Origin of the sequence: Fodinibacter luteus (assembly GCF_039541575.1) — a bacterium.
Classification (GTDB): domain Bacteria; phylum Actinomycetota; class Actinomycetes; order Actinomycetales; family Dermatophilaceae; genus Fodinibacter; species Fodinibacter luteus.
Genome location: NZ_BAABGM010000014.1, coordinates 55,556 through 111,414 on the forward strand (window position 1 = coordinate 55,556; position 55,859 = coordinate 111,414).

57 protein-coding genes, 3 tRNA genes and 1 pseudogene (2 of these 61 running past the window's edge) are annotated in these 55,859 nt (G+C 71.1%); 6 read left to right on the plus strand and 55 right to left on the minus strand.

Annotation, left to right across the window (positions count from 1 at the left end; translation table 11 throughout):
- On the plus strand, positions 1-837 hold the 3' portion of the coding sequence (locus tag ABD899_RS11290; RefSeq protein WP_345205886.1) for a CPBP family glutamic-type intramembrane protease. 612 nt of this gene lie to the left of the window's left edge; only the last 837 of its 1,449 coding nucleotides appear in the window; the start codon falls outside the window, past its left edge; it ends in the stop codon at positions 835-837.
- Here ABD899_RS11290 and meaB read toward each other — a convergent pair.
- The 44 genes and pseudogenes from meaB to ABD899_RS11510 all read right to left on the minus strand — a co-directional run bounded on the left by meaB (position 818) and on the right by ABD899_RS11510 (position 39,987).
- A complete protein-coding gene (meaB, locus tag ABD899_RS11295; protein WP_345205889.1) occupies positions 818-1,819 on the minus strand; it encodes a methylmalonyl Co-A mutase-associated GTPase MeaB in 1,002 nt (333 codons plus the stop codon). The two genes, ABD899_RS11290 and meaB, sit on opposite strands and share 20 nt — an antisense overlap.
- Complete coding sequence (gene scpA / locus ABD899_RS11300; RefSeq protein WP_345205892.1) at positions 1,816-3,972, minus strand: methylmalonyl-CoA mutase; 2,157 nt, start codon at positions 3,970-3,972, stop codon at positions 1,816-1,818. Before scpA ends, meaB begins: the two co-directional genes overlap by 4 nt.
- Positions 3,969-5,846 carry a methylmalonyl-CoA mutase subunit beta gene (locus tag ABD899_RS11305; protein WP_345205894.1) on the minus strand — a complete coding sequence of 626 codons (1,878 nt, stop codon included), beginning with the start codon at positions 5,844-5,846 and terminating at the stop codon, positions 3,969-3,971. The genes scpA and ABD899_RS11305 overlap by 4 nt, the downstream gene beginning before the upstream one ends.
- A 235-nt stretch (positions 5,847-6,081) precedes the next feature.
- A complete protein-coding gene (map, locus tag ABD899_RS11310) occupies positions 6,082-6,936 on the minus strand; it encodes a type I methionyl aminopeptidase (protein WP_345205897.1) in 855 nt (284 codons plus the stop codon).
- A gap of 127 nt (positions 6,937-7,063) precedes the next feature.
- The gene (locus tag ABD899_RS11315) at positions 7,064-7,624 is read right to left on the minus strand and encodes an adenylate kinase (protein WP_345205899.1); all 561 of its coding nucleotides are present in this window, start codon (positions 7,622-7,624) and stop codon (positions 7,064-7,066) included.
- Positions 7,624-8,937 carry a preprotein translocase subunit SecY gene (gene secY / locus ABD899_RS11320; protein ID WP_345205902.1) on the minus strand — a complete coding sequence of 438 codons (1,314 nt, stop codon included), beginning with the start codon at positions 8,935-8,937 and terminating at the stop codon, positions 7,624-7,626. Before secY ends, ABD899_RS11315 begins: the two co-directional genes overlap by 1 nt.
- Positions 8,938-9,108: 171 nt before the next feature.
- Positions 9,109-9,594, minus strand: a complete 486-nt coding sequence (gene rplO, locus ABD899_RS11325; RefSeq protein ID WP_345205905.1) for a 50S ribosomal protein L15 — start codon at positions 9,592-9,594, stop codon at positions 9,109-9,111.
- A gap of 2 nt (positions 9,595-9,596) precedes the next feature.
- Entirely contained in the window at positions 9,597-9,779 is a 183-nt protein-coding gene (rpmD, locus tag ABD899_RS11330) for a 50S ribosomal protein L30 (RefSeq protein ID WP_345206138.1), read from the minus strand.
- Positions 9,779-10,429, minus strand: a complete 651-nt coding sequence (gene rpsE / locus ABD899_RS11335; protein ID WP_345205907.1) for a 30S ribosomal protein S5 — start codon at positions 10,427-10,429, stop codon at positions 9,779-9,781. Before rpsE ends, rpmD begins: the two co-directional genes overlap by 1 nt.
- Positions 10,430-10,475: 46 nt before the next feature.
- Complete coding sequence (gene rplR, locus ABD899_RS11340) at positions 10,476-10,850, minus strand: 50S ribosomal protein L18 (RefSeq protein ID WP_345205909.1); 375 nt, start codon at positions 10,848-10,850, stop codon at positions 10,476-10,478.
- Between the two features lie 3 nt (positions 10,851-10,853).
- A complete protein-coding gene (gene rplF, locus ABD899_RS11345) occupies positions 10,854-11,390 on the minus strand; it encodes a 50S ribosomal protein L6 (RefSeq protein WP_345205910.1) in 537 nt (178 codons plus the stop codon).
- A 12-nt stretch (positions 11,391-11,402) separates the two neighbouring features.
- Positions 11,403-11,801 carry a 30S ribosomal protein S8 gene (gene rpsH, locus ABD899_RS11350; RefSeq protein ID WP_345205912.1) on the minus strand — a complete coding sequence of 133 codons (399 nt, stop codon included), beginning with the start codon at positions 11,799-11,801 and terminating at the stop codon, positions 11,403-11,405.
- A 144-nt stretch (positions 11,802-11,945) separates the two neighbouring features.
- Complete coding sequence (locus ABD899_RS11355) at positions 11,946-12,131, minus strand: type Z 30S ribosomal protein S14 (RefSeq protein WP_145229691.1); 186 nt, start codon at positions 12,129-12,131, stop codon at positions 11,946-11,948.
- Between the two features lie 3 nt (positions 12,132-12,134).
- A complete protein-coding gene (rplE, locus tag ABD899_RS11360; protein ID WP_345205914.1) occupies positions 12,135-12,695 on the minus strand; it encodes a 50S ribosomal protein L5 in 561 nt (186 codons plus the stop codon).
- A gap of 5 nt (positions 12,696-12,700) precedes the next feature.
- Positions 12,701-13,045 carry a 50S ribosomal protein L24 gene (gene rplX / locus ABD899_RS11365; RefSeq protein WP_345205917.1) on the minus strand — a complete coding sequence of 115 codons (345 nt, stop codon included), beginning with the start codon at positions 13,043-13,045 and terminating at the stop codon, positions 12,701-12,703.
- Between the two features lie 3 nt (positions 13,046-13,048).
- A complete protein-coding gene (gene rplN, locus ABD899_RS11370; protein WP_345205919.1) occupies positions 13,049-13,417 on the minus strand; it encodes a 50S ribosomal protein L14 in 369 nt (122 codons plus the stop codon).
- 133 nt (positions 13,418-13,550) lie between these two features.
- Complete coding sequence (rpsQ, locus tag ABD899_RS11375; RefSeq protein WP_345205921.1) at positions 13,551-13,817, minus strand: 30S ribosomal protein S17; 267 nt, start codon at positions 13,815-13,817, stop codon at positions 13,551-13,553.
- Between the two features lie 23 nt (positions 13,818-13,840).
- On the minus strand, positions 13,841-14,077 hold the full coding sequence (gene rpmC / locus ABD899_RS11380) for a 50S ribosomal protein L29 (protein ID WP_425474961.1): 237 nt from the start codon (positions 14,075-14,077) through the stop codon (positions 13,841-13,843).
- A complete protein-coding gene (rplP, locus tag ABD899_RS11385) occupies positions 14,077-14,496 on the minus strand; it encodes a 50S ribosomal protein L16 (protein WP_345205923.1) in 420 nt (139 codons plus the stop codon). Before rplP ends, rpmC begins: the two co-directional genes overlap by 1 nt.
- 2 nt (positions 14,497-14,498) lie before the next feature.
- Positions 14,499-15,302, minus strand: coding sequence for a 30S ribosomal protein S3 (gene rpsC / locus ABD899_RS11390; RefSeq protein WP_345205925.1), 804 nt, complete (start codon positions 15,300-15,302; stop codon positions 14,499-14,501).
- The gene (rplV, locus tag ABD899_RS11395; RefSeq protein ID WP_345205927.1) at positions 15,302-15,700 is read right to left on the minus strand and encodes a 50S ribosomal protein L22; all 399 of its coding nucleotides are present in this window, start codon (positions 15,698-15,700) and stop codon (positions 15,302-15,304) included. Before rplV ends, rpsC begins: the two co-directional genes overlap by 1 nt.
- A complete protein-coding gene (gene rpsS / locus ABD899_RS11400) occupies positions 15,700-15,981 on the minus strand; it encodes a 30S ribosomal protein S19 (RefSeq protein WP_345205929.1) in 282 nt (93 codons plus the stop codon). The genes rplV and rpsS overlap by 1 nt, the downstream gene beginning before the upstream one ends.
- Positions 15,982-15,993: 12 nt before the next feature.
- Positions 15,994-16,830: a 50S ribosomal protein L2 gene (rplB, locus tag ABD899_RS11405; protein ID WP_345205930.1), complete on the minus strand. Its 837-nt coding sequence runs from the start codon at positions 16,828-16,830 to the stop codon at positions 15,994-15,996.
- A gap of 21 nt (positions 16,831-16,851) precedes the next feature.
- On the minus strand, positions 16,852-17,151 hold the full coding sequence (rplW, locus tag ABD899_RS11410; protein WP_345205932.1) for a 50S ribosomal protein L23: 300 nt from the start codon (positions 17,149-17,151) through the stop codon (positions 16,852-16,854).
- Positions 17,152-17,324: 173 nt separating this feature from the next.
- Positions 17,325-17,957: pseudogene (gene rplD, locus ABD899_RS11415) on the minus strand (50S ribosomal protein L4); the annotation flags it as partial.
- Between the two features lie 5 nt (positions 17,958-17,962).
- Positions 17,963-18,619, minus strand: coding sequence for a 50S ribosomal protein L3 (gene rplC, locus ABD899_RS11420; RefSeq protein WP_345205934.1), 657 nt, complete (start codon positions 18,617-18,619; stop codon positions 17,963-17,965).
- A gap of 10 nt (positions 18,620-18,629) precedes the next feature.
- Complete coding sequence (gene rpsJ / locus ABD899_RS11425) at positions 18,630-18,938, minus strand: 30S ribosomal protein S10 (protein WP_012867945.1); 309 nt, start codon at positions 18,936-18,938, stop codon at positions 18,630-18,632.
- A 749-nt stretch (positions 18,939-19,687) separates the two neighbouring features.
- Positions 19,688-20,884, minus strand: a complete 1,197-nt coding sequence (gene tuf / locus ABD899_RS11430) for an elongation factor Tu (protein ID WP_345205936.1) — start codon at positions 20,882-20,884, stop codon at positions 19,688-19,690.
- A gap of 121 nt (positions 20,885-21,005) precedes the next feature.
- Complete coding sequence (gene fusA / locus ABD899_RS11435; protein ID WP_345205939.1) at positions 21,006-23,120, minus strand: elongation factor G; 2,115 nt, start codon at positions 23,118-23,120, stop codon at positions 21,006-21,008.
- Between the two features lie 116 nt (positions 23,121-23,236).
- Positions 23,237-23,707, minus strand: a complete 471-nt coding sequence (gene rpsG / locus ABD899_RS11440; protein ID WP_159900936.1) for a 30S ribosomal protein S7 — start codon at positions 23,705-23,707, stop codon at positions 23,237-23,239.
- Positions 23,707-24,081, minus strand: coding sequence for a 30S ribosomal protein S12 (rpsL, locus tag ABD899_RS11445; protein WP_324533335.1), 375 nt, complete (start codon positions 24,079-24,081; stop codon positions 23,707-23,709). The genes rpsG and rpsL overlap by 1 nt, the downstream gene beginning before the upstream one ends.
- Before the next feature lie 302 nt (positions 24,082-24,383).
- On the minus strand, positions 24,384-24,917 hold the full coding sequence (locus ABD899_RS11450; RefSeq protein WP_345205944.1) for a GNAT family N-acetyltransferase: 534 nt from the start codon (positions 24,915-24,917) through the stop codon (positions 24,384-24,386).
- A 60-nt stretch (positions 24,918-24,977) separates the two neighbouring features.
- Positions 24,978-25,748: a hypothetical protein gene (locus ABD899_RS11455; RefSeq protein ID WP_345205946.1), complete on the minus strand. Its 771-nt coding sequence runs from the start codon at positions 25,746-25,748 to the stop codon at positions 24,978-24,980.
- Between the two features lie 154 nt (positions 25,749-25,902).
- Complete coding sequence (locus tag ABD899_RS11460) at positions 25,903-29,793, minus strand: DNA-directed RNA polymerase subunit beta' (protein ID WP_345205948.1); 3,891 nt, start codon at positions 29,791-29,793, stop codon at positions 25,903-25,905.
- A gap of 170 nt (positions 29,794-29,963) precedes the next feature.
- The gene (gene rpoB, locus ABD899_RS11465) at positions 29,964-33,452 is read right to left on the minus strand and encodes a DNA-directed RNA polymerase subunit beta (protein WP_345205949.1); all 3,489 of its coding nucleotides are present in this window, start codon (positions 33,450-33,452) and stop codon (positions 29,964-29,966) included.
- Between the two features lie 406 nt (positions 33,453-33,858).
- Positions 33,859-34,251, minus strand: coding sequence for a 50S ribosomal protein L7/L12 (gene rplL / locus ABD899_RS11470; protein WP_345205952.1), 393 nt, complete (start codon positions 34,249-34,251; stop codon positions 33,859-33,861).
- Between the two features lie 65 nt (positions 34,252-34,316).
- The gene (gene rplJ / locus ABD899_RS11475) at positions 34,317-34,940 is read right to left on the minus strand and encodes a 50S ribosomal protein L10 (protein WP_345205954.1); all 624 of its coding nucleotides are present in this window, start codon (positions 34,938-34,940) and stop codon (positions 34,317-34,319) included.
- Positions 34,941-35,242: 302 nt separating this feature from the next.
- Complete coding sequence (locus ABD899_RS11480) at positions 35,243-35,806, minus strand: HdeD family acid-resistance protein (protein WP_345205957.1); 564 nt, start codon at positions 35,804-35,806, stop codon at positions 35,243-35,245.
- A 4-nt stretch (positions 35,807-35,810) separates the two neighbouring features.
- Complete coding sequence (locus ABD899_RS11485; RefSeq protein WP_345205960.1) at positions 35,811-37,055, minus strand: AI-2E family transporter; 1,245 nt, start codon at positions 37,053-37,055, stop codon at positions 35,811-35,813.
- A 219-nt stretch (positions 37,056-37,274) separates the two neighbouring features.
- Entirely contained in the window at positions 37,275-37,991 is a 717-nt protein-coding gene (gene rplA / locus ABD899_RS11490) for a 50S ribosomal protein L1 (RefSeq protein WP_345205962.1), read from the minus strand.
- A gap of 118 nt (positions 37,992-38,109) precedes the next feature.
- Positions 38,110-38,541, minus strand: a complete 432-nt coding sequence (rplK, locus tag ABD899_RS11495) for a 50S ribosomal protein L11 (protein WP_345205964.1) — start codon at positions 38,539-38,541, stop codon at positions 38,110-38,112.
- A 90-nt stretch (positions 38,542-38,631) separates the two neighbouring features.
- Positions 38,632-39,480: a transcription termination/antitermination protein NusG gene (nusG, locus tag ABD899_RS11500; RefSeq protein ID WP_425474962.1), complete on the minus strand. Its 849-nt coding sequence runs from the start codon at positions 39,478-39,480 to the stop codon at positions 38,632-38,634.
- 65 nt (positions 39,481-39,545) lie between these two features.
- Positions 39,546-39,803: a preprotein translocase subunit SecE gene (gene secE, locus ABD899_RS11505; protein ID WP_345205966.1), complete on the minus strand. Its 258-nt coding sequence runs from the start codon at positions 39,801-39,803 to the stop codon at positions 39,546-39,548.
- Between the two features lie 111 nt (positions 39,804-39,914).
- Positions 39,915-39,987 (minus strand) — tRNA-Trp (locus ABD899_RS11510).
- Positions 39,988-40,194: 207 nt separating this feature from the next.
- Between ABD899_RS11510 and ABD899_RS11515 the strand changes: the two genes are divergently transcribed.
- From ABD899_RS11515 to ABD899_RS11530, 4 genes are all read left to right on the plus strand, one after another.
- Positions 40,195-41,502, plus strand: a complete 1,308-nt coding sequence (locus ABD899_RS11515; protein ID WP_345205969.1) for an aspartate aminotransferase type Ic — start codon at positions 40,195-40,197, stop codon at positions 41,500-41,502.
- A gap of 4 nt (positions 41,503-41,506) precedes the next feature.
- Positions 41,507-42,034: a DUF5709 domain-containing protein gene (locus ABD899_RS11520; protein ID WP_345205971.1), complete on the plus strand. Its 528-nt coding sequence runs from the start codon at positions 41,507-41,509 to the stop codon at positions 42,032-42,034.
- A 5-nt stretch (positions 42,035-42,039) separates the two neighbouring features.
- Entirely contained in the window at positions 42,040-43,086 is a 1,047-nt protein-coding gene (locus ABD899_RS11525) for an adenosine deaminase (protein ID WP_345205973.1), read from the plus strand.
- A gap of 897 nt (positions 43,087-43,983) precedes the next feature.
- Positions 43,984-44,643: a helix-turn-helix domain-containing protein gene (locus tag ABD899_RS11530; protein WP_345205976.1), complete on the plus strand. Its 660-nt coding sequence runs from the start codon at positions 43,984-43,986 to the stop codon at positions 44,641-44,643.
- A gap of 20 nt (positions 44,644-44,663) precedes the next feature.
- Here the strand turns inward: ABD899_RS11530 and ABD899_RS11535 are convergent, their stop codons facing one another.
- From ABD899_RS11535 to ABD899_RS11570, 8 genes are all read right to left on the minus strand, one after another.
- Positions 44,664-45,737, minus strand: coding sequence for a UDP-N-acetylmuramate dehydrogenase (locus ABD899_RS11535; RefSeq protein WP_345205978.1), 1,074 nt, complete (start codon positions 45,735-45,737; stop codon positions 44,664-44,666).
- The gene (locus tag ABD899_RS11540) at positions 45,737-46,159 is read right to left on the minus strand and encodes a MaoC/PaaZ C-terminal domain-containing protein (RefSeq protein ID WP_345205980.1); all 423 of its coding nucleotides are present in this window, start codon (positions 46,157-46,159) and stop codon (positions 45,737-45,739) included. Before ABD899_RS11540 ends, ABD899_RS11535 begins: the two co-directional genes overlap by 1 nt.
- A gap of 2 nt (positions 46,160-46,161) precedes the next feature.
- Entirely contained in the window at positions 46,162-46,611 is a 450-nt protein-coding gene (locus ABD899_RS11545; protein ID WP_345205982.1) for an FAS1-like dehydratase domain-containing protein, read from the minus strand.
- 83 nt (positions 46,612-46,694) lie between these two features.
- Entirely contained in the window at positions 46,695-46,862 is a 168-nt protein-coding gene (gene rpmG, locus ABD899_RS11550) for a 50S ribosomal protein L33 (RefSeq protein ID WP_345205985.1), read from the minus strand.
- Between the two features lie 124 nt (positions 46,863-46,986).
- A tRNA-Met gene (locus ABD899_RS11555) sits at positions 46,987-47,060 on the minus strand.
- 47 nt (positions 47,061-47,107) lie between these two features.
- Positions 47,108-47,180: transfer RNA gene (locus ABD899_RS11560), tRNA-Thr, on the minus strand.
- Positions 47,181-47,228: 48 nt separating this feature from the next.
- Positions 47,229-47,999, minus strand: a complete 771-nt coding sequence (locus tag ABD899_RS11565) for a helical backbone metal receptor (RefSeq protein ID WP_345205986.1) — start codon at positions 47,997-47,999, stop codon at positions 47,229-47,231.
- A 14-nt stretch (positions 48,000-48,013) separates the two neighbouring features.
- A complete protein-coding gene (locus ABD899_RS11570) occupies positions 48,014-48,775 on the minus strand; it encodes an SDR family NAD(P)-dependent oxidoreductase (protein ID WP_345205988.1) in 762 nt (253 codons plus the stop codon).
- Positions 48,776-48,878: 103 nt separating this feature from the next.
- On the opposite strand from ABD899_RS11570, the gene ABD899_RS11575 reads away from it, so the two are divergent.
- Positions 48,879-49,676: a deoxyribonuclease IV gene (locus tag ABD899_RS11575; protein WP_345205990.1), complete on the plus strand. Its 798-nt coding sequence runs from the start codon at positions 48,879-48,881 to the stop codon at positions 49,674-49,676.
- An 86-nt stretch (positions 49,677-49,762) separates the two neighbouring features.
- Here the strand turns inward: ABD899_RS11575 and icmF are convergent, their stop codons facing one another.
- The 3 genes from icmF to ABD899_RS11590 form a co-directional block, all read right to left on the minus strand.
- Positions 49,763-53,014, minus strand: coding sequence for a fused isobutyryl-CoA mutase/GTPase IcmF (gene icmF, locus ABD899_RS11580; protein ID WP_345205992.1), 3,252 nt, complete (start codon positions 53,012-53,014; stop codon positions 49,763-49,765).
- Positions 53,015-53,169: 155 nt separating this feature from the next.
- Complete coding sequence (aroQ, locus tag ABD899_RS11585) at positions 53,170-53,610, minus strand: type II 3-dehydroquinate dehydratase (RefSeq protein WP_345205994.1); 441 nt, start codon at positions 53,608-53,610, stop codon at positions 53,170-53,172.
- 147 nt (positions 53,611-53,757) lie between these two features.
- Positions 53,758-55,859 carry the 3' portion of a DUF4153 domain-containing protein gene (locus ABD899_RS11590; protein WP_345205996.1) on the minus strand. The gene runs 511 nt beyond the window's last position, so only the last 2,102 of its 2,613 coding nucleotides appear in the window; the start codon falls outside the window, past its right edge — the gene reads right to left on this strand; its stop codon occupies positions 53,758-53,760.

Here is a 55,859-nt window from a genome sequence, read left to right on the forward strand (position 1 = left end):
TGGTGGCGACCGCTCGTCGCCGGCGTCGTCGGTCTCCTCGCCTGGGTCGCGCTCGCTGCCGTCGTCACCGTCGCGTTCTGGGCGGCCGACCTCATGCCCGCCACGGTCGACGAGCTGGGCACCGACGCGTGGGGGACGCTCTACGGCAACCTCGTCCTCGCGGCGCTCATCCCGGCCACCTTCCTCGCCCTGTGGGTGGGCCACCGGCGCAGCCCGTGGCGGGTGCTGTCGGTGGCCGGTCGCTTCCGCTGGGGCTGGGCGCTCAGGTGCACCGCCGTCGTGACCCCGATCTGGGCCGCCTACCTCGTGCTCGGCTGGGTCGTCCTCGGCCAGGAGGTCCTCCCCCGGGCCGAGCAGTGGGTCGGGCTCGTCGCGGTCAGCCTGCTCACGACCCCGCTCCAGGCGGCGGGCGAGGAGATCGCCTTCCGGGGCGGCCTCGTCCAGAGCGTCGGCTCGTGGTTCCGGTCCCCCGTCGTCGCCCTGCTCGTCACGACGGTGCTGTCGACCGCGGCGTTCGCCGCCGCCCACGGCTCCGCGGACCCGTGGATCCTCGTCGAGCTCGGCTCGCTGGCGGCGTTCGGCTGCTACCTCGCGTGGCGCACCGGTGGGCTCGAGGCGGTCATCGTCATCCACGTCGTCAACAACCTGCTCATCACCGTCTCGGGCGCCCTGCTCGGCGGTCTCGAGGAGTCCTACGTCGACGCGTCGAGCGCCGGGTCGCCGGTCTCCGCGACCATGACCCTCGTCGTCACGGGGGCGACGACGGCGCTGCTGCTGTGGCTCGCCCGGCGTCGAGGCATCGCCCCGGCCGGCCGGTTCACCCCCGCGCTCGGGTGAGGTCGGCGGCGAAGAGCTCGAGGATGCGGGCGCAGCCGTCGACCGCGCTCAGCTCGCCCGCGCGGACGGCCCGCTCGATGTCGGCATGGCGGTCGTGCACCGAGGGGCTGTCCCGCACGGCGTCCTGGAGGTGGGCGTCGACCATCGCCCACATCCAGTCCTGCTGCTGACGGGCCCGGCGCGCCTCGAGGGACCCCTGCGACTCGAGGTGCTCGCGGTGCTCGAGGACCGCGGCCCACACCTCGTCGAGGCCGGCGCCGGTGATCGCCGAGCAGGTGAGCACGGGGGGCCGCCGCACCGACGGCCCCGGCATCATGAGCCGCATCGCCCCCGCGAGCTCCCGGGCGGCGACCCGGGCGGGCGCCTCGCCGTCGCCGTCCGCCTTGTTGACGGCGATGACGTCGGCGAGCTCGAGGATGCCGCGCTTGATGCCCTGGAGCTGGTCGCCGGCGCGGGCCAGGGTGAGCAGGAGGAAGGTGTCGACCATCTCCGAGACCGCGATCTCGTTCTGGCCCACCCCCACGGTCTCGACGATGACGACGTCGTAGCCGGCGGCCTCGAGCACGAGCATCGACTCGCGCGTCGCCCGGGCGACGCCCCCGAGGTGGCGGCCCGACGGGCTCGGCCGCACGAAGGCCTCCTCGCGCGCCGCGAGCGCGGCCATCCGCGTGCGGTCGCCGAGGATCGAACCCCCCGTGCGCCGCGAGCTCGGGTCGACCGCGACGACGGCGACCCGGCTGCCCCGGTCGACGAGACGGCATCCCATGGCGTCGATGAAGGTCGACTTCCCGGCGCCGGGCACGCCGCTGATGCCGACCCGCACCGCACCGCCAGTGGCGTCGGCGATCGCGATGAGCAGCTCGGCGGCCTGCTCCCGGTGGTCGGGACGCGAGGACTCCAGCAGGGTGATGGCCCGCGCCACGTGCTGGCGCGAGCCGTCGCGCACGCCCGCGGCGAGGTCCGCGACGTCGACCGGCCTCACCCGAGCCGCTCGCGCAGCTCGCCGACGAGGTCGACCGCCGCCCGGCTGATGACGGTGCCCGGTGGGTAGATCGCGTCGGCGCCGGCGGCCCGCAGCGCCTCGAAGTCCTGGGGCGGGATGACCCCGCCGACGACGATCATGAGGTCGCTTCGCCCGAGCGCGTCGAGCTCCTGGCGCAGGGCAGGCACGAGGGTGAGGTGCCCCGCCGCGAGCGAGCTGACCCCGACGACGTGGACGTCGGCCTCGACGGCCTGGCGGGCCACCTCGGCCGGGGTCTGGAACAGCGGGCCGACGTCGACGTCGAAGCCGAGGTCGGCGAACGCGGTCGCGATGACCTTCTGGCCACGGTCGTGACCGTCCTGGCCCATCTTCGCGACGAGGATCCGCGGCCGTCGGCCCTGCTCGTGCTCGAACTCCTCGACGAGCCGCTGGGCGTGCCGCACGGTCTCGTCCTCCCCCGCCTCCGCGCTGTACACGCCCCCGATCGTACGGATCTGCGCGGTGTACCGGCCGAAGACCTCCTCCATCGCGGCCGACATCTCGCCGACGGTGGCCATGGCGCGGGCGGCGTCGATGGCGAGGGCGAGCAGGTTCGTGCCGAGGTTCCCGTCGGAGCCGGACCGCGCGGCATCCGTCATCCTCGCGAGCGCGGCGCGGGTCTTCGCCTCGTCGCGCTCGGTGCGCAGGCGCTCGAGCTTGGCCAGCTGGCTCGCCCGGACGGCGGCGTTGTCGACCTTGAGCACCTCGATGGCCTCGTCCTCGTCGACCGGGTAGCGGTTGACGCCGATGACGGGCTGTTGCCCGGAGTCGATGCGGGCCTGGGTGCGTGCCGCGGCCTCCTCGATGCGCATCTTCGGGATGCCGGCCTCGATCGCCTTCGCCATGCCGCCGGCGGCCTCGACCTCCTCGATGTGCTGCCACGCCCGGCGGGCGAGGTCGTGGGTGAGCCGCTCGACGTAGGCCGAGCCCGCCCACGGGTCGATGACCCGGGTCGTGCCGGACTCCTGCTGCAGGACGAGCTGGGTGTTGCGCGCGATGCGGGCCGAGAAGTCGGTCGGCAGGGCGATCGCCTCGTCGAGGGCGTTCGTGTGCAGGCTCTGGGTGTGCCCCTGGGTGGACGCCATCGCCTCGACGCAGGTGCGCACGACGTTGTTGAAGACGTCCTGCGCGGTGAGCGACCAGCCCGACGTCTGGCTGTGGGTGCGCAGCGACAGCGACTTCGGGTTCGTCGCCCCCTGGTCACGCACGAGGCGGGCCCAGAGCAGGCGGGCGGCCCGCATCTTCGCGACCTCCATGAAGAAGTTCATCCCGATGGCCCAGAAGAAGGACAGGCGCGGGGCGAAGGCGTCGACGTCGAGGCCGACCGCCTTCCCCGCCCGGATGTACTCGACGCCGTCGGCGAGGGTGTAGGCGAGCTCGAGGTCCTGCGTGGCCCCGGCCTCCTGCATGTGGTACCCGGAGATCGAGATCGAGTTGAACCGCGGCATCCGCTGGCTCGTGAAGGCGAAGATGTCGCTGATGATCCGCATCGACGGCTCGGGCGGGTAGATGTAGGTGTTGCGGACCATGAACTCCTTGAGGATGTCGTTCTGGATGGTCCCCGTGAGCCGCTCGGGCGCGACCCCCTGCTCCTCCGCGGCCACGACGAAGAGCGCGAGGATGGGGATGACCGCACCGTTCATCGTCATCGACACCGACATCTGGTCGAGCGGGATGCGGTCGAAGAGGGTGCGCATGTCGTAGATCGAGTCGATCGCCACGCCCGCCATCCCGACGTCGCCGGTGACACGGGGGTGGTCGGAGTCGTAGCCGCGGTGGGTCGCGAGGTCGAACGCCACCGACAGGCCCTTCTGCCCGGCGGCGAGGTTGCGCCGGTAGAACGCGTTGGACTCCTCGGCCGTGGAGAAGCCGGCGTACTGGCGGATCGTCCACGGCTGGGTCGTGTACATCGTCGGGTACGGGCCCCGCAGGTACGGCGGGGCGCCGGGCACGGTGTGCAGGAAGTCGAGGCCGGAGAGGTCGGCCCCCGTGTAGATCGGCTTGACGGGGATCTGCTCGGGGGTGAGCCACGGCTCGCCGTCGGGTGGTGCCGCCGGGCCGGCGGGGCGGCCGTCGCCGAGGTCGAGGCCGGTGAAGTCGGGGACGGTGCTCATCGCGGACCCTCCGTCGTCGTCGGGGCGGTCGGTGCCGTGGCGGGGGATGCCGGGCCGCCCGGGGGTGCCCCGAGCCGGTCGAGCAGGTCGTCGAGGAACGCGACGACGTCCATCCCGTCCCGCACCTCGCCGTCGACGAGGCCGGCGTCCTCGCCGAGCTCGCCGGCGCGCCCCGCGACGAGGACCCGCTGTGCCCCGGCGGCGCGCAGCTCGGCCACGGCGGCCGCGCCGTGCTCGGCGTAGCCGGCCCGGTTCGACGCGATGACGGCCACGGGCGCGCCCTCGTCGACGGTCGTGACGCCGCCCGCGGCGAGGAGGTTGGTGACGAACGCCTGCCGGGCGCCGAACTCGCGGCGGGTCCCGAGCGTGCGCACGACGACGGCCGGGTTCGCCAGGGCGCGGGCCCGGTCGCGCAGCCGCTCGTATGCCGTGGCGTCGCGGCGCGGGGTGAGGGCGCCGTCCGTGGCCGGCGGCTCGACCCGGGCCCGGCGGGTCGCCACGGCCTCCTCGGTGAGCGGGAACATCGACACCCCGGTCAGGGGACGGCGTCGGGTCGCCAGCTCGTCGTCGCGGGCGGCGACGGCCCCGGCGACCCAGGTCGCGAGCAGCCCGTCGGTGAGCGCCCGCACCGCGCCGCCGGCGCGCTCGACCTCCTGGAAGCGCGACCACACGGCATCCGCGACGTCGTCGGTGAGCGACTCGAGGTACCACGAGCCGCCACCGGGGTCGGTGACGCGGCCGACGTTCGACTCGTCGGCGAGCAGGATCTGGGTGTTGCGGGCGAGGCGGCGGCCGAACCGCTCGGGCAGCCCGAGCACCGTGTCGTAGGGCAGCACGCTGACGGCGTCGGCCCCGCCGACCGAGGCCCCGAAGGCCGCGAGGGTGCTGCGCAGCACGTTGACCCACGGGTCGTCGCGGGTGAACATCCGCAGGCTCGTCACGAGGTGGGTGCGCGCCCCGCGCTGCTCCTCCGGCACGCCGCACGCCTCGCCGACGCGCGCCCAGACCCGGCGCAGCGCCCGCAGCCCCGCCGCGGTGAGGAACTGGTCGGCGGTGGCTCCCACCCGGAACTCCACCTGCCCGAACGCCTCGGTGGGCGCGATGCCGGCCGCCTCGAGGTGGCGCAGGTACTCGACCCCCGTGGCGACGGCGACGGCGAGGGCGTCGACGTCGCTCGCCCCGGCGTCGTGGAGCACCCGCGCGTCGACCGTGACGGCGCGCCAGCCGTCGCGACCCGCGCAGGCGCGCACGAGGTCGGCGAGGGCGCCGAGGTCGGGGGTCCGCCCGAGCCGGGCCGCGGCCCCGACGGGGTCGAGGCCGAGGTTCCCGCCGGCCGACGGGCGGTCGCCCACGTGGGCGAGGAGCGCGCGGGCGGCCTCGGCCTGGTGCGTGAACGAGGACACGACGACCGGGGCGAGGTCGAGCCGCACCTCGGCGAGCGCCTCGGGCAGGTCGGCCACCGCGAGGCCGTCGTCGCCGAGGTGCACCCAGACGGACGTGACCCCGTGCTCGAGGTCGTCGAGGACTGCGGCGCGGGTCACGGCGGCGTCGGGGTCGTCGTGCAGCTGGCGGACGTCCCACGGCAGCGCGGGGTCGCGCACGGCCCGGCCGCGGGTGAACGGCATCGCGCCGGGCAGGCCGAGCGGGCGGTCGCCGGCGAGGTAGAGCGCGTCGACCTCGATGCCGCCCTCGAGGCGGCGGCGCAGCGCCTGCTCGGCGGCCGGACCGTCGAGGTGCGCGTCGGCCGCACGGCCCTTGTTCAGGACGGCGGCGACGAGCCGTTGCCAGTCCTCGCGGCCCTGCTCGGGGAACCCGGCCGCGAGGGCGAAGGTGTCGGGGGGCGTGGTCTCCGGGGCGAGCGACGCGTCGGTCATCGAGCTCCCTTTCCGCGGGCGTCCGGCGGCGGCGCCGGTCCGGCCGCCCCGGTGACGCACCCGACCGCTCCGGGCGGCCGGTGGGGCCATGAGCCGGTGGGGCGGGCCCCCGCGGGAGCCTGCCCGTCCACCCTAGTGCGGCCCCGGTGGGCACCCGGCGAGAGATGCCGCACACGGGCAGCGCCTGCGGCAGGAGGGCCGAGGCGCTCGTTGAACGGAGGAGGTCAGGCCGGGCTCAGGCGGGGTCGATCGGGTGGTGGGCCACGCCGAGCGAGGCGAGCCCGGCGGCGCCGCCGTCGAGCGCCGTGAGCACGGTGAGACCCTGCGCCGTGGCCGCGACCGAGTGCTCCCAGTGCGCCGCGTGCGAGCGGTCACGGGTCACGACGGTCCACTCGTCGTCGAGGACGTCGTTGTCCTGGTCGCCGAGGACGACCATCGGCTCGATGCAGATCGTCGTGCCCTCGACGACCCGGGGGCCCTTCCCGGACACCCGGTAGTTCGGGACCTGCGGGTCCATGTGCATCGACGTGCCGATGCCGTGGCCGACGTAGTCCTCGACGATGCCGTACTCCCAGCCGCGCCGCCGTCCCGACGCGGTGAGGCTGTCCTCGACCGCCGCGCCGACGGCATACAGGCTCTCGCCGACCCGCAGGGCGGCGATGCCGGCCCACAGCGACGCCTCGGTGTCCTCGACGAGCGCGACGTCGCGCGGTCGGCCGGCCTCCGGGCCGCCCACGACGAGGCTGACGGCCGCGTCGCCGTTCCACAGGCCGACCTGGGCGCCGCAGTCGACGGAGAGCAGGTCGCCCTCGCGCAGCACGCGCTGCCCCGGGATGCCGTGGACGATCTCCTCGTTGACCGAGGTGCACAGGGTGTGCTCGTAGCCCGGGACGAGCTGGAAGTTCGGGATGCCGCCGTGGTCGCGGATATGGGTCTCGGCGAGGGTGTCGAGCTCGAGGGTCGTCATCCCGGGGCGCACCGAGGCCGTGAGCAGCTCGAGGGTGCGGGCGACGAGGAGCCCCGCCGTGCGCATGCCGGCGAGCTGCTCGGGGGTCTTGCCCTCGCAGCGGTCACGGGTGAACAGGCCCATGCCGCGGAACCCTACCCGCGCCCGAGCCCGGCCCCCACACCCCCCGGCCCCGTGGAGCGGAGAGAACACGCCGCTCCCCCGGAGGGCGAGCGGCGTGTTCTCTGCCCTCGTCGGGGAGGGGCCGCGCTCAGGCGAGGGCCGCGAGCACCCGCGTCGTCACCTCGTCGACCTCACCGAGCCCGTCGACCTCGACGAGCAGCCCGCGCTCGCGGTAGGTGTCCGACAGCGGCTTGGTCTCGCGGTGGTAGATCGCCATCCGCTCGCGGATGACCTCCTCGGTGTCGTCGGCACGCCCCTCGAGCTCAGCGCGCTTGAGGAGGCGGCCGACGACGGCATCCTCGTCGACGGTGAGCTCGAGGACGTGGTCGAGCGCCGACCCGTGCGCCGCGAGCATCGCGTCGAGGGCCTCGACCTGGGCGAGGGTGCGCGGGTAGCCGTCGAGGAGGAAACCCCGTGCACAGTCGTCCTGGGCGAGACGGTCCTCGACGACGGCGTTGGTCACCTCGTCGCTGACGTAGCCGCCCGAGGCGAGGATCGCCTTGACCTGCAGGCCGAGCGCGGTCTCGTTCTTGATGTTCGCGCGGAAGATGTCGCCGGTGGAGATGGCGGGGATGCCGAGGTGCTCGGCGATCCGGGCCGCCTGGGTGCCCTTGCCGGCTCCGGGCGGTCCGAGGATGAGAAGACGCATCAGCGAAGGAACCCTTCGTAGTGCCGCTGCTGGAGCTGGGCCTCGATCTGCTTCACCGTCTCCAGGCCGACACCCACGATGATGAGGATCGAGGTACCGCCGAAGGGGAAGTTCTGGTTCGCGTCGACGAGGACCAGCGCGATGAGCGGGATGAGCGAGATGAGCGCGAGGTAGATCGCGCCCGGCACCGTGATCCTGGTGAGGACGTAGTTGAGGTACTCGGCCGTGGGTCGCCCGGCGCGAATACCCGGGATGAAGCCGCCGTACTTCTTCATGTTGTCGGCGACCTCGGTCGGGTTGAACGTGATGGACACGTAGAAGAACGTGAAGAAGAGGATGAGCCCGGTGTAGAGCGCCATGTAGATGGGCTCGCCGCCGCTCACGAGGTTGGTGTTGATCCAGTCGACCCACCCGGGGTTGTTGCCGTCGGCCCGCTGGTTGAACTGGGCGAGGAGCATCGGCAGCGACATGAGCGAGCTCGCGAAGATGACGGGGATGACGCCCGCCATGTTGACCTTGAGCGGGATGTACGTCGACGTGCCGCCGTACACCCGCCGGCCCACCATGCGCTTGGCGTACTGGACCGGGATGCGCCGCTGGCTCTGCTCGACGAAGACGACGAGGGCGATGACGACGAAGCCCATGAGGATGATGCCGAGGAAGACCGTCCAGCCGGACCGCTGCTGGATGGCCCACAGCGAGCTCGGGAACCCCGCGGCGATCGAGGTGAAGATGAGCAGCGACATGCCGTTGCCGATGCCCTTGTCGGTGATGAGCTCACCGAGCCACATGACCATCCCGGTACCGGCGGTCATCGTGAGCACCATGATGAGGATCGTGACGACCGAGTCGTCGCTCAGGATGTTCGTGCAGGCCGGGTTGTTGAACAGCGACTGCGGGTTCTGGGCGAAGGTGATGAGCGTCGAGGACTGCAGCACCGCGAGGGCGATCGTCAGGTAGCGCGTGTACTGCGTCATCTTCGCCTGACCGGCCTGGCCCTCCTTCTTCAGCGCCTCGAAGCGGGGGATGACGACCGTGAGCAGCTGCACGATGATGCTCGCCGTGATGTACGGCATGATCCCCAGCGCGAAGATCGACAGCTGGAGCAGCGCACCGCCACTGAAGAGGTTGACGAGCCCGAGCAGGCCGTTGGTGTCCGCCGCGCCGCTGATGCACTGCTGCACGAGCGGGTAGCTCACGCCGGGGGTCGGAACGTGGGCCCCCAGCCGGTAGATCGCGATGATCGACAGCGTGAACAGAATCTTCCTGCGCAGGTCGGGCGTCTTGAACGCGCGGCCGAAAGCGGTGAGCACAGGTCCTCCAGTGGTGCGGCCGGGTGTGGTGGCCGCGTCGTCAACAATCCGTCACAAGATACCCGCCGACACCGGGGGACCCGGCATCGAGGGCGAAACGCCGGATGCCGCGGGGCTGGTTCCCGAGGAACCTCGGGAGCCTGCCCTGCGGCATCCGGTCATGAGGAGGGGTCAGGCGGTCGTCGCCGAGCCGCCCGCCGCCTCGATCTTCTCCTTGGCGCTGCCGGAGAACGCGTTGGCCGTGACGTGGACGGCCACCGTGATCTCGCCGCTGCCGAGCACCTTGACGAGCCGGCCACCGCGGACCGCGCCCTTGGCGACGAGGTCCTCGATGCTCACGTCGCCACCCTCGGGGTAGAGCGCGCTGATCCTGTCGAGGTTCACGACCTGGTACTCGGTCCTGAACGGGTTCTTGAAGCCACGCAGCTTCGGGAACCGCATGTGCAGCGGGGTGGTGCCACCCTGGAAGCCCTCCGGCACCTGGTACCGGGCCTTGGTGCCCTTGGTACCGCGACCGGCGGTCTTGCCGCGCTTGCCACCCTCACCGCGACCGACGCGGACCTTGGCGGTCCGGGCGCCCGGGGCGGGGCGAAGGTGGTGCACCTTCAGTGCGGACGCACCCGATGCGGCCTTGGCGGCCTTCGTGGTGTCAGCCATGCTCACTCAACCTCCTCGACGGCCACCAGGTGGGTCACCGTCCTGACCATCCCGCGGATCTCGGGACGGTCCTCCTTGACGACGACGTCGCCGATGCGCTTCAGACCGAGGCTGCGCAGCGTGTCACGCTGGTTCTGCTTGCCACCGATCTCCGAACGGGTCTGGGTCACCTTCAGCCGCGCCATCATGCACCGGCCTTCGCCTCGGCGATGCCGGCGGCCTGGGCACGCAGCATCGCGGCGGGGGCGACCTGGTCCACGGGCAGGCCGCGGCGGGCCGCGACGGCCTCGGGACGCTCCAGGCCCTTGAGGGCCTGCACCGTCGCGTGGACGATGTTGATCGCGTTGTCCGATCCAAGGCTCTTGGACAGCACGTCGTGGATGCCGGCGCACTCGAGCACCGCGCGGACCGGGCCACCGGCGATGACACCGGTACCGGGGCTGGCGGGGCGGAGCATGACGACACCCGCGGCGGCCTCGCCCTGGACGGGGTGCGGGATGGTGCCCTGGATGCGGGGGACCTTGAAGAACTGCTTCTTGGCCTCCTCGACACCCTTGGCAATCGCCGCGGGCACCTCCTTGGCCTTGCCGTAGCCGACACCGACGGTGCCGTCGCCGTCACCGACGACGACGAGCGCGGTGAAGCTGAACCGGCGGCCACCCTTGACGACCTTGGCGACGCGGTTGATGGTCACGACGCGCTCGATGTAGGCGCTCTTCTCGGCATCGCGGGAGTCACGGCCGCCGCGTCCGCCGTCACGACGGTCGCCTCGGCCCTCGCGGCCACCGCGCTCCGCGGTGGCGGGCCCGGTGCCTCGACGCTGGGGTCCTGGCATCAGATGTTCCTCATCTCAACAACGGTGGTGGTCTGCTTCGACGTCGTCACAGCGACAACCCGCCTTCCCGGGCGCCGTCGGCGATGGCGGCGACGCGACCGTGGTACTTGTTGCCGCCCCGGTCGAAGACGACGGCCTCGACGCCGGCCGACTTGGCGCGCTCGGCGACGAGCTCGCCGACCTTCTTGGCCTTGGCGGTCTTGTCGCCCTCGAGCGTGCGCACGTCGGCCTCCATCGTGGAGGCGGAGGCCAGGGTCCGGCCCACGGTGTCGTCGACGACCTGGACGAAGACGTGGCGCGCGGACCGCGACACGACGAGGCGGGGACGACCGGCGGTGCCGGTGACGACCTTGCGGACGCGGAAGTGGCGGCGGCCGCGTGCGGCGCTCTTGCCCTTGGCGCGCTTCACGATCAGTGCCATGGCTTACTTACCAGCCTTTCCGACCTTGCGGCGGATCTGCTCGCCCGCGTAGCGGACGCCCTTGCCCTTGTACGGGTCGGGCTTGCGGAGCTTGCGGATGTTCGCGGCGACCTCGCCGACGAGCTGCTTGTCGATGCCCTGGACCGCGAACCGGGTCTGGTTCTCCACCACGAAGGTGATGCCGGCCGGGGGCTCGACGGTGATGGGGTGCGAGTAGCCGAGGGCGAACTCGAGGTTGGAGCCCTTGGCCAGCACGCGGTACCCGGTGCCGTGGATCTCGAGCTTCTTCTCGTAGCCCTCGGTGACGCCGAGCACCATGTTGTTGATGAGCGAGCGGGTCAGGCCGTGCAGCGAGCGAGCGGTGCGCCCGTCGTCGGGTCGCTTGACCTCGAGAGTGGCGTCGCTGCGCTCGACGGTGATCGGCTCGGCCACGACGTGGCTGAGCTCGCCCTTGGGGCCCTTGACCGTGACGGTCTGGCCCTCGATGGCGATGTCGACACCGGAGGGGACGGTGACGGGGAGACGTCCGATGCGTGACATGTCGGTGACCCCTTACCAGATGTAGGCGAGGACTTCCCCACCCACACCCTTGTTGGCGGCCTGCTTGTCGGTGAGCAGGCCGGACGACGTCGAGATGATCGCGACACCCAGGCCACCGAGCACCTTCGGCAGGTTGGTGGACTTGGCGTACACGCGCAGGCCCGGCTTGGACACGCGGCGCACACCGGCGATGGAGCGCTCCCGGTTCGGGCCGTACTTGAGGTTGATGGTGAGCGTCTTGCCCACCTCGGCGTCCTCGACGGTCCAGCCGGCGATGTAGCCCTCGGCCTCGAGGATCTCGGCGATGTGGCTCTTCAGCTTCGAGAACGGCATGGAGACTGCGTCCTTGTGCGCCGAGTTGGCGTTGCGGACGCGGGTCAACATGTCCGCGATCGGGTCGGTCATGGTCATTGGGCTTCTCCGCCCTCTCTCACCACGGTTTCCTCCGAGCAGCACTCGGCGGACCTGCGATGTAGATGGTCTGGTTCATGGGTATGCCGCGGGCTGCGGCGGGGTGGGTACGTCCGGTCGGTGACCGACCGGCATACCCGGGTGTCACCAGCTGGACTTGGTCACTCCGGGGAGCTCCCCGCGGTGGGCCATCTCCCGCAGGCAGATCCGGCACAGGCCGAACTTGCGGTAGACCGAGTGCGGGCGGCCGCAGCGCTGGCAGCGGGTGTAGCCGCGGACCGCGAACTTCGGCTTCTTGTTCGCCTTGTTGACAAGGGCAGTCTTGGCCATAGCTCAGTTCTCCTTGAACGGGAAGCCGAGCGCCTTGAGCAGCGCACGTCCCTCGTCGTCGTTCGTCGCGGTCGTCACGACCGTGATGTCCATGCCGCGGACCCGGTCGATCCGGTCCTGGTCGATCTCGTGGAACATCGACTGCTCGGTGAGGCCGAAGGTGTAGTTGCCCCGGCCGTCGAACTGCCGCGGCGACAGGCCACGGAAGTCGCGGATGCGCGGCAGGGCCGTGCTCACGAGCCGGTCGAGGAACTCCCACATGCGGTCGCCACGCAGCGTCGTGTGCGCGCCGATCGGCATGCCCTCACGCAGCTTGAACTGGGCGATCGACTTGCGGGCCTTGGTCACGACCGGCTTCTGGCCGGTGATCGCGGTGAGGTCGCGGACGGCACCCTCGATGAGCTTGCTGTCCTTCGCGGCGTCGCCGACACCCATGTTGACGACGACCTTGACGACGCCGGGGATCTGCATGACGTTCGCGAAGCCGAACTGCTCGCGCAGGGCGTCCTTGATCTCGTCCTGGTAGCGCGCCTTGAGGCGGGGCTGGGTTGCGGTGTCTGCCATGTCTCTCACAGGTCCTTGCCCGAGCGCACGCCGACGCGGACACGGCTCGCCTTCTGGCGGCCGTCACGCTCGACGGTCTCGACGCGGGTCTTGATCCGGGTGGGCTTCTTGTCGGAGGGGTCGACGACCGCGACGTTGCTCACGTGGATCGGGGACTCCTGGACGACGAGGCCACCGGTGCGGCTGCCACGGGCGGACTGGCCGGCCTTGGTGTGGCGGGTCACCCGGTTGACGCCCTCGACGGTCACCCGGTTGGTCTCCCGGTTCACCGCGATGACCTTGCCGGTGGCGCCCTTGTCCTTGCCGGCGAGCACCTGGACGGTGTCGCCCTTCTTGATCTTCATCGCCATGGCTCAGAGCACCTCCGGGGCGAGGCTGATGATCTTCATGAAGCGCTTCTCGCGCAGCTCGCGGCCGACGGGGCCGAAGATGCGGGTGCCCCGGGGGTCACCGTCGTTCTTGAGGATCACGGCCGCGTTCTCGTCGAACTTGATGTAGGAGCCGTCGGCGCGACGGCGCTCCTTCTTCGTGCGGACGATGACCGCCTTGACGACGTCGCCCTTCTTGACGTTGCCGCCCGGGATCGCGTCCTTGACGGTGGCGACGATGGTGTCGCCGATTCCCGCATACCGGCGACCGGAGCCGCCGAGAACACGGATGCACAGAATCTCCTTGGCACCGGTGTTGTCGGCGACACGCAGCCGCGACTCCTGCTGGATCACAATTCTCTCCTTGTCCTCCGGTTCTCACCGCCGGTGGCGGTGAGCCTCTAGGAACCGTTGATCGGACTCGGCTGAGCCGAGGCTGTCTGGATGTTCCGTCGAACCAGGCGCGCTGCGCTCGACGGTTCGACGGCTACTTGGCCTTCTCGAGGATCTCCACGAGGCGCCAGCGCTTGGTCGCGCTGAGCGGGCGGGTCTCCATGATGAGCACGCGGTCGCCGACACCGGCGGCGTTCTGCTCGTCGTGCGCCTTGACCTTGCTCGAGCGGCGCATGACCTTGCCGTAGAGGGCGTGCTTGACGCGGTCCTCGACCTCGACGACGACGGTCTTGTCCATCTTGTCGCTGACGACGTAGCCCTGGCGGGTCTTGCGGTCGTTGCGCTCCGCGGCCTTGGTCACGGTCTCATCCTTGTTCGTCTCGCTCACTTCGCGTCACCCTTCGCGCCGATGCCGAGCTCGCGCTCACGCATCTCGGTGTAGATCCGGGCGATGTCCTTGCGGACGGCACGCAGCCGGCCGTGGTTGTCCAGCTGGCCGGTGGCCGACTGGAACCGGAGGTTGAACAGCTCCTCCTTGGCCTTGCGCAGCTCGTCCACGAGGCGCTCGTCCTCGAGGCCCCGCAGCTCCTTGGAGGTCAGGTCCTTGGATCCGACTGCCATCAGAAGTCACCACCCTCACGCCGGACGAAGCGGCACTTCATCGGCAGCTTGTGCATCGCGAGGCGCATCGCCTCGCGTGCGGTCTCCTCCGGGACGCCGGACACCTCGAACATGATCCGGCCCGGCTTGACGTTGGCGATCCACCACTCCGGCGAACCCTTGCCGGAACCCATCCGGGTCTCGGCCGGCTTCTTCGTGAGCGGACGGTCGGGGTAGATGTTGATCCACACCTTTCCGCCACGTTTCATGTAACGCGTCATCGCGATACGGGCGGACTCGATCTGGCGGTTCGTGACGTAGGCGGGCTCGAGGGCCTGGATGCCGTAGTCGCCGAACGCGATCGTCGTCCCGCCCTTGGCAGCGCCCGAGCGACCCGGGTGGTGCTGCTTGCGGTGCTTGACTCGACGGGGAATCAGCATGGTCAGGACTCCTCGGTGCTCGCGGCGGCCGGCGCCTGCTCGGCGGGGGCCTCGGCCACGGGGGCCGGGGCGTCGCTGCGGCGGGCGCGAGCCGGACGGTCGGCGCCGTCCCGACGCGGTCCACGACCCTGGCGCGGCGCGGTGGCCTGCTGGGCCGCGAGCTCACGCGCGGTGAGGTCGCCCTTGTAGATCCACACCTTGACGCCGATGCGCCCGAAGGTGGTCTTGGCCTCGTAGAAGCCGTAGTCGATGTTCGCGCGCAGGGTGTGCAGCGGCACGCGCCCCTCGCGGTAGAACTCGGTGCGGCTCATCTCGGCCCCGCCGAGGCGACCGGAGACCTGGACCCGGATGCCCTTGGCACCGGCGCGGGTCGCGGACTGCATGCCCTTGCGCATGGCGCGACGGAACGACACGCGGGCGCTCAGCTGCTCGGCGATGCCCTGCGCGACGAGCTGGGCCTCGACCTCGGGGTTCTTGACCTCGAGGATGTTGAGCTGGACCTGCTTGCCGGTGAGCTTCTCGAGCTCGCCGCGGATGCGGTCGGCCTCCGCGCCGCGGCGACCGATGACGATGCCGGGGCGGGCGGTGTGGATGTCGACGCGGACCCGGTCACGGGTGCGCTCGATGTCGACGCGGGCGATGCCGGCGCGGTCCATGCCCTCGGACATGAGCTTGCGGATCGCCACGTCCTCCTTGACGTAGTCGCGGTAGCGCTGACCCTCCTTGGTGGAGTCGGCGAACCACCGGCTGCGGTGCTCCGTCGTGATCCCCAGACGGAAGCCGTGCGGGTTGACCTTCTGGCCCATCAGCGAGTGCCTCCGTTCGTGGACTTGGCGGGCTTGGGGGCGACGACCACGGTGATGTGGCTCGTGCGCTTGTTGATGCGACCGGCGCGGCCCTGGGCCCGCGGACGGAAGCGCTTCATCGTGGGGCCCTCGTCGACGAAGGCCGAGGCGACGACGAGCTCGCGCTCGTCGAAGCGCTGGGCCGTCTGGTCCGCCTTGACCCGAGCGTTCGCGATCGCGGACTCGAGCACCTTGCGGATCGGCTCCGCCGCGCCCTGGGGGGCGAAGCGCAGGACCGACACGGCGTCGGTGGCGTTCTTGCCACGGATGAGGTCGACGACCCGGCGCGCCTTCTGCGGCGCCACCCGGACGTGGCGGGCCACGGCCCGCGCCTCGGTGGTTGCGGTCTCGGTGGCCATCAGCGACGACGCCCCTTCTTGTCGTCCTTCACGTGACCCTTGAAGGTGCGGGTCGGTGCGAACTCGCCGAGCTTGTGGCCGACCATCGACTCGGTGACGAACACCGGGACGTGCTTGCGGCCGTCGTGGACGGCGAGGGTGTGACCGAGCATGTCGGGCGAGATGACCGACCGACGCGACCAGGTCTTGATGACGTTCTTGGTACCCGCTTCGTTCTGGGCGTCCACCTTCTTCTGGAGGTGGTCGTCGATGAAGGGGCCCTTCTTCAGGCTACGAGGCATTCCAGGCTCCTATCAGCGCTTCTTGCCAGTACGACGGCGACGAACGATGAGCTTGTCGCTGGGCTTGCCGGGGCGGCGGGTGCGGCCCTCGGGCTGGCCCCAGGGGGACACCGGGTGGCGACCACCGGACGTGCGGCCCTCACCACCACCGTGCGGGTGGTCGACCGGGTTCATGACGACGCCACGCACAGTCGGGCGCTTGCCCTTCCAGCGCATCCGGCCGGCCTTGCCCCAGTTGATGTTCGACTGCTCGGCGTTGCCGACCTCACCGACGGTGGCGCGGCAGCGCACGTCGACGTTGCGGATCTCCCCGGACGGCATGCGCAGCTGGGCGTAGGGCCCGTCCTTGGCGACGAGCTGCACGCGCACGCCTGCGGAACGGGCGATCTTCGCGCCGCCACCCGGCTTGAGCTCGACGGCGTGGACGACCGTACCGGTCGGGATGTTGCGCAGCGGCAGGCTGTTGCCGGGCTTGATGTCCGCGCCCGGGCCGTTCTCGATGGCCATGCCCTGCTCGAGGCCCTTGGGGGCCAGGATGTAGCGCTTCTCGCCGTCGGCGTAGTGCAGCAGCGCGATGCGGGCGGTGCGGTTGGGGTCGTACTCGATGTGAGCGACCTTGGCCGGGATGCCGTCCTTGTCGTGGCGACGGAAGTCGATGACGCGGTAGGCGCGCTTGTGCCCACCACCGATGTGGCGCGTGGTGATGCGGCCGTTGTTGTTGCGGCCACCGCTCTTGCTCAGCGGACGGACGAGGGACTTCTCGGGGGTGGAGCGGGTGACCTCGACGAAGTCGGCCACGCTCGACCCGCGACGCCCCGGCGTCGTCGGCTTGTACTTACGGATACCCATGGTGTGTTGTCCTCAGCTTCCTCAGGCGCCGGCGCTGCCGAAGATGTCGATCGAGCCCTCGCGGAGGGTGACGATCGCGCGCTTGGTGTCCTTGCGCTTGCCGATGCCGAACCGCGTGCGACGGGCCTTGCCCGGGCGGTTCATCGTGTGGACCGAGTCGACCTTCACGTTGAAGATCTGCTCGACGGCGATCTTGATCTCGGTCTTGTTCGAGCGCGGGTCCACGATGAACGTGTACTTGCCCTCGTCGAGGAGCCCGTAGGACTTCTCGGACACGACCGGAGAGATCAGGATGTCGCGGGGGTTCTTGCCCTGGCTCACTTCTCGTCCTCCACATCGGCCTGGGCGGCCTTCTTGGCCGGCTTGTCGGCCTTGTCAGCCTTGGCGGGCTTGTCCGGCTTCTCAGCCTTGGCCGGCTTGTCGGCCTTGGCGGGCTTGTCGGCCTTCTCAGCCTTGGCCGGCTTGTCGGCCTTCTCAGCCTTGGCGGGCTTGTCGGCCTTCTCAGCCTTGGCCGGGTTCTCGGCAACGGCGACCTCGGTGCCCGTGAAGGTCTCGAAGGCGGCCCGGGTGAACACGACGTCGTCGGCGCACAGCACGTCGTACGTGTTGAGCTGGTCGACGGCCAGGACGTGGACGTCCGCGATGTTGCGGACCGACCTCAGCGACACGAGGTCGGCGCGGTCGAGGACGACGAGCAGGTTGCGGCGCTCGGTGAGGCCGGACAGCAGCTCGAGCGCGGCCTTGGTCGAGGGGACCTCGCCCGTGGCGATCGACTCGACGACGTGGACGCGGTCGTGGCGGGCACGGTCGGACAGGGCCCCGCGCAGGGCGGCGGCCTTCATCTTCTTCGGGGTGCGCTGCGAGTAGTCACGCGGCTGCGGGCCGTGGACGACGCCACCCCCGGCGAACTGCGGCGCGCGGGTCGAGCCCTGGCGGGCCCGGCCGGTGCCCTTCTGCTTGTAGGGCTTGCGGCCACCGCCACGCACCTCCGCGCGGGTCTTCGTCGAGTGGGTGCCCTGGCGCGCGGCCGCGAGCTGGCCGACGACGACCTGGTGGATGAGCGGGACGTTGGTCTGGACGTCGAAGATCTCGGCGGGCAGGGTGACGTCGAGCGTCTGGGTTGCCATGCGGGTCACGCCCCCTTCGCGGCCGAGCGCACGAGGACGACCGCGCCGCGCGGGCCGGGGACGGCACCCTTGAGCAGCAGCAGGCCCTTCTCGGCGTCCACGGCGTGGACGGTGATGTTCTGGGTGGTCTGGCGCACGCCGCCCATGCGGCCGGCCATGCGCATGCCCTTGAAGACGCGGCCGGGCGTCGAGGCCCCGCCGATCGAGCCGGGCTTGCGGTGGTTGCGGTGCGAGCCGTGCGAGGACGACACACCCTTGAAGCCGTGCCGCTTCATGACGCCGGCGAAGCCCTTGCCCTTGGTCCTGGCCGTGACGTCGACGCGCTGGCCGACCTCAAAGGTGTCGGCGCCGATCTCCTGACCGAGGCTGTACTCGCCCGCGTCGGCGGTGCGCAGCTCGACGACGTGGCGGCGCGGGGTCACGCCGGCCTTGTCGAAGTGGCCGGTCAGCGGCTTGGTGACCTTGCGCGGGTCGATCGAGCCGTAGCCGAGCTGCACCGCGGCGTATCCGTCGGTGTCGGCGGCGCGGACCTGGGTCACGACGTTCGGACCGGCCTGGATCACGGTGACGGGCACGAGCCGGTTGTTCTCGTCCCACACCTGGGTCATGCCGAGCTTGGTGCCCAGCAGGCCCTTCTGGGTCTTGGTTGCAGTGGTGGTCATGTCGTCAGCCTCAGAGCTTGATCTCGATGTTGACGTCAGCCGGCAGGTCGAGACGCATCAGCGAGTCGACGGCCTTCGGCGTCGGGTCGATGATGTCGATGAGGCGCTTGTGGGTGCGCATCTCGAAGTGCTCGCGGCTGTCCTTGTACTTGTGCGGCGACCGGATGACGCAGAACACGTTCTTCTCCGTCGGCAGCGGCACGGGGCCCACCACGGTCGCGCCGGCGCGGGTGACCGTGTCCACGATCTTTCGCGCCGAGCTGTCGATGACCTCGTGGTCATACGACTTCAAGCGGATGCGGATCTTCTGTCCCGCCATCTGACGTTCCCGTCTCTCTCTCGCCGTACATCTGTCTGTGTGCCGGTTCCTCGTGACCTCCGACCCCCGCGGTCGGGCGTGTCGCCCTTGCTCCGCAGCCCGGCGGCAGCGGTTTCCCGCATCTCTCCGGTGGATCGGCTGTCCGGTGGACCCGGGGCCGGGCCTGGCACTTCGCGAAACGAGCCGCCCCGCCGTCGTCGGCGGTTCGTCACCTCGTCGCGGTGGGCGAGCGCAACCCTCTCGGGACGCACTCGCACGCCAAGCAACCTGACAAGTGTGCCAGACCGGGTGGGACGCGACCAAATCGGGCCCGGGCGCCGGGCGGATGCCGTGCGCGCGCCACGACATTCACGCACCTTCGCGTTCACGCGCCACCGCCGCACACTCTCGTCCACTGCGCCGTCGGCGGTACACGCGCCCCAGGGTCTCGCCCCCTCCGTCGCCGCGCACACGCTCTCCCGCGCGCCGTCCCGGGGCGTGGCCTCGTCCGGTGCCGCGGGGTGCGCCGGGGAACATGCAGTAGGAGGCTGCGCCCGGTCCCCGCACGCTCGACGGCCGGCCCAGGGACGGTCACTGCATGTCCTGGGGCACACTCCCCCACCCCCGCCGCACGCGAGGAGGCCCGGGCGCACAAGGCACCCGCACGACCCCCCGATGCGCGACGAAGGGCCCGGACGCACACGGCATCCGGGCCCTTCTCGAGCCCCCTGCGGGTCGGGGGGTCCACGGGGGGCGAAGCCCCTCGTGTGTTACTTGTTGATCTTGGTGACCCGGCCGGCGCCGACGGTGCGGCCGCCCTCGCGGATGGCGAAGCGCAGGCCCTCCTCCATGGCGATCGGCTGGATGAGCTCGACGGCCATCTCGGTGTTGTCACCGGGCATGACCATCTCGGTGCCCTCGGGCAGCTTCACGACACCGGTGACGTCGGTGGTGCGGAAGTAGAACTGCGGGCGGTAGTTGTCGTAGAACGGCGTGTGACGGCCACCCTCGTCCTTGGACAGGATGTAGACGTTCGCGTCGAACTCGGTGTGCGGGGTGATCGACCCCGGCTTGACGACGACCTGGCCGCGCTCGACGTCCTCGCGCTTGATGCCACGAAGGAGCAGGCCGACGTTCTCGCCCGCACGGCCCTCGTCGAGCAGCTTGCGGAACATCTCGATACCGGTGGCGACCGTCTTGGTCGGCGGGCCGGTGTGGATGCCGACGATCTCGACCTCCTCGTTGACCTTGAGGATGCCGCGCTCGATGCGGCCGGTGACGACGGTGCCGCGACCGGTGATCGTGAAGACGTCCTCGACGGGCATGAGGAACGGCTTGTCGGTCTCACGCTCGGGCTCGGGGATGTAGCTGTCGACGGCCTCCATGAGGTCGAGGACGGTCTGGCCCCACTCGGCGTCGCCCTCGAGGGCCTTGAGCGCCGAGACCTTGACGACCGGCAGGTCGTCGCCCGGGAACTCGTAGTCGGACAGCAGCTCGCGGACCTCCATCTCGACGAGCTCGAGGATCTCCTCGTCGTCGACCATGTCGGCCTTGTTGAGCGCCACGACGATGTAGGGGACGCCGACCTGGCGGGCCAGGAGGACGTGCTCCTTCGTCTGCGGCATCGGGCCGTCGGTGGCGGCGACGACGAGGATCGCACCGTCCATCTGGGCGGCACCGGTGATCATGTTCTTCACGTAGTCGGCGTGACCGGGGCAGTCGACGTGGGCGTAGTGACGGCCCTCCGTCTGGTACTCGATGTGCGCGATGGAGATGGTGATGCCGCGCTGCTTCTCCTCGGGCGCCTTGTCGATGTCGTCGAACGCGAACACCGGGTTCAGGTCCGGGTACTTGTCGTGCAGGACCTTGGAGATTGCAGCCGTCAGCGTCGTCTTACCGTGGTCGATGTGACCGATGGTGCCGATGTTGACGTGCGGCTTGGTCCGCTCGAACTTTGCCTTCGCCACTTGATGTCCTCCTCAGGACTCTTCTTGTGAAACGCCGTTACGACCGGGCAGGACGTGGCGTCGTACTTGGGGGGGTTGGTTGGGATGACTTCTCAGCCGAGACCAGCGACCAGTCTAGCGGTCACTCGCCACGGGTCTTCTTGATGATCTCCTCGGACACCGACTTCGGGACCTCGGCGTAGGAGTCGAACTCCATCGAGTAGTTCGCCCGACCCTGGGTCTTGGACCGCAGGTCGCCCACGTACCCGAACATCTCCGACAGCGGGACGAGGCCCCGAACGACCTTCGCACCGCTGATGTCCTCCATGGCCTGGATGTGGCCGCGGCGGGAGTTGATGTCGCCGATGACGTCCCCCATGTAGTCCTCGGGGGTGCGCACCTCGACGGCCATCATCGGCTCGAGCAGGACCGGCTCGCACTTGCGCACGGCCTCCTTGAGGGCCATCGACCCGGCGATCTTGAACGCCATCTCCGAGGAGTCGACGTCGTGGTAGGCACCGTCGAGCAGGGTCGCCTTGATCCCGACGAGCGGGTAGCCGGCGAGCACGCCGTACTGCATGGCGTCCTGGATGCCGTGGTCGACCGAGGGGATGTACTCGCGGGGCACGCGGCCACCGGTGACCTTGTTCGCGAACTCGTACAGCTCGCCCTCGGCGGTGTCGAGCGGCTCGAGCGCGATCTGCACCTTCGCGAACTGGCCGGACCCACCGGTCTGCTTCTTGTGGGTGTAGTCGTACTTGTCGATGGAGCGCTTGATCGTCTCGCGGTAGGCCACCTGCGGCTTGCCGACGTTGGCCTCGACCTTGAACTCGCGACGCATCCGGTCGACGAGGATGTCGAGGTGCAGCTCGCCCATGCCGGCGATGATCGTCTGGCCAGTGTCCTCGTCGAGGTGCACCTGGAAGGTCGGGTCCTCCTCGGCGAGCTTCTGGATGGCCGTGCCGAGCTTCTCCTGGTCGCCCTTGGTCCTGGGCTCGATGGCCACCTGGATGACCGGCTCCGGGAAGGTCATCGACTCGAGGACGACGGGCTTGTCGATGTCGCACAGGGTGTCGCCGGTCGTCGTGTTCTTCAGGCCGATGGCGGCGTAGATGTGGCCGGCGAGGGCCCCGTCGACGGGGTTCTCCTTGTTGGCGTGCATCTGGAAGAGCTTGCCGATGCGCTCCTTCTTGACCTTCGTCGCGTTGAGCACCTGGGTGCCGGCGGAGATCTGGCCGGAGTAGACCCGGATGAAGGTGAGCGTGCCGAAGAACGGGTGCGAGGCGACCTTGAACGCCAGGGCCGAGAACGGCTCGTCCTTGCTCGGCTCCCGGACGATCTTCTCCTCGTCGTTGCCGGGCGCGTGGCCCTCCATCGCGGGGACGTCGAGGGGCGAGGGGAGGTAGTCGATGACGGCGTCGAGCATCGGCTGCACGCCGCGGTTCTTGAAGGCGGAGCCGCACAGGACGGGGTAGACCTCGGAGGCGATCGTCAGCGTGCGGATGCCCGCCTTGATCTCCTCGGGGGTCAGCTCGCCACCCTCGAGGTACTTCTCCATGAGCGTGTCGTCGGACTCGGCCACGCGCTCGATGAGGTGGTGCCGGTACTCCTCGACCTGGTCGGCGAGCTCGGCCGGGATCTCCTGGATCTCGTACTTGGCGCCGAGGGTGACGTCGCCCTTGGCGTCGCCCGGCCACACGAGGGCGCGCTTGTAGATGAGGTCGATGACGCCGACGAAGTCGTTCTCGGCTCCGATCGGCAGCTGGAGCACGAGCGGCTCGGCGCCGAGGCGGTCCTTGATCGTGTCGACCGTGAAGTAGAAGTCCGCGCCGAGCTTGTCCATCTTGTTCACGAAGCAGATGCGCGGCACGTTGTACTTGTCGGCCTGGCGCCACACCGTCTCGGACTGCGGCTCGACACCCTCCTTGCCGTCGAAGACGGCGACGGCGCCGTCGAGGACGCGCAGCGAGCGCTCGACCTCGACGGTGAAGTCGACGTGTCCGGGGGTGTCGATGATGTTGACCTGGTGGTCCTCCCAGAAGGAGGTGACCGCGGCCGACGTGATCGTGATGCCGCGCTCCTTCTCCTGCTCCATCCAGTCGGTCGTCGAGGCGCCGTCGTGCGTCTCACCCATCTTCCGGTTGACGCCGGTGTAGAAGAGGATGCGCTCGGTCACCGTCGTCTTGCCGGCGTCGATGTGCGCCATGATGCCGATGTTGCGGACCTTCTTGAGGTCCGTCAGGACGTCCTGTGCCACGGTCGTGTTCTCGTCTCGTTCGCGGTGTGTGCGGGTTCGGGTGCGCGTCGGTGAGGACCGCCCACCGCCCCGGAGTGCCGTCGCGCCTGGCGCGGCCGGCACCCCGGGGCGCGGGGTCACCAGCGGTAGTGGGCGAAGGCCTTGTTCGACTCGGCCATCTTGTGGGTGTCCTCGCGGCGCTTGACCGCGGCGCCGAGGCCGTTGGACGCGTCGAGGATCTCGTTCATGAGGCGCTCGGTCATCGTCTTCTCGCGACGCTGGCGCGAGTAGCCGACGAGCCAGCGCAGCGACAGGGTCGTCGCGCGGTTGGGCTTGACCTCGATCGGCACCTGGTAGGTCGCACCGCCGACGCGGCGGGACTTGACCTCGAGGGTGGGCTTGATGTTGTCGAGCGCGCGCTTGAGCGTCTGCACCGGGTCGGTACCGGTCTTCTCGCGGCAGCCCTCGAGGGCGCCGTAGACGATGGTCTCGGCGATCGACTTCTTGCCGTCGAGGAGGATCTTGTTGACGAGCGAGGTCACGAGCGGGCTCTGGTAGACCGGGTCGACGACGAGCGGCCGCTTCGGAGCGGGTCCCTTGCGAGGCATCAGGCCTTACCCTTCTTCGCGCCGTAGCGGCTGCGCGCCTGCTGACGGTTCTTCACGCCCTGGGTGTCGAGGGCGCCACGGATGATCTTGTAGCGCACGCCGGGGAGGTCCTTGACCCGCCCGCCGCGCACGAGCACCATCGAGTGCTCCTGGAGGTTGTGGCCGACGCCCGGGATGTAGGCCGTGACCTCGATGCCGCTCGTGAGGCGCACGCGGGCGACCTTGCGCAGGGCGGAGTTCGGCTTCTTCGGGGTCGTCGTGTACACGCGCGTGCACACGCCGCGGCGCTGCGGAGAGCCCTTGAGGGCAGGAGTCTTGACCTTCGTGGTCTTGTCCTGCCGGCCCTTGCGCACCAGCTGGTTGATGGTAGGCAACCTGGATCCTTTGCTCGTCTCGTCGATGCCGCAGCAGCGGTGCCGCAGCTCCTTGGTGTATCCGGTGCTCGACCCCCGTGGTCGGGCGTGTCGCACCGGGTGCTCTTCCCTGCACTCCCCATGCATCACCTCGGAAGAGGATGTGGGGCGCCCGGCAAGAGGTGGGCGGGGCCGTCGCTCGACGCCTCGCGGCGGTGAGGTCGACTCCAGGGTCTGGGCCTAGCCAGACACGGTGTCCAAGATTACCGGTCCGCGGGGGCCGCTCCAAATCGGTAACCTGCGTCGGGTCGCCGGCGGGCGGGCTAGCCGGCGGTGACGTCGAAGGCGGGGGCGTAGGCGAACGGCCCGGCGAGCTCGGGTCGCCACGCCTGCAGCCGGCGCACGAGGAAGAAGCGGTCCTCCCAGGGCCCGGGTGACCCGATGCCGTGCGCGGCCGCGGTCTCGAAGCCGAAGTGGGCGTACCAGCCGGGGTCGCCGAGCAGGACGACGGAGGGTTCGCGCCGCTGGTCCGCGGTGACGAGGACCGCCGCCACGAGCGCGGACCCGATCCCCTCCCCCTGGTGCTCCGGAGCCACCGCGATCGGGCCGAGGCCGACCGAGGGCCCCTCCCCCATGGTCGCCCGGCTGCACACGACGTGCCCGACGACCTCGCCGTGCAGGTCGGCGACGAGGGTCAGCGAGTCGAGCACGTCGCCGGCGGCGCGCAGGCGGTCGAGGATGCGCGTCTCGACGGAGTGCGCGGCCCCGTCGGGCACCCCGAACGCCGCGTCGTGGAGCGCACGGGTCGGCTCCTCGTCGCCGGGCAGCTCGCGTCGGATGACGAGGTCGGGGTTCATCGCCTCATCCTCGCAGCCGGCGAGGGTGCGGCGAGCGATGGCGCGGGCGCGGCGGCCCGCCTAGCTCGCGCGGCTGACCCGGCTCGCGCGGGTCGCCGGCGCCGGGTCGGCCGTGGGTGCCGTGGCTGCCGTGGATGCCGTGGCGTCCGGACCGGGCAGCCGCACCCTGGGTGCCGCCGCACCGGCCGGCACACGGAGCCGCCCGATGACGTGGTGGCTCACGACGCAGAAGGCGATCGTGGCGCCCACGGCCTCCAGGGTCTCCTCGAGGAGCACGAGGCTCACCTGGATCACCGAGGCCGCGTCCCGTGCGGTCGCGCCGTAGAGCGACTCCACCCCGAGCGCCCCGAGGAAGAAGACGCCAGCCGCGATCAGGAGGCCACGCGTCACCTGCCGCGGGAGGCTGCGTGCGACCAGGAACAGGGTCGCCGCGACCAGGGCGAGGACGACGACGCCTGGCAGGACCCAGGCGTAGGTCGGGACCGAGATGCCGAGGCCGGCGGTGATCCGGTCCATCCGCTCGTGCAGCCGGGTCGCCTCGTCGAGGCTGAGCAGGGCCGCCGTGACGGCGACGGCCGTCCACGAGCGCGCCACGCCCTTGGGCTCGCCCCAGGCCGACAGCGCGGCGAAGAGCGCGATGCCGAGCAGGAGGCCGGCCGTCCACCAGGTCGGGAGGTTTCCCTCGCGCCCCATGTGGAGGTAGCGCTGGAGCTCTTCGAGGCTCGACCCCTTGGGGATGAGCCGGCTCAGCACGAAGAGAAGCACGACCACGGCCGTGCCGGTCAAGGCCAGGCGTACCAGGCCGTCCACCCGTTCACCCCGCGTCGTCATCGGCCCAGTATGGGGACTCGGTCGGCTCGCTTCGGGGAGGCGCGGCCGGGATCGAGAGGACATTCTCGTCGAGGGCCCCGGACGCGGACGGGCGGGGAGGCGCGGTGGTGACCCACCGGCATCCCCGCCCGTCGCGCGTGGAGGAGTGCGCCGCTCAGATGCGGTCGAGCCCCAGCTCGCTGTCGTCGAGCCGGACGGCCTCACCCGAGCCGGGCCCGAACGCGGCGTAGCTGTAGTCGTCGTAGCTCGGCATGGAGTACATCGCGGCCTTGGCCTCCTCGGTCGGCTCCACCGTGATGTCGCGGTAGCGGGGCAGACCCGTGCCGGCCGGGATGAGCTTGCCGAGGATGACGTTCTCCTTGAGCCCGAGGAGGGAGTCGGACTTGCCCTCCATGGCGGCCTCGGTGAGCACGCGGGTCGTCTCCTGGAACGACGCCGCCGACAGCCACGACTCGGTCGCGAGCGACGCCTTCGTGATGCCCATGAGCTCGGGGCGGCCCGAGGCGGGCTTGCCGCCCTCGGCCACGACGCGGCGGTTCTCGTCCTCGAACCGGCCACGCTCGGCGAGCATGCCGGGCAGGAGGTCGGCGTCGCCCGACTCGATGATCGTGATCCGGCGCAGCATCTGCCGGACGATGACCTCGATGTGCTTGTCGTGGATCGACACGCCCTGCTGGCGGTAGACGTTCTGGACCTCGTCGACGAGGTGCATCTGCGTCTGGCGCGGGCCGAGGATGCGCAGCACGTTCTTCGGGTCGATGTTGCCGACCGTGAGGCGGGTGCCGACCTCGACATGCTGGCCGTCCTGGACGAGCAGGCGGGCCCGCTTCGTCACCGGGTAGGCGTGCTCCTCGGAGCCGTCGTCCGGCGTGAGCAGGATGCGCCGCGCCTTGTCGGTCTCCTCGATGGTGATCCGGCCGGAGGCCTCGGCGATCGGGGCGACCCCCTTCGGGGTGCGTGCCTCGAACAGCTCGACGACCCGCGGCAGGCCCTGGGTGATGTCGTCACCAGCCACACCACCGGTGTGGAAGGTGCGCATCGTCAGCTGGGTGCCGGGCTCACCGATCGACTGGGCCGCGATGATGCCGACCGCCTCGCCGATGTCGACGAGCTTGCCGGTGGCCAGCGAGCGGCCGTAGCACAGGGCGCAGGTGCCGACCTTGGAGTCGCAGGTGAGGACCGAACGGATCTTCACCGAGTCGACCCCGGCGGCGAAGAGCGCGCCGATGACGACGTCACCGAGGTCCATGCCGGCCTCGGCGAGCACCTCTCCGTCCTGGACGACGTCCTCGGCGAGCGTGCGTGCGTAGACCGAGGTCTCGACGTCGTCGTGGACCGAGCGGGTGCCGGTGCGCTCGTCGATCGCCGCGATCGGCATCGGCAGGCCGCGCTCGGTGCCGCAGTCGTCCTCGCGGATGATGACGTCCTGCGACACGTCGACGAGGCGACGGGTGAGGTAGCCCGAGTCGGCGGTGCGCAGCGCGGTGTCCGCGAGGCCCTTGCGAGAGCCGTGCGTCGAGATGAAGAACTCGAGCACCGACAGGCCCTCGCGGAAGTTCGCACGGATCGGCCGCGGGATGATGTCGCCCTTCGGGTTCGACACCAGGCCGCGCATGCCGGCGATCTGGCGCAGCTGCATCCAGTTGCCGCGAGCACCCGAGGACACCATCCGGTAGATGGTGTTCGTCCGCGGGATGTTGGCCTCCATCTCCTTGGCGATCTCGTTCGTCGCCTGGGTCCAGATCTCGATGAGCTCCTGCCGGCGCTCGTCGTCGGTGATGAGGCCGCGCTCGTACTGGGTCTGGACCTTGGTGGCCTTCTCCTCGTAGCCCTCGAGGATCTCGAGCTTGCGCGGCGGGGTGACGACGTCGGAGATGGCGACCGTCGTGCCCGAGCGGGTCGCCCAGTGGAAGCCGTACTCCTTGAGCGCGTCGAGGCTCGCCGCGACCTGCACCTTGCTGTAGCGCTCGGCGAGGTCGTTGACGATCGTCGACAGGCGCTTCTTGTCGACCTGGTCGTTGACGTACGGGTAGTCCTCGGGCAGCGTCTCGTTGAACAGGGCGCGCCCCAGGGTCGTCTCGACGAGCAGCGTGGCGGCGAAGCCCTCGTCGTCGAGCGCGACACCCTCGGGGAGGTCCGCGAGCGGGGTCGGGACGACGTGGGTGAGTCGGATCCGCACCGGGGAGCCGAGGTCGATCTCGCCCGCGTCGAAGGCCATCCGGGCCTCGGACACGGTCGAGAACACGCGGCCGGCGCCGGCGCCGTCGTCCACCTGCGTGGTGAGGTGGTACAGGCCGATGATCATGTCCTGGGTGGGCATAGTCACCGGTCGACCGTCGGCCGGCTTGAGGATGTTGTTCGAGGACAGCATGAGGATGCGGGCCTCGGCCTGCGCCTCCGCCGACAGCGGCACGTGCACGGCCATCTGGTCACCGTCGAAGTCCGCGTTGAAGGCGGTGCACACGAGCGGGTGGATCTGGATGGCCTTGCCCTCGACGAGCTGCGGCTCGAAGGCCTGGATGCCGAGCCGGTGCAGCGTGGGTGCGCGGTTGAGCAGCACCGGGTGCTCGGTGATGACCTCCTCGAGCACGTCCCACACGACCGAGCGCTGGCGCTCGACCATGCGCTTGGCCGACTTGATGTTCTGGGCGTGGTCGAGGTCGACGAGGCGCTTCATGACGAACGGCTTGAACAGCTCGAGCGCCATCTGCTTGGGCAGGCCGCACTGGTGCAGCTTGAGCTGCGGGCCGACGACGATGACCGAGCGGCCGGAGTAGTCGACGCGCTTGCCGAGCAGGTTCTGGCGGAACCGTCCCTGCTTGCCCTTGAGCATGTCGGACAGCGACTTGAGCGGTCGGTTGCCGGGACCCGTGACCGGGCGGCCGCGACGGCCGTTGTCGAAGAGGCTGTCGACGGCCTCCTGGAGCATCCGCTTCTCGTTGTTGACGATGATCTCGGGCGCACCGAGGTCGAGCAGCCGCTTGAGGCGGTTGTTGCGGTTGATGACGCGGCGGTAGAGGTCGTTGAGGTCCGAGGTCGCGAAGCGGCCACCGTCGAGCTGCACCATCGGGCGCAGGTCCGGAGGGATGACCGGGACGGCGTCGAGGACCATGCCCGAGGGCTGGTTCGTCGTCGTCTGGAAGGCGCTGACGACCTTGAGCCGCTTGAGCGCACGGGTCTTGCGCTGGCCCTTGCCGGTCGCGATGATCTCGCGCAGCAGCTCGGCCTCGGCGTCCAGGTCGAAGGTCTGCAGGCGCTTCTGGATCGCCGCGGCGCCCATGCCACCCTCGAAGTAGAGGCCGAAGCGGTCCCGCATCTCGCGGTACAGCACCTCGTCGCCCTCGAGGTCCTGGACCTTGAGGTTCTTGAAACGGTCCCAGACCTGCTCGAGCCGCTCGACGGCCTGGTCGGCCCGGCGGCGGATGGCGTTCATCTCGCGCTCGGCCGAGTCGCGCACCTTGCGCTTGGCGTCGGACTTGGCGCCCTCGGCCTCGAGGGCGGCGATGTCGGTCTCGAGCTTCTTCGCGCGGGCGTCGATGTCGGCGTCGCGCCGGTTCTCGATCTCGCGCTTCTCGACCTGGATCTGCGCCTCGAGCGAGGGCAGGTCGGCGTGCCGCTGGTCGACGTCGACGCTCGTGATCATGTACGCGGCGAAGTAGATGACCTTCTCGAGGTCCTTCGGGGCGAGGTCGAGCAGGTAGCCCAGCCGGCTCGGGACGCCCTTGAAGTACCAGATGTGGGTGACGGGGGCGGCGAGCTCGATGTGGCCCATCCGCTCACGGCGCACCGCGGCCCGGGTGACCTCGACGCCGCAGCGCTCGCAGATGATGCCCTTGAAGCGCACCCGCTTGTACTTGCCGCAGGCGCACTCCCAGTCCCGGGTCGGGCCGAAGATCTTCTCGCAGAAGAGTCCGTCCTTCTCGGGCTTGAGGGTGCGGTAGTTGATCGTCTCGGGCTTCTTGACCTCGCCGTGGCTCCACTCGCGGATGGAGTCGGCGGTGGCGAGCCCGATCCGGAGCTCGTCGAAGAAGTTGACATCGAGCACGTTGTGCTTCCTTACTTTCGTCCTGCTGAACGTTTCTCTGTGTCAGTGGTCCGGGCTACTGCTCGGACACGCTGCGCGTGGCGTTTCGCCTGTTCCGGCAGACCGAGCTCGCTTCGCTCGCGGCCTCCCGGGCTGTGACCGGGTCGCTGGGCGACCCGGTCACAGCGCGATCACACTTCCTCGACCGAACTCGGCTCGCGCCGGGACAGGTCGATGCCGAGCTCCTCCGCAGCACGGAAGACGTCCTCCTCGGCCTCGCGCATCTCGATGGTCGTGCCGTCGCTGGACAGCACCTCCACGTTGAGGCAGAGGCTCTGCATCTCCTTGATGAGCACCTTGAAGGACTCGGGGATGCCGGGCTCGGGAATGTTGTCGCCCTTGACGATGGCCTCGTACACCTTGACGCGGCCGTTGACGTCGTCGGACTTGATCGTGAGCAGCTCCTGGAGCGCGTAGGCCGCGCCGTACGCCTCGAGGGCCCAGACCTCCATCTCACCGAAGCGCTGGCCGCCGAACTGGGCCTTACCACCGAGCGGCTGCTGGGTGATCATCGAGTACGGACCCGTGCTGCGCGCGTGGATCTTGTCGTCCACGAGGTGGTGCAGCTTGAGGATGTACATGTAGCCCACGGACACCGGCTCCGGGAACGGCTCGCCGGAGCGGCCGTCGAAGAGGCGGGCCTTCCCGGTGCCGTCGATGAGGCGCAGGTCGTCGCGCGTCGTCAGCGTCGAGTCGAGCAGGCCGACGATCTCGTCCTCGCGGACACCGTCGAAGACCGGGGAGGCGACGCGGGTGCCGGCCGGCGCCGAGCGGGCGTCGTCCGGGATGAGGCGGGCCCACTCGGGGTTGCCCGCGATCTCCCAGCCGCGGCTGGCGGCCCAGCCCAGGTGCAGCTCGAGGATCTGGCCGACGTTCATGCGGCCGGGCACACCGAGCGGGTTGAGGACGACGTCGACGGGGGTGCCGTCCTCGAGGAAGGGCATGTCCTCGACCGGGAGGATCTTGGAGATGACGCCCTTGTTGCCGTGGCGGCCCGCGAGCTTGTCGCCATCGGTGATCTTGCGCTTGTTCGCGACGTAGACACGAACGAGCTGGTTGACGCCCGGGGGCAGCTCGTCGCCCTCGTCCTTGTCGAAGACCTTGACGCCGATGACGGTGCCGGTCTCGCCGTGGGGAACCTTGAGGGAGGTGTCGCGGACCTCGCGGGCCTTCTCGCCGAAGATGGCGCGCAGGAGGCGCTCCTCCGGGGTCAGCTCCGTCTCACCCTTGGGTGTGACCTTGCCGACGAGCAGGTCGCCGTCGCGGACCTCGGCGCCGATGCGGATGATGCCGCGCTCGTCGAGGTCGGCGAGGACGTCCTCGGAGACGTTGGGGATGTCCCGGGTGATCTCCTCGGGCCCGAGCTTGGTGTCGCGGGCGTCGACCTCGTGCTCCTCGATGTGGATCGAGGACAGCACGTCGTCCTGGACGAGGCGCTGGCTGAGGATGATCGCGTCCTCGTAGTTGTGCCCCTCCCACGGCATGAAGGCGACGAGCAGGTTGCGCCCGAGCGCCATCTCACCACCGTCGGTCGCGGGACCGTCGGCGATGAGGCCACCGGCCTCGACGCGGTCGCCCTCGGAGACGATGACGCGCTGGTTGTAGGAGTTGCCCTGGTTGGACCGGCTGAACTTGTTGATCCGGTAGGTGCGTGACGTGCCGTCGTCACCGGCGACGGTGACGAGGTCGGCGGAGACCTCCGTGACGACGCCGGCCTTCTCGGCGATGACGACGTCACCGGAGTCGACGGCCGCGCGGTACTCCATGCCGGTGCCGACGAGCGGTGCCTCGGCGCGCACGAGCGGCACGGCCTGGCGCTGCATGTTCGAGCCCATGAGGGCGCGGTTGGCGTCGTCGTGCTCGAGGAACGGGATGAGGGCCGTCGCCGCGGACACCATCTGGCGCGCCGAGACGTCGATGTAGTCGACGTCCTCGGCCGGGACGTACTCGACCTCGCCACCCTTGACGCGCACGAGGACGCGCTCGTGGGCGAACGCCGTGCCCTCCTCGTTGAGCGTGGCGTTGGCCTGCGCGATGACGTGCTCGTCCTCCTCGTCGGCGGACAGGTAGTGCACCTCGTCGGTGAGCCGGCCCTTGGTCACCTTGCGGTACGGGGTCTCGATGAACCCGAACGCGTTGATCCGGCCGTAGGACGCGAGCGAGCCGATGAGGCCGATGTTCGGGCCCTCAGGGGTCTCGATCGGGCACATCCTGCCGTAGTGCGAGGAGTGGACGTCGCGGACCTCCATGCCGGCGCGGTCGCGCGAGAGGCCACCCGGGCCGAGCGCGGAGAGTCGGCGCTTGTGCGTCAGGCCGGCAAGGGGGTTGTTCTGGTCCATGAACTGGGAGAGCTGGCTGGTGCCGAAGAACTCCTTGATGGACGCCACGACCGGGCGGATGTTGATGAGCGTCTGCGGCGTGATGGCCTCGACGTCCTGGGTCGTCATCCGCTCGCGCACGACGCGCTCCATCCGGGACAGACCGGTGCGGACCTGGTTCTGGATGAGCTCGCCGACGTTGCGCAGGCGACGGTTGCCGAAGTGGTCGATGTCGTCGGTCTCGACGCGGACCTCGACGTCCTCACCGCGGCGGCGGCCGGCGATGACCTCCTCGCCGGCGTGGAGGGCGACGAGGTACTTGATCGTGGCGACGATGTCCTCGATCGTCAGGGTCGACTGCGAGAGCTCGCCCTCGAGGCCGAGCTTCTTGTTGATCTTGTACCGGCCGACCTTCGCGAGGTCGTAGCGCTTGCCGTTGAAGTACAGGTTGTCGAGGAGGGTCTGCGCGGCCTCCTTGGTCGGCGGCTCACCCGGACGCAGCTTGCGGTAGATGTCGAGCAGCGCGTCGTCCTGGCCCGTCGTGTGGTCCTTCTCGAGGGTCAGGTTCATCGACTCGTAGGAGCCGAACTCCTCGCGGATGTCGGCCTCGGTCATGCCGAGGGCCTTGAGGAGGACGGTGACCGACTGCTTGCGCTTGCGGTCGACGCGCACGCCGACCATGTCGCGCTTGTCGATCTCGAACTCGAGCCAGGCGCCCCGGCTCGGGATGACCTTGGTCGTGTAGATGTCCTTGTCGGACGTCTTGTCGGGGGTGCGCTCGAAGTAGACGCCCGGGCTGCGCACGAGCTGCGAGACGACGACGCGCTCGGTGCCGTTGATGATGAAGGTGCCGCGCTCGGTCATGAGCGGGAAGTCGCCCATGAAGACCGTCTGGCTCTTGATCTCACCGGTCGTGTTGTTCATGAACTCGGCGGTGACGAACAGGGGCGCGGAGTAGGTCTGGTCGCGCTCCTTGCAGTCCTCGATGGAGTACTTGACCTCCTCGAAGCGGTGGTCGCGGAAGCTCAGCGACATCGAGCCGCTGAAGTCCTCGATGGGCGAGATCTCCTCGAAGATCTCCTCGAGGCCGGAGCGGTCGGGGACGTCGTCCCGACCGGCGGCCTTGGCCGCGGCGACCCGGGCCTGCCAGCGCTCGTTGCCGAGGAGCCAGTCGAAGCTCTCGGTCTGGAGTGCGAGGAGGTCGGGGACCTCCATGGGCTCACGGATCTTTCCGAAGGAAAGACGGCCGGTCACCGTCATTGCGGTGTTCATGTGCTTGGACGTGGTGCGCGAGGCAGCCAAGGAGGGTTCCTTCCACGGGCCTGTTCAGACTTCTGGGCTGGCTGCGTCCGACCGGGACAGGTCCACCGTGGCCACCGCGTCACGCTTTCCTCCCGGGGAACCGGGGGCATGGCGACACGGCTCGTCGGCGAGCAAGGGAAGGTAGGGGCAGCGCAAAGAGATAGCATACCCGAGAACGACGCGGCCGTCCAGCCCGGTCCAGCCGTGCGGCTCGGGCGACGGCCACCCGCCGGAGCGGGCGACGCGAACAGGATGGCCCCCAGGCCGCCGCGCGTCAAGGCGCCGGGCCCACCCACACGCGCCGGACGGCATCCGCTGGCCCCCGGCACGGCGAACGGGCGGGCCCGGACCATCGGTCCGGACCCGCCCGTTCGAGGTGCGCGTCAGTCCCCCGAAGGGGACGGCCTCACTTGAGGGTGACGGTCGCGCCGGCGCTCTCGAGCTGCTCCTTGGCCTTGTCGGCCGCGGCCTTGTCGACCTTCTCGAGGACGGGCTTGGGGGCCCCGTCGACGAGGTCCTTGGCCTCCTTGAGGCCGAGGGAGGTCAGCGCGCGGACCTCCTTGATGACGGCGATCTTCTTGTCGCCGGCCGCCTCGAGGACGACGTCGAACTCGTCCTGCTCCTCGGCGGCGGCGGCGTCGCCACCACCGGCGGCGGGAGCGCCCGCGGCGGCGACCGCGACGGGGGCGGCGGCGGTGACGCCGAAGGTCTCCTCGAACTGCTTGACGAACTCGGAGAGCTCGATGAGGGTCATCTCCTTGAAGGCGTCAAGGAGCTCGTCGGTGCTGAGCTTGGCCATGATGGCGTCCTTTCTCTACTGCGGTGTGCCGTGAGTGGCGTTTACGTGGTGAGCGGACCCGGGGGTCAGCTCGCGTCGCCACCCTCGGCGACGTCGGTGGCCTCGGCCGCGGGTGCGGCGTCGGCGGGGGCCTCGTCGGCGGCGGCCGGGGCGGGGGCGCCGGAGACCGGGCCTTCCGTCTCGACCTTCGCCCGCAGCGCGTCGACCGTGCGAGCGGCCTGCGAGAGCGGAGCGGCGAAGAGGTAGACCGCCTTGCTGAGCGAGGCGTTCATGGCGCCGGCCAGCTTGGCGAGGAGGACCTCGCGGGACTCGAGGTCCGCGAGCTTGGCGATCTCGGCGGCGCTGAGGGCCTTGCCGTCCAGCACACCGCCCTTGATCACGAGATGCGGGTTTGCCTTGGCGAAGTCACGCAGACCCTTGGCAGCCTCGACCGGGTCGCCCTCGACGAAGGCGATGGCGGTCGGTCCGACGAGCTGACCGTCGAACGCGGTCACCCCGGCGTCCTTGGCGGCGAGCTGGGTCAGCGTGTTCTTGACCACGGCGTAGGTCGCGTTGCCCCGCAGGGAGTTGCGCAGGTCGGTGATCTGCTTCACCGTGAGCCCGCGGTACTCCGTGAGGACGGCGGCGTTCGAGCTCTTGAACTTGTCCGAGAGCTCGGCGATGGCCGCGGCCTTGTCGGCACGAGACATGGGCGCCTCCTTCCGTCGTGTGGACCTCCGGGTGAGGGCCCGACACGAGAAGGAGCCCCGGCGCAGGGCACGGGGCTCGTCAGGAGGCAGGTCGCGGAGCGGGGCTCCACGGCAGCCGAGGCTGATGGTCGTGGCCTGCGCTGGTCGCCCGCTCTCAGCGGAACCTTCGGTCTCGTGCGGGTGCACGCGACAACCGGCGGTCTTCGGTCGGGTCCACCCTACGGGCCGCCGCCCGCCACGGCCAAATCGTTCTCTCGGGCCCGCCCGGGGCGCGGTCCGAGGACCCGGGCGACCCGCCCGCGTCAGGCGACGACGACGTCGTCGGCCTGCTGTCCAGCCGCCCGCCGCACGACGAGGGCGAGCACGAGGAAGACGATGCCCCAGGCCACGGCGATGATGCCGAGCAGGAACGTCACGCCGACGGCCGCGGCCCCGGGGTTGGCGACGAACAGCCAGCCGAGCACGATGTCGAGCAGTGCCCCGAGGACGAGCAGCCAGCGGGGCGCGGACCGAGTCGAGCTGAACGCCCCGACGAGCTCGAAGAACCCGCGCACGAGCAGCCAGATGCCGAGCACCCAGGTCACCGCGGCGGCTGCCATCCCCGGACGGGTGAAGGCGATGAACGCGACGACGAGTGCCACGACGGCCATCCCGGCGAACAGCGCCCGCTGGCCGGTTCCCAGCCCGTGCCCGAAGGCTCCGGCGGCGAGCCCGATGCCGTCGACGAGGGCCCACACGCCCCACAGCACGACGACGACGACGATCGTCTGCTTCGGCCACGCGATGGCCACGATGCCGAACACGATGCCGATCACCCCGCGCAGCGCCAGCAGCTTCCACGACATGGTGAGGACGTCCTTGGGCACAGCGCTACCTCCGCGGGTCGTTCGGTGGCGTCGCCGGGCGGGGCCCGGCGACGGGGTCGGTCGGGTCGGCGGGGCCGGATGCCGTCCGCGCGGCGGGAGCGTCCCCCGCACCCCCCACCCCGGGGTCCGGGTCGGCGTGGGTGTCGGCCTCGGCTCCGGTGTGGGCCTCGGCCTCGCTGTCGGCTGGCGGCACCCCGGACAGCAGTGGCCCGAGCCAGCGGGCCTGGGGGTCGACGTCGACGAGCAGCGCCTTGAGCAGCAGGGTGAGGGGCAGCGCGAGAATCGCCCCGAGCGGGCCGAGCACCCAGGCCCAGAAGGCCAGCGACAGGAACGTCAGCGTCGTCGTCAGCCCGAGGGCGTCGGCCTGGAACTTCGGCTGGATGATCGACTGGATGACGAAGTTGATGACGGAGTACAGGGCGATGACGGCGAGCATGAGGCTCGGCCCGCCCTCGAGCAGCCCGATGATCGCCGGCGGGATGACGCCGATGACGAAGCCGATGTTCGGGATGAAGTTCGTGACGAAGGCGAGCACGCCCCACACGAAGGCGCCGGGGATGCCGAGCAGGGCGAGGACGACGCCGTCGATGACCGCGACGATGAGGCCGAAGATCGCCGAGACCGTGAGGTAGGTGCGGGTGCCCTTCGCGAACGACGTCAGCGCGTCGACGACGCTGGGGCGTTCGCCCCGGGCCGCGAACAGGTTGCGTGGGAACTTGCCCGAGTCGAACCCGATGAACAGCACGAGCGTGGCGATGAAGATCAGGCTGCCGATGACACCGGCCACGTTGGAGGCGAGACCCGTGAGGATGCCGGTGATCCGCCCCAGGTCCAGGCTCGAGGCGAGGCTGGCCACCTGCTCCTCCTGCAGGCCCAGGCTCGCGAGCCGGGACCCGAGCCCGTCGACGAGGTCGTCCATCTCCGAGGTGTACTGCGGGATGAGGCTCGCCAGCTTGGCGCCGGACACCGCGATCGAGACGACGAGGGTGATGAGGATGGCGTAGACGAGCAGGATCGTCACGAGGATGCCGGACCACACCGGCGCTCCACGCCGCTCCATGGCGGTGCGCACCGGGGCGACGGTGACGACGAGCACGACCCCGAGCGTGGTCGGCGCGACGAGCCAGGCCGTCTCGCGGATACCGGCGACGGCGAGGGTGACCGCGGCGAGGCCGAGCACGATGAGCAGCGGTCGCGGCAGGGCGTCCTGCCGCAGGACGCCCTGGCCCCCGTCGTACGCCGACGCCATGGGCACTCCTGTCCGATCGCCGTCCGGGTGCCGTGCGGCGTCCGGTCCGTCCCGAGGGTAGCGAGAGCGACCGACGCGCGTCTCGCCCTCCGGGGGTGGCCGCCACCGTGTCGCGCTCCCCGGCGTCGGAGACGGTGCTGGCGCCCGGGGCCGCTCGGCCCTGGCACCCGAGAGCCCGCCGCCCCGGTGGGGGTGGCGGGCTCTCGCGCGGTGCGGCCGTCAGGCCTCCGCGGCCTCCTCGAGGAGGTTGCGGGTCTTCGTGAAGTCGAGCGGGATACCGGGACCCATCGTCGTCGCGAGCGTGGCCTTGGTGATGTAGCGGCCCTTCGACGCGGAGGGCTTGAGTCGCAGGATCTCCTCGAGCGCGGTGGCGTAGTTCTCGACGAGGGCCTTCTCGTCGAAGGAGACCTTGCCGATGATGAAGTGGAGGTTCGCGTGCTTGTCGACGCGGAACTCGATCTTGCCGCCCTTGATGTCGGTCACGGCCTTGGCCGTGTCCATCGTGACGGTGCCCGTCTTCGGGTTCGGCATGAGCCCGCGCGGACCGAGGACCTTCCCGAGGCGGCCGACCTTGCCCATGAGGTCGGGCGTCGCCACGACGGCGTCGAAGTCGAGCCAGCCACCGGCCACCTTCTCGAGCATGTCGTCGGAGCCGACGAAGTCGGCGCCCGCGGCCTTGGCGGCCTCGGCCTTGTCGCCGTTGGCGAAGACGAGGACGCGAGCGGTCTTGCCCGTGCCGTGGGGGAGGTTGACCGTGCCGCGGACCATCTGGTCGGCCTTGCGCGGGTCGACGCCGAGGCGCAGGGCGACCTCGACGGTCTCGTCGTACTTCGCCGAGGCGGTCGACTTCGCGAGGCGGACGGCCTCGAGGGGGGCGTACGTGGCGTCGGCGCTGATCTTGTCGGCGGCGGCGCGGTAGGACTTGCTGCGCTTCATGTGCTGCTCCTGGGTGATGCGGTGGAGTCGTGGTCGTCGGGCCGGCGCTGGCCCTGCCACTGGTGGGCACCGCGGTGGCGCCCACCCGGCATCCGGTCGGATGCCGTGGAGGCCGGGCTCAGAGCTCGGTCTCGATGCCCATCTGGCGGGCCGTGCCGGCGATGATCTTCATCGCGGCGTCGACGTCGTTGGCGTTGAGGTCGGGCATCTTGGTCTCGGCGATCTCGCGGACCTGGTCCTTCGTCAGCTTGCCGGCCTTGACCTTGTGCGGCTCCCCGGAGCCCTTCTGGACGCCCGCGGCCTTCTTGATGAGCTCGGACGCCGGCGGCGTCTTCGTGATGAAGGTGAACGAGCGGTCTTCGTAGACCGTGATGACGACGGGGATGATGCTGCCGCGCTGGTGCTCGGTCGCCGCGTTGTACGCCTTGACGAACTCCATGATGTTGACGCCGTGCTGGCCGAGCGCCGGGCCGACCGGGGGCGCGGGGGTCGCGGCACCGGCCTGGATCTGCAGGTTGATGTACCCGGAGACCTTCTTCTTGGGGGGCATGTCTGTCCTTGTGTGGTGGTGATGATGGGCCGACGCCGTGGGCGATGACCCCTTTGCAGCCCCGGGTCCCCGGGGCGGGCTCCTTCGGGCCTAGAGCTTCGAGACCTGGCTGAAGGAGAGCTCGACCGGGGTCTCCCGGCCGAAGATCGAGACGAGCACCTTGAGCTTCTGGGTGTCGGGGTTGATCTCGGAGATCGTCGCGGGGAGGGTCTCGAACGGGCCGTCCATGACCGTGACCGACTCGCCGACCTCGAAGTCGACGACCGCGCTCTCGCGGCCGGCACCCGCGGCGGCGGCCTGGCCTCCGGCGGCCGGGGCGCCCGCGGATGCCTCGAGGTCGGCCGGCTTGATCATGCCGTAGACCTCGTCGAAGGTGAGCGGCACCGGCTGGTGCGCGTTGCCGACGAACCCGGTGACGCCGGGGGTGTGCCGCACGGCGCCCCACGACTCGTCGGTGAGGTCCATGCGCACGACGACGTAGCCCGGCATCCGGACCCGGCGCACGAGCTTGCGCTGGCCGCCCTTGATCTCGGTGACCTCCTCCATCGGCACCTGGATCTCGAAGATGTAGTCCTCCATGTTGAGGGAGGTGATCCGGGTCTCGAGGTTGGCCTTGACCCGGTTCTCGTAGCCCGCGTAGGAGTGCACGACGTACCACTCGCCGACCTTGCTGCGCAGGTCGTCCTTGAACGCCTGGACCGGGTCGACGGCCTCGAGCACGTCGCCGTCCTCGTCGACGGTGCCGGCCGCCTCGGCCTCCGCAGCCTCGGTCTCCTCGGCCGCTGTCTCCTCGGGCTCGCCGGCCTCCGCAGCCGCGGTCTCCTCGGCATCGCTCACGACGGTCTCGGTCGCCTCGCCCGAGCCATCGGGGGCGTCGGGCAGCACCTCGGGGGCGTCCGCGGACGCCACGTCGGGGTTGTCGGTCCACTGCTCGGACACGGGTGACCTCTTCCTTGTTCTCGGGTTGCCGGTGGTGTGTGCTCGCGGGTGCGCCGGGCGCAGCGTCAGGAGCCGAACACCAGGCCGACGAGCTTGCTGAAGCCGAGGTCGAGCGCGGCCACGAGCGCCATCATCACCGTGACGAACACGATGACGACGATCGTGTAGTTCCACAGCTCCGACCGCGTCGGCCGCACGACCTTGCGCAGCTCGTCGAGGATCTGGCTGACGAACAGCCCGAGCGCCTTGAACCACCGGGAGACGGGGTTGCCACCCCGGTCCTTCCCCTTGGCGGGTCGGGAGGGAGTCCTGGTCTGACCCACGTCAGTCACGGTGCCTCTTCACGTCGTCTGTCTGTCGGTGCCTTGCGCGCGGCACGACCGCGAAGGCACCCGTGGGGAGGGTGCAGTCGTGGACGAACCACACGTGCGACGCAGGGCAGGAGGGACTCGAACCCCCAACCGCCGGTTTTGGAGACCGGTGCTCTACCAATTGAGCCACTGCCCTACAGGGTGCCCGGTCGGGAGGGCTCCCTGCGGTGCGACCCTCGCCCTCGGGCACGCCGAAGGGTGGTTGGTCACACCGAGCGGCAAGCATACGGGACGCCCCGGCCCGGGCGCGAACTCGCCTCGCGGCGACGGCAGGGGCTCGCCGCGACGACCCGCGCCCCCATCAGCCCGGGTGCGGCGGGGCCTGCTCTGCCACGATAAGCCGGTGAGCACCCACAGCCCCGGCACCGCCGACCGCACCCCCCTCGCGCAGCGCTCCCCCGAAGAGCTCGCGACCTACCTCGAGCGCCAGCGGCGGGCCTATGCCGCACTCACGGAGCGCGGCCTGCGCCTCGACCTGACTCGCGGCAAGCCGAGCACCGCACAGCTCGACCTGTCCGACGCCCTGCTGCGACTGCCCGACGGGGTCACCGACGCCGACGGGGTCGACGTGCGCAACTACGGCGGCCTGAGCGGCCTGCGCGAGCTGCGCGAGATGTTCGCCGAGCTGCTCTGGGTCGACCCCGACCAGCTCGTCGCCGGCGGCAGCTCGAGCCTGACGATGATGCACGACGTGCTCGTCCAGCACCTCCTGCACGGCGGCGTCGACTCGCCCCGGCCCTGGCGCGACGAGGACAAGGTGACCTTCGTGTGCCCGGTGCCCGGCTACGACCGGCACTTCACGATGCTCGCGTCGTACGGCATCGAGATGCTCACCGTCCCGATGCGGGGCGACGGCCCGGACGTCGACGCCGTCGAGTCCCTCGTGCGTGACGACCCGAGCGTCAAGGGCATGTGGGTCGTGCCCACGTACGCCAACCCCTCCGGGTCGGTCGTGACCCAGGAGGTCGCCGGCCGGCTCGCGGCGATGCCGGCGGCTGCCCCCGACTTCCGCATCTTCTGGGACAACGCGTACGCCCTGCACCACCTGACCTCGAACGAGGCGAAGTCGGCCGACATCCTGTCGCTGGCGTCGGCGGCGGGCCACCCGCACCGCCCGGTCATGTTCGCCTCGACGAGCAAGATCACGTATGCCGGGGCGGGCGTCGCCTTCCTCGCGGCGTCGCGGGAGAACGTCGCCGCGTACCTGGGCCACCAGCAGTTCGCCTCGATCGGGCCCGACAAGGTCAACCAGCTGCGCCACGTCCAGTTCTTCGGGTCGGCCGAGGGGGTGCGCCAGCACATGGTGAGGCACCGAGAGATCCTCGCGCCGAAGTTCGCGGCCGTGGATGCCGCGCTCACCGCGGCCCTCGGCGGGCTCGGCGTCGCGGAGTGGACCCGTCCGGCCGGGGGGTACTTCGTGAGCCTCGACGTGCTCGACGGGTGCGCCGCCCGCGTCGTCACCCTGGCGAAGGAGGCGGGTATCGCGTTGACGCCCGCGGGGGCGTCCTTCCCCCACGGCGCCGACCCCCGCGACCGGAACATCCGGCTGGCCCCGTCGTTCCCCGAGCTCGAGGAGGTCGAGACGGCGATGGCGGGCGTTGCGACGTGCGTCGCCCTCGCCGCGGCCGAACGCCTGAGCGACGTAGGGTGAGGACATGTCGGAGCAGCAGGAGAACATGACGACCGACCTCGGCGCCTACAGCCTCGACGACGAGGACCAGCTCCAGCCCGAGGACACCCTCGTGGACGACTACGCCGGCGACGTCCTCGACCGGGGCTACTCGCCGCCGGACACCGACCGGGGGTCCCGCGCCCACGGGGTGACGCTCGAGGAGCAGCACCGCGACGAGACGATCGACGAACGGATCAGGCAGGAGGTCCCCGACCCCACCTCGGCGTACGGCGCCCCCGACAACGAGTCCGGGCTCGACGACCGCGACCGCGTCGGCGGCGACGACCCCGACAGCATCGCCGCGGAGGACGACTGGATCGGCGACGGTGAGGTGGGCGGCGCGCGGGCCGGACGCCTCGTGGCCCCCGATCACGGGTTCGGCGAGGACACCGAGAAGGACCTCGTCGGTGAGGACGTCGGCATCGACGGTGCGGCGGCCTCCGCCGAGGAGGCCGCGATGCACGTCATCGAGGACCGCGTCGACGACTCCGAGGACATCGACTCCGAGTGAGCCCGGTGGCCGCTGCGCCACAGCGGTCCGTCACGGACCTGCCGAAGGCGCACCTCCACCTGCACTTCACCGGCTCGATGCGGGTGGCGACGGTGCGCGAGCTCGCCGAGCAGCACGGCATCCGACTGCCGGCCTCCCTGACCACCGACTGGCCGCCGCGCTTCGAGACCGCCGACGCGCGCGGCTGGTTCCGGTTCCAGCGCCTGTACGACGCGGCGCGGGCGTGCGTGCGTGGCGAGGCCGACATGCGCCGGATCGTGCGTGAGGCCGCGCACGACGACGGCGCGGAGGGCTCGAGGTGGCTGGAGATCCAGGTCGACCCGACGTCGTACGCGCCGTTCGTCGGCGGGATCACGCCGGCGCTGGAGATCGTCCTGGACGAGGCCCGGACGGTGTCGGGCGAGGCGGGTGCGGCGTCGGTCGCGGTCGTCGTCGCGGCCAGCCGGATGCGGCACCCGCTCGAGGCGCGGACCCTGGCCCGGCTCGCCGCGCGGTACGCCGGGTCGGGACCGGGATCCGTCGTCGGGTTCGGGCTCTCGAACGACGAGCGCCGCGGTGACACGGCGGAGTTCGGGCCGGCGTTCCGGATCGCGCGGCGGGCCGGGCTCGCGCTCGTGCCCCACGCCGGTGAGCTGCTGGGTGCCGAGTCGGTGACGGCGACGCTCGACGCGCTCGCACCGGAGCGCCTCGGGCACGGGGTGCGGTCGGCCGAGGACCCGCGGGTGCTCGGCCGGGTCGTCGAGGAGCAGGTGGCGCTCGAGGTGTGCCCGCTGTCGAACGTCTCGCTCGGGGTGTACGACACACCGGGCGACGTGCCGCTGCGCACGCTCGTCGCGGCCGGGGCCCGCGTGGCCCTGGGGGCCGACGACCCGCTCATCTTCGGGTCCCGCCTCGGTGAGCAGTACGCGAGCGCGCGGGCCGACCACGGCTTCGGCGACGCCGAGCTGGCGGAGCTGGCCCGGGCGTCGTTCGCCGCGAGCCGGGCGCCGTCCGACGTCGTGGCCGAGGCGGAGCGCGAGGTCTCGGCGTGGCTCGAGGCTCCAGCCGGCTGAGCGCAGGCCGCGAGGGAGACTTGGCGGCGACGGGGACGGCACGGCGGCGAATGCGCGAAGGCGACGGCGCGGCGGCAAAGGCGACGGCGACGGCGCGGCGGCAAAGGCGACGGCGACGGCGCGGCGGTGAGCTCAGGCGACGGGGACGGCGCGGCGGTGAGCTCAGGCGACGGGGACGGCGCGGCGGTGAGCTCAGGCGACGGGGACGGCACGGCGGCGAAGGTGAGGGCGCGACGGCAAGGCGACGGTGAAGGTGGCTGTGGCGGGGCCCGGTGACGTTGGATTCCTCGTCCAGCGCCGGTGACGCGGTCAATGGCCGGGTTCGGCCGCTATATCGAATGCTCCCCTTGAGCGAGCACACCCACCGCTTGCGACGACCCGGAGCGAATCTCACATTGCCCTCCCCAGTCGAGCAAACGAGCCCTCGTGCCACCCCCACGGACGCATATCTCGATTCGCCCAATCTCAGCGAGCAACGTGCCCCAGACCACCTCGACGAGCGCATCTCCCGATTCGCCCAGTCTCAGCGAGCACCTGACCCGTGCCTGCCTGCCCCGTGCACATCTCGATGTGCTCTCGGACCGCGAGCATTCGATATAGCGCGCGTGAGCACCTGTCGCGGCAGGCCGAGCCGCGCCTCCGAATCGTCGCTTCTAGTGAGTGGTCCAGCCACCAAGGCGGCCCGAGGTGCGGCGCGCCCATCGCCCGCCAGGTCACCACCCCGCTCGACACCAGGTCCGCCACTCGCGCCCCGCCCCCAGCCCTGCGCTGCGCCCGACCGCCGGCCGTCGTGATCCACAGGCAGGGTCCAGGCCACACCTCGTCCACAGCCCCGGGCAGACACTGGCACCCACGGTCCCGACGCGGTGGGCTGGCGGCATGGAATGGAAACCCCGCATGTGGCCCACCTTCGCTGCCGAGCTGATCGACGCGAGGGCCTCCCTGCGGCTCGCGGACGAGGTCGGGCTGGCCGTGCGGGCGGATCGGCGCCGCCTCGGCATGAGCCAACGCGCCTACGCCGCGCACCGGGGCCTCACCCTCAGCGCCGTCATCCGGCTCGAGAGCGCAGCGGGCGGGATGAAGCTGGCGGACGTCGTCGCCGCCCTCGACGGCACGGCGTTCGTCCTGTGCCTGTGCCACCGGCCGCCCTCCGACGAGCCGGCGCCCGCAGCCGCCGTCCCAGTCCTCCCCGACCCGGCGGTGCGCCAGCCTCCTGCCACCACCGCCCTCGAGACCGGTTCCCTCGCCCGCGCCCGGCCCACAGCCGCACCACCCCCGGGTCCGACGGACCCCGCGACGCAGCCACCCCCGGCACCCCCGCTGCAGCCACCCCCGGATCCGCCCGCTCCCCGACCGGTGAGCCCCGCCTTCTGGCCGCGGTCCGAGCTCATCGCCCGGGTCCGCGGCGGCGGCCGCCGCTTCCCGGCGCACCACGACACCGAACAGGTCTCGAGCGCTCCCCCGTGGTGGTGGTACGCCGAGTCGAGCCGGGCGGGCACGGTCCCCCCGGACTGGTACGCCCCGCGGTTCACCCGACGCGGGGACCGCGCGTGCTGACCTCGGAAGCCCGTGACCCGCTACAGGGCGTCGCCGACGAGCACCGGCTCGTTGACGAGCGTCACCCCGAACGCCTCGCGCACCCCGTCCCGCACCCGGCGGGCCAGGGCCGTGACGTCGGATGCCGTCGCACCGCCTCGGTTGGTCACCGCGAGCGTGTGCTTCGTCGAGAGCGTCGCCGGCCCGGGCATCCCGAAGCCCTTGCCGAACCCGGCGCGCTCGATGAGCCAGGCGGCGCTCGTCTTGACGTTGCCGTCGGTGTCGGCGAAGCGGGGCGGCCGCGGCCCCTCGGCGCCGAGCCGGTCGGTCACCCGCTGCTCGAGCACCTCGAAGTCGGCGACGGACAGGACCGGGTTCGTGAAGAACGACCCGCAGCTCCACGTGTCGTGGTCGGCGGCGTCGAGCACCATCCCCCGCCGACGGCGCTGCGCCAACACCGCCTCCCGCGCCTCCGCGAGCGGCACCCGCTGCCCCACCTCCACCCCGAGCTCGGTGGCGAGGTCCGTGTAGCGCACCGGCTGCGAGAGGGACTGCACGACGAGCTGGAACATGACGTCGATGACGACGTACCGGTCCGACGCCTTGAACAGCGAATGCCGGTACGTGAAGTGGCAGTCCGGCGAGCTCATCGTGCGCACCTGCTGGTCGACCCGGTCCCACACCCGCACCCGCGCGACGGTCTGCGAGACCTCCTGACCGTACGCGCCGACGTTCTGCACCGGCGTCGCCCCCGTCGACCCGGGGATGCCCGAGAGCGCCTCGATCCCGGACCATCCCTCGTCGACAGCACGTGCGACGAGCGCGTCCCAGTCCTCGCCCGCGGCGACCGTGACGTTGGCTCCGCCGCAGCTGTCCTGCGAGTCCACGTGCACGCCGCGCGTGGCGACCTTGACGACGGTGCCCGCGAACCCGGCATCCGCCACGACGAGGTTGGACCCGCCACCGAGCACGAGGAGCGGCTCCTGCGCGTCGTCGACCTCCCGGACGGCGTCGACGAGCTCGTCCGGCGTCTCGCAGACGACCATGCGCGCAGCGGGCCCGCCGACCCGCATCGTCGTGTGCTCGGAGATCGGCTCGTCGTGGAGCTCGAGCATCAGTCGAGCCGGACGACCGCGACGCAGCGGCCGAGGACCTTCTCGCCGCCGCACGTCGTCGTGACGTCGACGGTGACCCGGCCGGTGCCGGCATCCACAGCTTTGACGACGCCCTCGACGACGACCTCGGTACCGCCGACGGGGACGACGACCGGCTTGGTGAACCGGGTCCCGAACTCGACGACCCGGCCGGCATCGCCCACCCAGTCCGCGACGACCGTCGCCGACGCCCCCATCGTCCACATCCCGTGCGCGATGACGTCGGGAAGGCCGACCGAGCGGGCGAAGGACTCGTCCTGGTGGATGGGGTTCTGGTCACCCGAGGCGTTGGCGTAGGCGACGAGGGTCTCGCGGCGCACGGGCACGGTCACCGGGCCGACGACGTCTCCGACCGAGACCTCGGCGAGCTGACGGACGGGCATGCTCACTCCTCCCCGCCGCGCACGACGATCGTGGACGTCGACGTGGCGAGGGCCTCGCCCGTCGTCGTCGCCAGCTCGGTGCGGGTCGTCACCATGGAGTGCCCCCCGGCCGAGCGCACCGCGTCGACCGTCGTCGTGCCGACGACCGCGTCACCCGCGGTGATCGGGCGGTGGTGGACGAACCGCTGCTCGCCGTGGACGACCCGGCTGAAGTCGATGCCGGCCTCGGGGTCGGTGACGTAGGCGCGCTCGGACTGCTGTGAGAAGCGCACCGCCATCGTCGGCGGTGCGATGACGTCGCCGTACCCGGCGGCCCGCGCCGCCTCGGGGTCGGTGTGCACGGGGTCGCTCGCGCCCACGGCGGCGGCGAACGCCGCGATGAGTGCCGCGTCGACGGCATACGGTCCACTCGGCGGGTAGGTCCGCCCGACGAAGTCTGGGTTCACGGCCATGGCGACCACTCTAGGAGACCGGGAACGCGAGAGGCCGCCGGCACCGGTCGGGTGCGGCGGCCTCTCGCGGGCTGACGGTGGGGTCAGCGGGTCTCGCGGTGCGTCGTGTGCTTCTTGCAGCGCGGGCAGAACTTCGCCAGGTCGAGCCGGTCGGGGTCGTTACGGCGGTTCTTCTTCGTGATGTAGTTGCGCTCCTTGCACTCCGTGCACGCCAGGGTGATCTTGGGGCGGACGTCGGTGGCCTTGGCCATGGGGGCAACCTGCTCTCGGGAAGGTGAATCGATCGTCGGGGCGTCGCGTCGGGGCGCGGGGCACGCGCGACACCGGCACAACAGGATACGCAACTTCGGGCAAACCCCGAAATCGCGGCCTCGGTAGCGGGAGCGGGGCTCGATCCCGCGACCTCACGATTATGAGTCGTGCGCTCTAACCAGCTGAGCTACCCCGCCATGGGGGGCGACTCGGGTCCGCTCTCGCGACCGGCCCGGCCGACCAGAGCCCCCTGTCGGAATCGAACCGACGACCTTTTCCTTACCATGGAAACGCTCTGCCGACTGAGCTAAGGGGGCATGCGCTGCGTGCGGGCGACCGCCGGGCGCGACGGAGACATTACACGCTCACGATCGGTCCAGCGAAATCCGCGCAGCGACGAGCGACGGGCCGTACCAGGTCATCAACCGACCCGACACGAGGCGCGTCGGGAGACGCCGGAAGGATGCCGGTCCGTCGGTCTCGCTGAAGGCGTACGGCTCGTCCGGGAGCAGCACGAGGTCCGCGATCGCCGGGTCGTCGAGGGCGTCGAGCTCGACCACGGGGTAGCGTCCGGACCCGCCCGCGGTCGCGACCTCGAGGCCCGAGCGCGCGAGCAGTTCGGCGGTGAAGGTGGGCCGCCCCACGACCATCCACGGGTCGCGCCACACGGGCACGACGACGCGCGCGCTCGGTGGCGGCACCGGCCCGCACCATGCCTCCTCGGCCGAGACCAGCCACCTCGGGTCGCTCGGCAGGGCGAGCACCTCCCGAAGGAGCCGGCGGATCGACGCCACCGCCTGCGGCACGGTCTCGATGTCGGTCACCCACACGGGGATGCCGCGCGCACGCATCCGCCGGACGTCCAGCTCGCGGTTCTCCTCCTTGTTCGCGACGACGAGGTCGGGCCCGAGCGCCGCGACGGCGGCGAGGTCGGGGTTCTTCGTCCCACGCACGCGGGCCACGCCCCGCGCGTCGAGGTCCGCCGGGTGGGAGCACCAGTCGGTGGCCCCGACGAGCCGCTCGGGGCAGCTCGCGGCGAGGGCCTCGGTGAGCGAGGGCACGAGCGAGACGACGCGGGCGACGACCGTGGGCAGCGTGACGGCGTGCCCGAGGTCGTCGGTCAGCGTGCGCGGCATCCGGCGGGAGGCGGTCAGCGCGGCGCCATCCGCAGCGCCCCGTCCATCCGGATCGTCTCGCCGTTGAGGTAGTCGTGGTCGACGATCGCGAGGACGAGCTTCGCGTACTCCTCCGGGCGCGCGAGGCGCTGCGGGAAGGGCACCCCCGCCGCGAGCCCGGCCCGGAACTCGTCGGAGACGGTGGCGAGCATGGGGGTCTCGACGATGCCGGGGGCGATCGTCACGACCCGGATGCCGTACTGCGCGAGGTCGCGCGCGGCCGGCAGGGTGAGCCCGACGATGCCCCCCTTGGACGCGCTGTAGGCAGCCTGCCCGACCTGGCCGTCGAAGGCGGCGATGCTCGCCGTGTTGACGACGACTCCGCGCTGGCCGTCGGCGTCCGGGTCCGTGGCCGCGATGGCCTCGGCCGCGATCGCGAGGACGGTGAACGAGCCGACGAGGTTGATCTCGACGACCTTGCGGAAGAGGCCGAGGTCGTGGGCGCCCCTGCGTCCGACGATGCGGGCCGACGGCCCGATCCCGGCGCAGTTGACGACGATCCGCAGCGGCCGCTGTGGGTCGTCGCCGGCGCGGGCCACGGCCGCCCGCACGTCGTCCTCGGAGGTCACGTCGGTCGGGACGTACTCGACCCCGTCGACGGCGGGGGCCGCCTCGCACGCCGCGGCGAGGTCGAGGGCGACGACCCGGGAGCCCGCGGCGGCGAGACCGGCCGCGGTCGCGGCGCCGAGCCCGGACGCCCCTCCGGTGACGATGGCAGTGGTGTTCGCGGTCTGCATGGGCGCCATCCTGCCAAGCCCGCCCGGCCGGCGACACCGCCGGCCCCCGGGCACGGCATCCGCGCCCTCGGAGCACGTCGGTGGGGCGCCGTACGGTGGGGCCATGGACCTGCGCATCGGAGGGCACGTCGACCAGAGCGACCCCGTGGCCGAGGCCGCGGCCCGCGGCGCGACGCTCAGCCAGTTCTTCCTCGGCGACCCGCAGAGCTACAAGGGGCCGGTCGTGGCGTACGCCGGCGGCGCGGCGGGCCTGCGGGCGGCGGCCGAGGCGGCGGGCGTCGACCTCTACGTCCACGCGCCGTACCCGATCAACGTCGCGTCGACGAACAACCGCATCCGGATCCCGGGCCGCAAGCTGCTCCAGCAGCACCTGACGGCCGCCGCCGAGATCGGGGCGAAGGGCGTCGTCGTGCACGGCGGGCACCTCGGGCGGGACGAGGACGCCGCGGTCGGCTTCGACAACTGGCGCAAATGCGTCGACGGGCTCGAGATGCCGGTTCCGCTCCTCATCGAGAACACCGCGGGCGGCGACAACGCGATGGCGCGGCGACTCGAGGCGATCGAGCGGCTGTGGGAGGCACTCGGCCGGGCCGAGGGGGGCGACGCGGTCGGCTTCTGCCTCGACACCTGCCACGCCCACGCCGGGGGCCACGACCTGGGCAGCGTCGTCGAGAGGGTCCGGGCGGTCACCGGGCGCATCGACCTCGTCCACTGCAACGACAGCCGCGACGTGTTCGACTCCGGCGCCGACCGGCACACCAACCTCGGGTCCGGCCACATCGACGGCGCCGACCTCGCCGACCTCGTCCGGGCCGCCGGGGCCCCTGTCGTCGTCGAGACGCCGGGCGGGGTCGAGGGCCAGGGAGCCGACATCGCCTGGCTGCGGGAGCGGGTCGGCTGAGCCGAGGGGGCACCGGGGCCCCGATCGACCGTCCTGGCCGGGGTGGTCACCACGGGTCACGGTGGCCCGGCCCGGCGAGGAACCGGTCAGACGTTGCGGCGGTACTGCCCACCCACCTCGAAGAACGCCTCGGTGACCTGCTGCAGCGAGCACACCCGCGCGGCATCCATGAGCACCGCGAAGACGTTCTCGCCCGAGGTCGCGGCCGCCTTGAGCCGGTCGAGCGCTTCCTGCGCCTCGACCCGGTGCTCCTCGCGGTACGCGGTGACGCGCGCGAGCTGGCCCTCCTTCTCGGCCTCCGACGCGCGGGCGAGGGTGACCTCCTTCGGCGACTCCCCGGCATCCGGGGCGAGGAAGGTGTTGACCCCGACGATCGGCAGCGATCCGTCGTGCTTGCGGTGCTCGTAGAGCATCGACTCGTCCTGGATCCGACCGCGCTGGTACCCCGTCTCCATCGCGCCGAGCACGCCGCCGCGCTCGGAGAGGCGGTCGAACTCCGCAAGCACTGCGGCCTCGACGAGGTCGGTCAGCTCGTCGACGACGAACGCACCCTGGAGCGGGTTCTCGTTCATCGCGAGCCCCCACTCCTTGGAGATGATCATCTGGATCGCGAGCGCGCGGCGCACCGACTCCTGCGAGGGCGTCGTGACCGCCTCGTCGTAGGCGTTGGTGTGCAGGCTGTTGGCGTTGTCGTAGACCGCGGTGAGGGCCTGCAGCGTCGTGCGGATGTCGTTGAAGTCCATCTCCTGCGCGTGCAGGGACCGGCCCGAGGTCTGCACGTGGTACTTCAGCTTCTGGCTGCGCTCGTTGGCGCCGTACTTCTCGCGCATCGCGACCGCCCAGATCCGGCGGGCCACCCGGCCGATGACGGTGTACTCGGGGTCCATGCCGTTGGAGAAGAAGAACGACAGGTTCGGGGCGAAGTCGTCGATGTCCATCCCGCGCGCGAGGTAGGCCTCGACGTACGTGAAGCCGTTCGCGAGGGTGAACGCGAGCTGGCTGATGGGGTTCGCCCCGGCCTCGGCGATGTGGTAGCCGCTGATCGACACCGAGTAGAAGTTGCGGACCCGGTGCTCGATGAACCACTCCTGGATGTCGGCCATCATCCGCAGCGAGAACTCCGTGGAGAACAGGCAGGTGTTCTGGCCCTGGTCCTCCTTGAGGATGTCGGCCTGCACGGTGCCGCGGACCGTCGCGAGCGCCTGCGCCCGGATGCCGTGCGCCTCCTGCTCGTCCGGCTCACGGCCGTTCTCGGCCGCCCACTTCTCGACCTCGCGGTCCATGACGGTGTTGAGGAAGAAGGCGAGGATCGTCGGGGCCGGCCCGTTGATCGTCATCGACACGCTCGTCGTCGGCGAGGTGAGGTCGAACCCGGCGTAGAGCTCGCGCATGTCGTCGAGGGTCGCGACCGAGACGCCGGAGGTGCCGACCTTGCCGTAGATGTCGGGGCGCCTGTCCGGGTCGCGGCCGTAGAGGGTGACCGAGTCGAAGGCCGTCGACAGCCGGGTCGCGGGCTGGCCCTGGGACAGCAGCGTGAACCGGCGGTTCGTGCGGAACGGGTCGCCCTCCCCCGCGAACATCCGGGCGGGGTCCTCGTTGTCACGCTTGAACGGGAACACCCCGGCGGTGAAGGGGAAGTAGCCGGGGAGGTTCTCGCGGCGCAGGAACGACACGAGGTCACCGTCGTCGGAGTAGCGCGGCAGCGACACGCGGCGGATCCGGTTGCCGGACAAGGACTCGCGCACGAGCGAGGTGTGGATCTCCCGGTCGCGCACGGTGACGACCTGCTCGTCCCCGGCGTACGCCTCGACGACGGACGACCAGCCGGCGAGCTGACGGGCCACCGACAGCGGCAGGTCGTCGCGTGCCTCGGCGAGGAGGGCGTCGACCCCGGAGCGGTCGGACCCCGCCCGCTCGAGGGCGGCACCGACCTCGGTCAGCCGCTGGACGCGCCGGGCCGCGTCGGCATACCGGTGGGTGTCCTCGTGGAACCCCCGCACCGTCTCGGCGATCTCGGCGAGGTAGCGCACCCGCTGGGGCGGGACGACCTGCCGCAGCACCGACGAGTGCCGGACGGCGACCGGGGCGAGCGCCCCGTCCGCCACGTCGAGCCCCTGGTCGGCGAGCATCCCGCGCAGCTCCTGGTACAGCGCAGTGACGCCGTCGTCGTTGAAGGTCGCGGCGGAGGTGCCGAACACGGGCATGTCCTCGGGCTTCCTGCCGAAGGCCCCCCGGTTGCGGGCGAGCTGGCGGCCGACGTCGCGCAGGGCGTCCATCGCGCCGCGGCGCTCGAACTTGTTGATGGCGACGACGTCGGCGAAGTCGAGCATGTCGATCTTCTCGAGCTGGCTCGCGGCGCCGAACTCGGGCGTCATGACGTAGAGGTTGACGTCGGCGAAGGAGGTGATCGCGGCGTCACCCTGGCCGATGCCGGGGGTCTCGACGACGACGAGGTCGTACCCCGCGGCCCGCAGGACGGTGAGCACGTCGCCGAGCGCCTCGGGGACCTCGTGGTGGCCGCGGGTCGCGAGCGAGCGGAAGTAGACGCGGTCGCCGTCGAGCGAGTTCATCCGGATCCGGTCGCCGAGCAGCGCCCCGCCACCGCGCCGGCGGGTGGGGTCGATGGCGACGCAGGCGACGCGCAGCTTGTCCTGCTGGTCGACGCGCAGGCGGCGGACGAGCTCGTCGGTGAGGCTGGACTTGCCCGAGCCCCCGGTGCCCGTGATGCCCAGCACCGGGGTGCGCCGGGTGGCTGCCGCCTGCTCGAGCTCGGCGCGCATGCCGTCGGTGAGGTGGCCGGTCTCGGCGGCCGTGATGGCGCGGGCGACGGCGGACCGCTCCCCCGACAGCACGGCGGCGGCCGTCGTCGGGTGCTGTTCCCACAGGTCGGTGTCGCAGGCGGCGACGACCTGGTTGACCATGCCGGGCAGCCCGAGCCGCTGGCCGTCCTCGGGACTGAAGATCGTGACGCCGGCCTCGCGCAGTCGCGCCACCTCGCTCGGGACGATGACCCCGCCCCCGCCACCGACGACCCGGACGTGCCCCGCCCCGGACTCGCGGAGCAGCTGGACGAGGTACTCGAAGTACTCGACGTGCCCGCCCTGGTACGAGCTGACCGCGACGCCCTGGACGTCCTCCTCGATCGCCGCGTCGACGACCTCCCGGACGCTGCGGTTGTGGCCGAGGTGGATCACCTCGGCCCCCTGCGCCTGCATGATCCGCCGCATGATGTTGATCGAGGCGTCGTGGCCGTCGAACAGGGCGGACGCGGTGACGATGCGCACCGGGTGCGTCGGCACGTGGAGCTCCGGTGTCGGGCTGGTCGGCTGCGCTGCCATGAGGTGTCCTTCCGAGAGCGGTCCCGAAATACTAGGACGTCCTAGTACCTACCCGGAAGTCACCGATCCTGCGCCCAGCCTCTCACTGCGTCCGGCACCTCGGGGGGTTGGAGCACCGACTTGCCGGACGTCGTGCAGGTGGCGGGGGTGGGCAGTCACCCCCGGCGGGCGGCGATCCAGGTGATTGCCTCGGCATAGCCCTGCACACCGCGGCCGATGACGTGGTGGTCGCAGACGTCGGTGAGGTAGCTGTGGTGCCGGAAGGCCTCGCGCGCGCGGATGTCGCTGATGTGCACCTCGACCCGCGGGACCCGGCACGTCGACAGCGCGTCACGCAGGGCGACCGACGTGTGCGTGTACCCGGCGGCGTTGACGACGATGCCGGCGATGCCCCGGCGTCCCTCCTGCACCCAGTCGACGAGCGTGCCCTCGTGGTTGGACTGGCGGAAGTCCACGGTCAGCCCGGCGCCGTCGGCGACCTCGCGGCACAGCGCCTCCACGTCGGCCAGGGTGGCCGAGCCGTAGACCTCGGGCTCGCGCTCGCCGAGGAGGTTGAGGTTCGGGCCGTTGAGCACGAGCACGGTGCGGGCGTCCATGGTCGCGAGTATGCCGTGGTGCGCCCCGACTGCCCCCTGCGCCGGGGCCGCGGCCGGGTCGAGGTGTCACCGCGCGGATCCCCGAGCGGTATCCCCTCCACCCCGCTCGACCCGCACCCGTGCGCGACCTCCGCCGGGCGGACGGTGTCAGCGGACCAGGTCCCCGGTCACGAGCGACGCACAACCGCCGGACGGCACCGGGAGGCCGACGACGGCATCCGCCGCGCGGGCCCGCCCGAGGTTCCACTCGAGGAGGTCGTCGGGCTCTCCGCTCACCGCCCACGAGGACTCGAGCACGCACGCGGCGAGGTCGGCCGGCAGTCGCTCGGCGATGACCGGGGTCGCGTCGGCACTCAGGCTCGAGAGGTACACGGTGTCGAGCGCCTGCCCGGCCTCGAACCGGTCGATGTTGCGCCCGGCGACCCAGGCGTCCGGGTTCATCGCGGCGAAGCCGAGGACGAACAGCACCCCGGAGACGAGCACGGCCCGGGGCACCCAGGCTCCGGACAGCCGGAGCCCGGCGACGAGGAGGAACCCGATGACGAGCCCCAGCCACAGCTCGAAGCCGTCGACGAAGACGCGCAGCACGGTGTAGCCGTAGGCGTCCTGGTAGAGCGACATCCGGTAGAGGGCGCTCGCCACGACCGCCAGGGTGAGCACGCACAGCGTCCCGACCAGCACGCGCAGCAGCACCCGGTCCCGGGCGCTCTCGAGGGGTGCGGCGCGCATCGCGAGCCCGACGACGACGACGGTGAGGAAGGTGGCGACGGTCAGCTGGCCGAAGCCCTGGTGGACGTACTCGGCGTACGTCAGCCCGGTGGTGGCGCGCAGGTGCTCGACCCCGCCCCACATCGCCGTCGCCTGGGCGACGAGGAAGCCGGCGAAGAGCGCGACGACGAGCCCCACCGGGACGGCCCACTCCCACGCGTGCGTGGCCCGGCGGGTCGCCGGCAGTCGGGCCTCGCGCACCCGTGGCGGGTTGAGCGCGAGGTACGCACCGGTGAGCGCGACCCCCGCGACGAGCACGAGCACGAACGTGCGCGCGATGAGCGTGTCCCACTCCAGGTCGGGCACGAGCGCCTCGGCCCACGCCCCGAACACCGCGTCCCCGGAGGCGAACAGGCCTCCGAAGAGGGTGAGCGCGACGAGGGAGAGGCCGATGGTGCGCAGTACGGGCCACACGACCGAGGCGCGGCCCGTCGCCCGGACCGTGCGGCCGAGCAGCGGCAGGCCGCGCAGTGCCGACAGCGGCCACGCGAGCACGCTGAGCGGCACGGCGAGGAGGGTGCGGGCGCGGGTGGCGCCGGACGCGGCGGCGACGACGCCGACGAGCACGGCGATCGCCACGACGCCGCCGGCCTCGCGCAGCACGGTGACCGAGGCCAGCGCAGCGGCGAGCCCGGCGCACAGCAGCGTCCACGGGTGGCGCCGGTAACGGGCGACCCGCCACATGAGCAGGCCGGTCGCGAACAGGGTCAGTCCGACCGCGAGCCCGATGCCGCGCTCGGGCCAGGTGAGCGCGGCCCAGGTGCCGACGCCGAGGGCGGCGAGCACCGGCAGCGGCTGCGGCGGGACGTCGCGCTCGGGCCAGAGGTCACCGAGCCCGGAGCTCGCGGATGCCGAGCCGGGCCCGGAGGGCGCGGATGCCGTCGCGCGACCGACCGCGGGCGTGGTCACCGGCAGGTCGGCGGCCGGGGAGATGCTGGTCGGCGGCGGGGTCATCTCGTGCTCCTGCGTGAGGTGGGAGGGGCGGGTCGAGGCTGCCCGGACGGGCAGCTCCGCCCGCAGCACGGCACCGGTCGAGCCCGGCGCGGTCGGCAGCGCGCGGATCGTGCCGCCGTGCAGCTCGCTGACCCAGCGGGCGATGGCGAGCCCGAGGCCGGTCCCGCCGCCGGACTGGTCGCCCGAGCCGAACCGGTCGAAGATCCGCTCGACCCGGTCGGCCGGGATGCCGGGCCCCTCGTCGCGGACCTCGAGGCGCCACGTGTCGCCGTCGACGGACGCGGCGACTCGCACCTCGCCCCCGGCGGGGCTGTGCCGCACGGCGTTGTCGACGAGGTTGGCGACGACCTGGGCGAGGCGCCCGGGATCGGCACGCACGACGAGGTCGTGCGGGTGCACCTCGTGGCGCACCCGCACCGGGCGGCCCTCGACGGACGCCTCGGCGACGGCCGACGCGAGCAGGTCCGCGACCCGCACGTCGGTGAGCGCGAGGGGGGCGACCCCCGCGTCGATGCGGGAGAGGTCGA

What these genes read in the sequence shown, in the direction of transcription:
- scpA (WP_345205892.1), bottom strand. Translation starts at nt 3,972, where the DNA reads ATGAGCACCGTCCCCGACTTCACCGGCCTCGACCTCGGCGACGGCCGC.
- ABD899_RS11305 (WP_345205894.1), bottom strand. Translation starts at nt 5,846, where the DNA reads ATGACCGACGCGTCGCTCGCCCCGGAGACCACGCCCCCCGACACCTTC.
- map (WP_345205897.1), bottom strand. Translation starts at nt 6,936, where the DNA reads ATGGGCCTGTTCACCCGTGACCGCTGCGAGGGCAAGACCCCCGAGCAG.
- ABD899_RS11315 (WP_345205899.1), bottom strand. Translation starts at nt 7,624, where the DNA reads ATGCGTCTTCTCATCCTCGGACCGCCCGGAGCCGGCAAGGGCACCCAG.
- rplO (WP_345205905.1), bottom strand. Translation starts at nt 9,594, where the DNA reads ATGGCTGACACCACGAAGGCCGCCAAGGCCGCATCGGGTGCGTCCGCA.
- rpmD (WP_345206138.1), bottom strand. Translation starts at nt 9,779, where the DNA reads ATGGCGCGGCTGAAGGTGACCCAGACCCGTTCGGAGATCGGTGGCAAG.
- rpsE (WP_345205907.1), bottom strand. Translation starts at nt 10,429, where the DNA reads ATGCCAGGACCCCAGCGTCGAGGCACCGGGCCCGCCACCGCGGAGCGC.
- rplR (WP_345205909.1), bottom strand. Translation starts at nt 10,850, where the DNA reads ATGGCACTGATCGTGAAGCGCGCCAAGGGCAAGAGCGCCGCACGCGGC.
- rplF (WP_345205910.1), bottom strand. Translation starts at nt 11,390, where the DNA reads ATGTCACGCATCGGACGTCTCCCCGTCACCGTCCCCTCCGGTGTCGAC.
- rpsH (WP_345205912.1), bottom strand. Translation starts at nt 11,801, where the DNA reads ATGACCATGACCGACCCGATCGCGGACATGTTGACCCGCGTCCGCAAC.
- ABD899_RS11355 (WP_145229691.1), bottom strand. Translation starts at nt 12,131, where the DNA reads ATGGCCAAGACTGCCCTTGTCAACAAGGCGAACAAGAAGCCGAAGTTC.
- rplE (WP_345205914.1), bottom strand. Translation starts at nt 12,695, where the DNA reads ATGGCAGACACCGCAACCCAGCCCCGCCTCAAGGCGCGCTACCAGGAC.
- rplX (WP_345205917.1), bottom strand. Translation starts at nt 13,045, where the DNA reads ATGGCGATGAAGATCAAGAAGGGCGACACCGTCCAGGTGCTCGCCGGC.
- rpmC (WP_425474961.1), bottom strand. Translation starts at nt 14,077, where the DNA reads ATGGCAGTCGGATCCAAGGACCTGACCTCCAAGGAGCTGCGGGGCCTC.
- rplP (WP_345205923.1), bottom strand. Translation starts at nt 14,496, where the DNA reads ATGCTGATTCCCCGTCGAGTCAAGCACCGCAAGCAGCACCACCCGGGT.
- rpsC (WP_345205925.1), bottom strand. Translation starts at nt 15,302, where the DNA reads ATGGGCCAGAAGGTCAACCCGCACGGCTTCCGTCTGGGGATCACGACG.
- rplV (WP_345205927.1), bottom strand. Translation starts at nt 15,700, where the DNA reads ATGGCCACCGAGACCGCAACCACCGAGGCGCGGGCCGTGGCCCGCCAC.
- rpsS (WP_345205929.1), bottom strand. Translation starts at nt 15,981, where the DNA reads ATGCCTCGTAGCCTGAAGAAGGGCCCCTTCATCGACGACCACCTCCAG.
- rplB (WP_345205930.1), bottom strand. Translation starts at nt 16,830, where the DNA reads ATGGGTATCCGTAAGTACAAGCCGACGACGCCGGGGCGTCGCGGGTCG.
- rplC (WP_345205934.1), bottom strand. Translation starts at nt 18,619, where the DNA reads ATGACCACCACTGCAACCAAGACCCAGAAGGGCCTGCTGGGCACCAAG.
- rpsJ (WP_012867945.1), bottom strand. Translation starts at nt 18,938, where the DNA reads ATGGCGGGACAGAAGATCCGCATCCGCTTGAAGTCGTATGACCACGAG.
- rpsG (WP_159900936.1), bottom strand. Translation starts at nt 23,707, where the DNA reads ATGCCTCGCAAGGGACCCGCTCCGAAGCGGCCGCTCGTCGTCGACCCG.
- ABD899_RS11450 (WP_345205944.1), bottom strand. Translation starts at nt 24,917, where the DNA reads ATGAACCCCGACCTCGTCATCCGACGCGAGCTGCCCGGCGACGAGGAG.
- ABD899_RS11455 (WP_345205946.1), bottom strand. Translation starts at nt 25,748, where the DNA reads ATGACGACGCGGGGTGAACGGGTGGACGGCCTGGTACGCCTGGCCTTG.
- rplL (WP_345205952.1), bottom strand. Translation starts at nt 34,251, where the DNA reads ATGGCCAAGCTCAGCACCGACGAGCTCCTTGACGCCTTCAAGGAGATG.
- rplJ (WP_345205954.1), bottom strand. Translation starts at nt 34,940, where the DNA reads ATGTCTCGTGCCGACAAGGCCGCGGCCATCGCCGAGCTCTCGGACAAG.
- ABD899_RS11485 (WP_345205960.1), bottom strand. Translation starts at nt 37,055, where the DNA reads ATGGCGTCGGCGTACGACGGGGGCCAGGGCGTCCTGCGGCAGGACGCC.
- rplA (WP_345205962.1), bottom strand. Translation starts at nt 37,991, where the DNA reads ATGAAGCGCAGCAAGTCCTACCGCGCCGCCGCCGACAAGATCAGCGCC.
- rplK (WP_345205964.1), bottom strand. Translation starts at nt 38,541, where the DNA reads ATGCCCCCCAAGAAGAAGGTCTCCGGGTACATCAACCTGCAGATCCAG.
- ABD899_RS11520 (WP_345205971.1), top strand. Translation starts at nt 41,507, where the DNA reads ATGTCGGAGCAGCAGGAGAACATGACGACCGACCTCGGCGCCTACAGC.
- ABD899_RS11530 (WP_345205976.1), top strand. Translation starts at nt 43,984, where the DNA reads ATGTGGCCCACCTTCGCTGCCGAGCTGATCGACGCGAGGGCCTCCCTG.
- ABD899_RS11535 (WP_345205978.1), bottom strand. Translation starts at nt 45,737, where the DNA reads ATGCTCGAGCTCCACGACGAGCCGATCTCCGAGCACACGACGATGCGG.
- ABD899_RS11540 (WP_345205980.1), bottom strand. Translation starts at nt 46,159, where the DNA reads ATGCCCGTCCGTCAGCTCGCCGAGGTCTCGGTCGGAGACGTCGTCGGC.
- ABD899_RS11545 (WP_345205982.1), bottom strand. Translation starts at nt 46,611, where the DNA reads ATGGCCGTGAACCCAGACTTCGTCGGGCGGACCTACCCGCCGAGTGGA.
- rpmG (WP_345205985.1), bottom strand. Translation starts at nt 46,862, where the DNA reads ATGGCCAAGGCCACCGACGTCCGCCCCAAGATCACCCTGGCGTGCACG.
- ABD899_RS11565 (WP_345205986.1), bottom strand. Translation starts at nt 47,999, where the DNA reads ATGCCGCGCACGCTGACCGACGACCTCGGGCACGCCGTCACGCTGCCC.
- ABD899_RS11570 (WP_345205988.1), bottom strand. Translation starts at nt 48,775, where the DNA reads ATGCAGACCGCGAACACCACTGCCATCGTCACCGGAGGGGCGTCCGGG.
- ABD899_RS11575 (WP_345205990.1), top strand. Translation starts at nt 48,879, where the DNA reads ATGGACCTGCGCATCGGAGGGCACGTCGACCAGAGCGACCCCGTGGCC.
- icmF (WP_345205992.1), bottom strand. Translation starts at nt 53,014, where the DNA reads ATGGCAGCGCAGCCGACCAGCCCGACACCGGAGCTCCACGTGCCGACG.
- aroQ (WP_345205994.1), bottom strand. Translation starts at nt 53,610, where the DNA reads ATGGACGCCCGCACCGTGCTCGTGCTCAACGGCCCGAACCTCAACCTC.